Annotated in this window: 59 protein-coding genes and 1 tRNA gene (2 of these 60 running past the window's edge); 24 read left to right on the top strand and 36 right to left on the bottom strand. The window is 57.6% G+C overall.

From position 1 onward, the window contains the following. The 8 genes from ACR0AY_RS12990 to ACR0AY_RS12955 form a co-directional block, all read left to right on the top strand. Window positions 1-524 carry the 3' portion of an aspartate carbamoyltransferase catalytic subunit gene (locus ACR0AY_RS12990; protein WP_170423645.1) on the top strand. It extends 412 nt beyond the left edge of the window, so only the last 524 of its 936 coding nucleotides appear in the window; its start codon lies beyond the left edge, outside the window; it ends in the stop codon at window positions 522-524. Further along, the gene (locus ACR0AY_RS12985) at window positions 521-1039 is read left to right on the top strand and encodes a hypothetical protein (protein ID WP_170423643.1); all 519 of its coding nucleotides are present in this window, start codon (window positions 521-523) and stop codon (window positions 1037-1039) included. The genes ACR0AY_RS12990 and ACR0AY_RS12985 overlap by 4 nt, the downstream gene beginning before the upstream one ends. Further along, entirely contained in the window at window positions 1024-1410 is a 387-nt protein-coding gene (locus ACR0AY_RS12980) for a hypothetical protein (RefSeq protein WP_480454241.1), read from the top strand. The genes ACR0AY_RS12985 and ACR0AY_RS12980 overlap by 16 nt, the downstream gene beginning before the upstream one ends. Continuing rightward, entirely contained in the window at window positions 1407-2687 is a 1281-nt protein-coding gene (gene pyrC, locus ACR0AY_RS12975) for a dihydroorotase (protein WP_170513810.1), read from the top strand. Before ACR0AY_RS12980 ends, pyrC begins: the two co-directional genes overlap by 4 nt. Next, window positions 2687-3292: a glycerol-3-phosphate 1-O-acyltransferase PlsY gene (plsY, locus tag ACR0AY_RS12970; RefSeq protein WP_170513193.1), complete on the top strand. Its 606-nt coding sequence runs from the start codon at window positions 2687-2689 to the stop codon at window positions 3290-3292. The genes pyrC and plsY overlap by 1 nt, the downstream gene beginning before the upstream one ends. Continuing rightward, entirely contained in the window at window positions 3289-3564 is a 276-nt protein-coding gene (locus ACR0AY_RS12965; RefSeq protein ID WP_170513807.1) for a hypothetical protein, read from the top strand. Before plsY ends, ACR0AY_RS12965 begins: the two co-directional genes overlap by 4 nt. Before the next feature lie 172 nt (window positions 3565-3736). Beyond that, window positions 3737-4210 (top strand): YHS domain-containing (seleno)protein, encoded by a 474-nt coding sequence (locus ACR0AY_RS12960; RefSeq protein ID WP_170395661.1) that lies wholly within the window; start codon window positions 3737-3739, stop codon window positions 4208-4210. A 261-nt stretch (window positions 4211-4471) separates the two neighbouring features. Continuing rightward, a complete protein-coding gene (locus ACR0AY_RS12955; protein WP_170395659.1) occupies window positions 4472-5005 on the top strand; it encodes a porin family protein in 534 nt (177 codons plus the stop codon). A gap of 41 nt (window positions 5006-5046) precedes the next feature. Here the strand turns inward: ACR0AY_RS12955 and ACR0AY_RS12950 are convergent, their stop codons facing one another. Further along, window positions 5047-6030: a quinone oxidoreductase family protein gene (locus tag ACR0AY_RS12950; protein ID WP_170423639.1), complete on the bottom strand. Its 984-nt coding sequence runs from the start codon at window positions 6028-6030 to the stop codon at window positions 5047-5049. 214 nt (window positions 6031-6244) lie between these two features. On the opposite strand from ACR0AY_RS12950, the gene ACR0AY_RS12945 reads away from it, so the two are divergent. Next, entirely contained in the window at window positions 6245-7102 is an 858-nt protein-coding gene (locus ACR0AY_RS12945; RefSeq protein WP_170408392.1) for a DUF2189 domain-containing protein, read from the top strand. Window positions 7103-7117: 15 nt separating this feature from the next. On the opposite strand, the gene ACR0AY_RS12940 is transcribed toward ACR0AY_RS12945, so the two are convergent. After that, window positions 7118-8104, bottom strand: a complete 987-nt coding sequence (locus ACR0AY_RS12940) for an NAD(P)H-quinone oxidoreductase (protein ID WP_170513806.1) — start codon at window positions 8102-8104, stop codon at window positions 7118-7120. A gap of 72 nt (window positions 8105-8176) precedes the next feature. After that, entirely contained in the window at window positions 8177-8869 is a 693-nt protein-coding gene (locus tag ACR0AY_RS12935; RefSeq protein WP_480454239.1) for a COQ9 family protein, read from the bottom strand. A 111-nt stretch (window positions 8870-8980) separates the two neighbouring features. On the opposite strand from ACR0AY_RS12935, the gene rpsU reads away from it, so the two are divergent. Beyond that, window positions 8981-9187 carry a 30S ribosomal protein S21 gene (gene rpsU / locus ACR0AY_RS12930; protein ID WP_005614280.1) on the top strand — a complete coding sequence of 69 codons (207 nt, stop codon included), beginning with the start codon at window positions 8981-8983 and terminating at the stop codon, window positions 9185-9187. Between the two features lie 296 nt (window positions 9188-9483). Further along, complete coding sequence (locus ACR0AY_RS12925; protein ID WP_170733543.1) at window positions 9484-10719, top strand: CAP domain-containing protein; 1236 nt, start codon at window positions 9484-9486, stop codon at window positions 10717-10719. A gap of 51 nt (window positions 10720-10770) precedes the next feature. Here the strand turns inward: ACR0AY_RS12925 and ppk2 are convergent, their stop codons facing one another. Continuing rightward, window positions 10771-11709, bottom strand: coding sequence for a polyphosphate kinase 2 (gene ppk2, locus ACR0AY_RS12920; protein ID WP_170395648.1), 939 nt, complete (start codon window positions 11707-11709; stop codon window positions 10771-10773). Window positions 11710-11859: 150 nt separating this feature from the next. Beyond that, window positions 11860-12318: an Lrp/AsnC family transcriptional regulator gene (locus ACR0AY_RS12915; RefSeq protein ID WP_170395646.1), complete on the bottom strand. Its 459-nt coding sequence runs from the start codon at window positions 12316-12318 to the stop codon at window positions 11860-11862. Window positions 12319-12453: 135 nt separating this feature from the next. On the opposite strand from ACR0AY_RS12915, the gene ald reads away from it, so the two are divergent. Next, window positions 12454-13569 (top strand): alanine dehydrogenase, encoded by a 1116-nt coding sequence (gene ald, locus ACR0AY_RS12910; protein WP_170513796.1) that lies wholly within the window; start codon window positions 12454-12456, stop codon window positions 13567-13569. A 187-nt stretch (window positions 13570-13756) separates the two neighbouring features. Here the strand turns inward: ald and ACR0AY_RS12905 are convergent, their stop codons facing one another. Continuing rightward, on the bottom strand, window positions 13757-14563 hold the full coding sequence (locus ACR0AY_RS12905) for a mechanosensitive ion channel family protein (protein WP_170423629.1): 807 nt from the start codon (window positions 14561-14563) through the stop codon (window positions 13757-13759). 223 nt (window positions 14564-14786) lie between these two features. On the opposite strand from ACR0AY_RS12905, the gene ACR0AY_RS12900 reads away from it, so the two are divergent. Further along, complete coding sequence (locus tag ACR0AY_RS12900) at window positions 14787-15485, top strand: glutathione S-transferase N-terminal domain-containing protein (RefSeq protein ID WP_170423627.1); 699 nt, start codon at window positions 14787-14789, stop codon at window positions 15483-15485. Between the two features lie 51 nt (window positions 15486-15536). On the opposite strand, the gene ACR0AY_RS12895 is transcribed toward ACR0AY_RS12900, so the two are convergent. The 8 genes from ACR0AY_RS12895 to ACR0AY_RS12860 all read right to left on the bottom strand — a co-directional run bounded on the left by ACR0AY_RS12895 (window position 15537) and on the right by ACR0AY_RS12860 (window position 24671). Then, a complete protein-coding gene (locus ACR0AY_RS12895; RefSeq protein WP_170423625.1) occupies window positions 15537-15983 on the bottom strand; it encodes a YtoQ family protein in 447 nt (148 codons plus the stop codon). A gap of 80 nt (window positions 15984-16063) precedes the next feature. Next, a complete protein-coding gene (gene pheT / locus ACR0AY_RS12890; protein WP_170513793.1) occupies window positions 16064-18460 on the bottom strand; it encodes a phenylalanine--tRNA ligase subunit beta in 2397 nt (798 codons plus the stop codon). Between the two features lie 78 nt (window positions 18461-18538). Next, on the bottom strand, window positions 18539-19342 hold the full coding sequence (locus ACR0AY_RS12885) for a prolyl oligopeptidase family serine peptidase (RefSeq protein WP_170513790.1): 804 nt from the start codon (window positions 19340-19342) through the stop codon (window positions 18539-18541). 652 nt (window positions 19343-19994) lie between these two features. Next, a complete protein-coding gene (pheS, locus tag ACR0AY_RS12880; protein WP_170513786.1) occupies window positions 19995-21068 on the bottom strand; it encodes a phenylalanine--tRNA ligase subunit alpha in 1074 nt (357 codons plus the stop codon). A gap of 70 nt (window positions 21069-21138) precedes the next feature. After that, complete coding sequence (locus ACR0AY_RS12875; protein WP_170513783.1) at window positions 21139-22509, bottom strand: glutamate--cysteine ligase; 1371 nt, start codon at window positions 22507-22509, stop codon at window positions 21139-21141. Window positions 22510-22576: 67 nt separating this feature from the next. Then, entirely contained in the window at window positions 22577-23104 is a 528-nt protein-coding gene (locus tag ACR0AY_RS12870) for a hypothetical protein (RefSeq protein ID WP_170513780.1), read from the bottom strand. After that, window positions 23101-23949, bottom strand: a complete 849-nt coding sequence (locus ACR0AY_RS12865; RefSeq protein WP_170513777.1) for a GNAT family N-acetyltransferase — start codon at window positions 23947-23949, stop codon at window positions 23101-23103. Before ACR0AY_RS12865 ends, ACR0AY_RS12870 begins: the two co-directional genes overlap by 4 nt. Continuing rightward, a complete protein-coding gene (locus ACR0AY_RS12860) occupies window positions 23946-24671 on the bottom strand; it encodes a 16S rRNA (uracil(1498)-N(3))-methyltransferase (RefSeq protein WP_170513774.1) in 726 nt (241 codons plus the stop codon). Before ACR0AY_RS12860 ends, ACR0AY_RS12865 begins: the two co-directional genes overlap by 4 nt. A 12-nt stretch (window positions 24672-24683) precedes the next feature. Here ACR0AY_RS12860 and ubiA point away from each other — a divergent pair, with 12 nt between their 5' ends. The 3 genes from ubiA (at window position 24684) to ACR0AY_RS12845 (ending at window position 27958) form a co-directional block, all read left to right on the top strand. Beyond that, a complete protein-coding gene (gene ubiA, locus ACR0AY_RS12855) occupies window positions 24684-25646 on the top strand; it encodes a 4-hydroxybenzoate octaprenyltransferase (RefSeq protein ID WP_170423611.1) in 963 nt (320 codons plus the stop codon). Between the two features lie 67 nt (window positions 25647-25713). After that, the gene (locus tag ACR0AY_RS12850; RefSeq protein ID WP_170513770.1) at window positions 25714-27636 is read left to right on the top strand and encodes an OmpA family protein; all 1923 of its coding nucleotides are present in this window, start codon (window positions 25714-25716) and stop codon (window positions 27634-27636) included. A 1-nt stretch (window position 27637) separates the two neighbouring features. Continuing rightward, the gene (locus ACR0AY_RS12845; RefSeq protein WP_170395619.1) at window positions 27638-27958 is read left to right on the top strand and encodes a hypothetical protein; all 321 of its coding nucleotides are present in this window, start codon (window positions 27638-27640) and stop codon (window positions 27956-27958) included. Between the two features lie 5 nt (window positions 27959-27963). On the opposite strand, the gene ACR0AY_RS12840 is transcribed toward ACR0AY_RS12845, so the two are convergent. From ACR0AY_RS12840 to pgsA, 3 genes are read right to left on the bottom strand one after another with little or no spacing between them, the layout of a single operon-like run. Further along, entirely contained in the window at window positions 27964-28407 is a 444-nt protein-coding gene (locus tag ACR0AY_RS12840) for a molybdopterin synthase catalytic subunit (RefSeq protein ID WP_170408409.1), read from the bottom strand. Window position 28408: 1 nt separating this feature from the next. After that, window positions 28409-28654 (bottom strand): molybdopterin converting factor subunit 1, encoded by a 246-nt coding sequence (gene moaD / locus ACR0AY_RS12835; RefSeq protein WP_170395615.1) that lies wholly within the window; start codon window positions 28652-28654, stop codon window positions 28409-28411. Window positions 28655-28657: 3 nt separating this feature from the next. Beyond that, complete coding sequence (gene pgsA / locus ACR0AY_RS12830; protein ID WP_170395613.1) at window positions 28658-29326, bottom strand: CDP-diacylglycerol--glycerol-3-phosphate 3-phosphatidyltransferase; 669 nt, start codon at window positions 29324-29326, stop codon at window positions 28658-28660. 190 nt (window positions 29327-29516) lie between these two features. Here pgsA and ACR0AY_RS12825 point away from each other — a divergent pair, with 190 nt between their 5' ends. Then, complete coding sequence (locus ACR0AY_RS12825) at window positions 29517-30401, top strand: DMT family transporter (protein WP_170513767.1); 885 nt, start codon at window positions 29517-29519, stop codon at window positions 30399-30401. Here the strand turns inward: ACR0AY_RS12825 and uvrC are convergent. The 7 genes from uvrC to ACR0AY_RS12790 form a co-directional block, all read right to left on the bottom strand. Beyond that, window positions 30398-32272 carry an excinuclease ABC subunit UvrC gene (uvrC, locus tag ACR0AY_RS12820; RefSeq protein ID WP_170514149.1) on the bottom strand — a complete coding sequence of 625 codons (1875 nt, stop codon included), beginning with the start codon at window positions 32270-32272 and terminating at the stop codon, window positions 30398-30400. The genes ACR0AY_RS12825 and uvrC overlap by 4 nt on opposite strands. Window positions 32273-32562: 290 nt before the next feature. Next, entirely contained in the window at window positions 32563-33342 is a 780-nt protein-coding gene (locus ACR0AY_RS12815) for an SDR family oxidoreductase (protein ID WP_170513765.1), read from the bottom strand. Between the two features lie 21 nt (window positions 33343-33363). Continuing rightward, window positions 33364-34326 (bottom strand): calcium/sodium antiporter, encoded by a 963-nt coding sequence (locus ACR0AY_RS12810; protein ID WP_170395605.1) that lies wholly within the window; start codon window positions 34324-34326, stop codon window positions 33364-33366. A gap of 168 nt (window positions 34327-34494) precedes the next feature. Then, entirely contained in the window at window positions 34495-35292 is a 798-nt protein-coding gene (locus tag ACR0AY_RS12805) for a S49 family peptidase (protein ID WP_170423599.1), read from the bottom strand. A 104-nt stretch (window positions 35293-35396) separates the two neighbouring features. Further along, window positions 35397-36158 (bottom strand): ABC transporter permease, encoded by a 762-nt coding sequence (locus ACR0AY_RS12800; RefSeq protein ID WP_170395601.1) that lies wholly within the window; start codon window positions 36156-36158, stop codon window positions 35397-35399. After that, window positions 36155-37084, bottom strand: coding sequence for an ABC transporter ATP-binding protein (locus ACR0AY_RS12795; protein WP_170513762.1), 930 nt, complete (start codon window positions 37082-37084; stop codon window positions 36155-36157). The genes ACR0AY_RS12800 and ACR0AY_RS12795 overlap by 4 nt, the downstream gene beginning before the upstream one ends. 91 nt (window positions 37085-37175) lie before the next feature. Continuing rightward, on the bottom strand, window positions 37176-37691 hold the full coding sequence (locus ACR0AY_RS12790) for an SRPBCC family protein (RefSeq protein ID WP_170513760.1): 516 nt from the start codon (window positions 37689-37691) through the stop codon (window positions 37176-37178). A gap of 155 nt (window positions 37692-37846) precedes the next feature. Here ACR0AY_RS12790 and ACR0AY_RS12785 point away from each other — a divergent pair, with 155 nt between their 5' ends. Beyond that, window positions 37847-38941 (top strand): CaiB/BaiF CoA transferase family protein, encoded by a 1095-nt coding sequence (locus tag ACR0AY_RS12785; RefSeq protein ID WP_170513757.1) that lies wholly within the window; start codon window positions 37847-37849, stop codon window positions 38939-38941. Window positions 38942-38999: 58 nt separating this feature from the next. Here ACR0AY_RS12785 and hemE read toward each other — a convergent pair whose 3' ends face one another. Then, the gene (hemE, locus tag ACR0AY_RS12780; protein WP_170513753.1) at window positions 39000-40034 is read right to left on the bottom strand and encodes a uroporphyrinogen decarboxylase; all 1035 of its coding nucleotides are present in this window, start codon (window positions 40032-40034) and stop codon (window positions 39000-39002) included. Window positions 40035-40141: 107 nt separating this feature from the next. On the opposite strand from hemE, the gene hemC reads away from it, so the two are divergent. Beyond that, complete coding sequence (gene hemC / locus ACR0AY_RS12775; RefSeq protein ID WP_170513750.1) at window positions 40142-41098, top strand: hydroxymethylbilane synthase; 957 nt, start codon at window positions 40142-40144, stop codon at window positions 41096-41098. 220 nt (window positions 41099-41318) lie between these two features. Here hemC and ACR0AY_RS12770 read toward each other — a convergent pair whose 3' ends face one another. Continuing rightward, the gene (locus ACR0AY_RS12770) at window positions 41319-43502 is read right to left on the bottom strand and encodes a CHASE2 domain-containing protein (protein WP_480454234.1); all 2184 of its coding nucleotides are present in this window, start codon (window positions 43500-43502) and stop codon (window positions 41319-41321) included. Window positions 43503-43601: 99 nt separating this feature from the next. Then, entirely contained in the window at window positions 43602-44528 is a 927-nt protein-coding gene (locus ACR0AY_RS12765) for a FecR family protein (protein WP_480454232.1), read from the bottom strand. 334 nt (window positions 44529-44862) lie between these two features. Between ACR0AY_RS12765 and ACR0AY_RS12760 the strand changes: the two genes are divergently transcribed. Beyond that, window positions 44863-44952 (top strand) — tRNA-Ser (locus ACR0AY_RS12760). 331 nt (window positions 44953-45283) lie between these two features. Here ACR0AY_RS12760 and rplT read toward each other — a convergent pair. The 5 genes from rplT to pyk all read right to left on the bottom strand — a co-directional run bounded on the left by rplT (window position 45284) and on the right by pyk (window position 49738). After that, on the bottom strand, window positions 45284-45649 hold the full coding sequence (gene rplT / locus ACR0AY_RS12755) for a 50S ribosomal protein L20 (RefSeq protein WP_008756009.1): 366 nt from the start codon (window positions 45647-45649) through the stop codon (window positions 45284-45286). 14 nt (window positions 45650-45663) lie between these two features. After that, complete coding sequence (gene rpmI / locus ACR0AY_RS12750; protein ID WP_010443552.1) at window positions 45664-45864, bottom strand: 50S ribosomal protein L35; 201 nt, start codon at window positions 45862-45864, stop codon at window positions 45664-45666. Window positions 45865-46046: 182 nt separating this feature from the next. Beyond that, a complete protein-coding gene (locus ACR0AY_RS12745; RefSeq protein WP_170465878.1) occupies window positions 46047-47597 on the bottom strand; it encodes an alanine/glycine:cation symporter family protein in 1551 nt (516 codons plus the stop codon). Between the two features lie 14 nt (window positions 47598-47611). Then, window positions 47612-48049 (bottom strand): universal stress protein, encoded by a 438-nt coding sequence (locus tag ACR0AY_RS12740; protein WP_170395586.1) that lies wholly within the window; start codon window positions 48047-48049, stop codon window positions 47612-47614. A 243-nt stretch (window positions 48050-48292) separates the two neighbouring features. Continuing rightward, window positions 48293-49738, bottom strand: a complete 1446-nt coding sequence (gene pyk, locus ACR0AY_RS12735) for a pyruvate kinase (protein WP_170395584.1) — start codon at window positions 49736-49738, stop codon at window positions 48293-48295. Window positions 49739-49856: 118 nt separating this feature from the next. On the opposite strand from pyk, the gene ACR0AY_RS12730 reads away from it, so the two are divergent. From ACR0AY_RS12730 to ACR0AY_RS12720, 3 genes are all read left to right on the top strand, one after another. Beyond that, window positions 49857-50594 carry an N-formylglutamate amidohydrolase gene (locus ACR0AY_RS12730; RefSeq protein WP_170513745.1) on the top strand — a complete coding sequence of 246 codons (738 nt, stop codon included), beginning with the start codon at window positions 49857-49859 and terminating at the stop codon, window positions 50592-50594. A gap of 87 nt (window positions 50595-50681) precedes the next feature. After that, complete coding sequence (locus ACR0AY_RS12725) at window positions 50682-50921, top strand: DUF6868 family protein (protein ID WP_170401976.1); 240 nt, start codon at window positions 50682-50684, stop codon at window positions 50919-50921. A gap of 114 nt (window positions 50922-51035) precedes the next feature. Then, a complete protein-coding gene (locus tag ACR0AY_RS12720) occupies window positions 51036-51350 on the top strand; it encodes a DUF1244 domain-containing protein (protein WP_170395578.1) in 315 nt (104 codons plus the stop codon). A 44-nt stretch (window positions 51351-51394) separates the two neighbouring features. Here ACR0AY_RS12720 and ACR0AY_RS12715 read toward each other — a convergent pair whose 3' ends face one another. From ACR0AY_RS12715 to dgcN, 3 genes are all read right to left on the bottom strand, one after another. Continuing rightward, the gene (locus ACR0AY_RS12715) at window positions 51395-52255 is read right to left on the bottom strand and encodes a D-amino-acid transaminase (RefSeq protein ID WP_170513742.1); all 861 of its coding nucleotides are present in this window, start codon (window positions 52253-52255) and stop codon (window positions 51395-51397) included. A gap of 10 nt (window positions 52256-52265) precedes the next feature. Beyond that, entirely contained in the window at window positions 52266-53231 is a 966-nt protein-coding gene (gene dgcA, locus ACR0AY_RS12710) for an N-acetyl-D-Glu racemase DgcA (RefSeq protein WP_170513739.1), read from the bottom strand. Window positions 53232-53299: 68 nt separating this feature from the next. Continuing rightward, window positions 53300-54301 (bottom strand): N-acetyltransferase DgcN, encoded by a 1002-nt coding sequence (gene dgcN, locus ACR0AY_RS12705; protein ID WP_170395572.1) that lies wholly within the window; start codon window positions 54299-54301, stop codon window positions 53300-53302. A gap of 295 nt (window positions 54302-54596) precedes the next feature. Between dgcN and ACR0AY_RS12700 the strand changes: the two genes are divergently transcribed. Continuing rightward, window positions 54597-55559 (top strand): L-malyl-CoA/beta-methylmalyl-CoA lyase, encoded by a 963-nt coding sequence (locus ACR0AY_RS12700; protein WP_170513736.1) that lies wholly within the window; start codon window positions 54597-54599, stop codon window positions 55557-55559. 39 nt (window positions 55560-55598) lie between these two features. On the opposite strand, the gene ACR0AY_RS12695 is transcribed toward ACR0AY_RS12700, so the two are convergent. Continuing rightward, window positions 55599-56153 carry the 3' portion of a PA14 domain-containing protein gene (locus tag ACR0AY_RS12695; protein WP_170395568.1) on the bottom strand. 24 nt of this gene lie beyond the right edge of the window, so only the last 555 of its 579 coding nucleotides appear in the window; its start codon lies off the right edge, out of view — the gene reads right to left on this strand; the stop codon is at window positions 55599-55601.

The raw sequence follows: 56153 nt of genomic DNA, 5'->3' as shown, positions 1-56153 counted from the left end.
CGCAAGCCCTGCTGGACGCGCTGACCATCCGCCGTGCCAAAGGCCGCCTACACCGGCTGAACATCGCGATTTGCGGAGACGTGGCGCATTCGCGCGTGGCGCGCTCGAACCTGATCCTGCTAGGCAAGATGGAAAACCGCATCCGCCTTATCGGTCCACCGACTTTGGTCCCGTCGCAATTCGCGGAATTCGGGGCCGAGATCTATGATGATATAAATGAGGGTCTGAAAGACGTCGACGTTGTGATGATGCTGCGTCTTCAGAAGGAACGGATGGACGGCGGCTTTATCCCCTCGGAACGCGAATACTATCACCGCTACGGTCTGAACGCTGAAAAGCTGGCGCTGGCCAAGCCAGACGCCATCGTGATGCACCCCGGTCCAATGAACCGCGGGGTCGAGATCGACGGCACTCTGGCCGATGACATCAACCGATCCGTCATTCAGGAACAGGTCGAGATGGGCGTTGCTGTCCGCATGGCCGCCATGGACCTGCTGGCGCGCAACGTGCGAGAAGCCGCATGAACGATCTGATCATCGCCCCCCATGAGCGCGGTGTGATCCGCCTGTTCTCGCTGGACATGCGCCCGGAAGAAGCAAAATTCCTGCGCGAACCGGGGGCTGTTGATCAGGTGTTGGGTGTCGAGGGGCTGGATCCAGAACAGATCGACATTTTTCCGGTATCCGACCTCGAAGATCTCGGGCTTTATGGCTATCTCAGCGAAGGCTGTGGTGTCTCGGAAGACCAGTTGGATCGCGCGAAGTTGGACGCCATTGAAGGCTGGGTGATGGTCCTGCGCAGTGCGGCGCTGGGTGGTCGATCTGCAACCCTTTCCCTCGATCTCCGCCTGCATCTGATTGGCCTGTTCACCGAAGAGGCTACCAACTGGTCCGGCGGCACGATTGAGACCGAAAGCGCAAAACCGTTCTCGGCCGCGCAAAGCCCGCCAGTGGATAATAAACCAAGCCGCATCGGTTCAGCCGTCATTGCCTTGCTGATTCTGATCGCCGTCGGAGGTGCCTTGTGGCTGATCCTGTGACCTTCTCCTCAGACAAGGGCGCTTATGTCCGCACCAACGCATGGCTCGCCGCCTTTGCAATGGCGGCCGCAATGGTCGTGCTATGGTTGATCGGCAATCCTTACGTCTGGACCGGCGCACCCGCAGGGTTGGCCGCCATCACCATCCGCGCTTGGTATTTGGCTTCGGAAGAACTGGTCGCCAAGTGGGAAATGACGGGCACCACTCTCACTGGTCCTGGTCCGCGTAAGGTGGCGCTGAACCAAATTCAGGCGGTCAATACCATTGGCAGCTTTGTCCAGATCGTCACAAAAGGCGGCGACAAGCACCTGATCAAATATCAGGCGGACCCCGCCGCCACCAAAGCTGCAATCGAAAGGGCCATGGCATGAGCAATCTGATTTTTACTAACGCTCGCCTGATCGACCCCGAAGCTGGCACAGATAGCATCGGCTGGCTGCAGATTGCCGATGGTCGGATCGCAGCGCTTGGTGAAGGCACGGCCCCAGACGCTGACACGCAGGTGGTCGATTGCGGTGGGCAGTGCCTCGCCCCCGGCATTGTCGACATTGGCGTCAAGGTCTGTGAGCCCGGTGAGCGGCACAAAGAAAGCTATAAATCCGCAGGTCTGGCTGCGGCTGCAGGGGGTGTGACAACCATCGTCACCCGTCCCGATACTCTGCCTGCCGTCGACACACCCGAGACGCTGGAGTTCGCCACCCGCCGCGCGCAAGCGGACGCTCCGGTCAACGTTTTGCCAATGGCCGCCCTGACCAAAGAACGCGAAGGGCGTGAGATGACCGAGATCGGGTTCCTGCAAGACGCAGGGGCCGTGGCGTTTACCGATTGCGATCATGTCGTGACCAACACCAAGGTGTTTTCTCGTGCCCTAACTTACACTAAATCCTGCGGCGCACTGGTCATTGCGCATCCGCAGGAGCCGGGGCTCAGCGCTGGAGCTGCAGCCACCAGCGGCAAGTTCGCCGCTCTGCGAGGCTTGCCCGCCGTATCGCCTATGGCTGAGCGGATGGGACTGGACCGTGACATCGCCTTGCTTGAAATGACCGGAGCCGCCTATCACGCCGATCAGATCACCACGGCCCGCGCCCTGCCCGCACTGGAACGCGCCAAGCGCAACGGGCTGGACATCACGGCAGGCACGTCAATCCACCATTTGACACTGAACGAATTGGACGTGTCCGATTATCGCACCTTCTTCAAGATCAAGCCCCCGCTGCGATCCGAAGATGACCGGCAAGCCGTGATCGAAGCGGTGCGAACCGGTCTGATCGATACGATCAGCTCGATGCACACGCCGCAGGATGAGGAAAGCAAGCGACTGCCGTTTGAAGAGGCGGCCTCGGGCGCGGTGGCGCTGGAAACACTGCTGCCTGCTGCGCTTCGGCTATATCATTCCGAACAGCTGGACTTGCCGACCCTGTTCCGCGCCATGGCCCTCAATCCGGCCAAACGGCTGGGGTTGGAGAGCGGTCGCCTGGCCCTAGGCGCGCCTGCCGATCTGGTGCAGTTCGACCCGGATGTTCCCTTTGTTCTGGACCGATTTACGCTGAAATCGAAATCGCAGAACACACCGTTTGACGGTCAGCGGATGCAGGGTAAGGTCACCGCAACCTTTGTCGCTGGACAAGAAGTGTACCGGAGAGCCTGATGCCCCTGATCGACAGCACAATGACTCAGCTCATCCTGTGGGCCGCGTTAGGATACCTGCTTGGGTCCATACCCTTTGGCATGATCGTCGCGCGCGTGATGGGTCTGGGAAATCTGCGGCAAATCGGGTCGGGCAATATCGGTGCAACCAACGTCCTGCGAACCGGCAATAAGGCAGCGGCAGCGCTGACATTGCTGTTTGATGCAGCCAAGGGTGCCGTTGCTGTTCTGCTGGCACGCGCTTTGGCTGGTGAAGATGCCGCGCAGATCGCCGCATTGGCCGCGTTCCTCGGGCATTGCTTTCCGGTCTGGCTGGGCTTCAAAGGCGGCAAAGGCGTTGCGACCTTTCTGGGCCTTTGGCTGGCACTTGACTGGCGCGTGGGTGTCGCCTGCTGTTTGACATGGCTGGTCGCAGCGCTGATCTGGCGTATTTCGTCCGTTGGTGCGCTGGCCGCCGCCGCCCTATCCACCACCTGGATCATGGTGCTGACAGATGGCAGTACGTTCATTCTTGGAATTGCTCTGACCCTACTGCTTTACTGGCGGCACAGCGCCAACCTTGCGCGGATCAAGGCAGGGACAGAGCCGAGAATCGGTAAATCGTGACCGCGCCCAGCGCGTTGCTGAAAGCGTTCCATGATCTGCCTGTCGGCACGTTCACCGGAACGGCTGGCCCACATAGATATGTGGTTTCACATCAAATCATGGCGGGTGGGAAATCTCACAAACTGGTGGCCCATCAACTGGGCAGCCCGGACTACATCAGCCTGAACCTTTATCTAACACAGAAAAGCGGCGCATTGCTTCGCCCCTGCGAAATGCCTGCGGAAAAGGTGATAGATTTTGTCCTGGCGCTGGTGCCTGACGTGCAGGAATGAACAACCGGTCTTTGTGATTGCACAATCACAATTGATTGCTTTGAACGTGATCGGGCCATTCCCCAACTGGGATTTTGTGACGGCCAATTACAGGCGTCGCGACAATCAAATCCGGTTCGCCCGGGCAAAATTACAGTGCTCTTCAGCGAGCCTATTCACGAAAGGTGAAGTCATGAACACGTTCAAATCCATCATCAGCGGAGTCGCGCTGTCTGTTGCGATCGCAAGCTCAGCAATGGCGGCTGGCGTTGAAATCAACGCAAGCTCGACCGGATTGGCAATGCAGGGCTATGACCCGGTTGCCTATTTCACCGTTGGCGAAGCAACCAAGGGTGATTACAAAATCACCACGCTGCACAACGACGCCCTGTACCGTTTTGCATCGGAAGAGAACAAAGCCGCTTTTGAGGCGAACCCAGAGGCCTATCTGCCTGCTTACGGCGGCTATTGCGCATTTGGCACCGCAATGGGCTTCAAGTTCGATGGTGACCCGAACTACTGGAAAATCGTCGACAACAAGCTGTATCTGAACCTGTCACAAGACATTCAGGAGCGTTGGGAAGGCGACATTCCGGGCTTTGTTGAGAAAGCCAGCGCGAACTGGGAAGACATCGCCGACAAAGACCCGGCTGAACTACAGCAATAATTCGCTGACAAGACCTTTGTGCATCGGCGGCAGATCGTATCTGCCGCCGATCTTCGTTTGAAGGCATCATGTTTCACCCTATCTACCATATGAGAAAAGAGCCCAACCTGAGTGGGCCCACTCCGGGGCACCGGCCAGAATAAAGTTGTTCGGGACAGTCAAAACATCACTGATCCGGCCTAAGGGCCGGAACGTAGATTCAATCATAACGCTGCCATTAGATTTGATTGGCAGCAGGTTTCGAGCGAAAGGAATGAGACGATGACAGGAAGATTGGCACTGATCACCTCGGTCGCCGTATTGGCCGCGGGATCCGCCATGGCGCAATCCTCAGGCAACTGGACTGGATTCTACGGCGGTGCACAGTTTGGTTATGCGGACATCGACACAAACGTATCAGGCGTCGACGGCGATGGTGCGATCGGCGGTATCATCCTTGGATATGATTACGATCTGGGCGATTGGGTCGTCGGAGGTGGCTTCGACTATGACTGGAGCGACGTAGACCTTTCCGGCGCTGCCACGGTTGAGAATGTCTGGCGGCTCAAAGCGCGCGCGGGCTACAAGGTGAACCCGCAGGGCCTGCTTTATGGCACCGCCGGTTATGCCGATGCGGATACCGATAATCTGGGCAGTGACGATGGCTGGTTCATCGGCGCAGGCTATGAGCAGATCGTAGCCCCCAATATCAGCGTTGGAGGCGAGATTCTGTATCATGAGTTCGACGACTTCAACTCATCGGGCGTCGATGTTGACGCAACTACAGTTCAACTGCGTGTAGCATATCGGTTTTGATGAGAAAGTAGGGCCCGGCTATTTGCGCCGGGCCCGTGCCGCTAGGGCACCAAGACTGTGCTGCCGGTGGTTTGTCGTGCTTCCAAAGCACGATGCGCATCAGCAACTTGATCCAACGGAAACTCCTGATCGACATGGATCTTGACCTCGCGCCCGTCCACTTTGCCAAACAAGCGTCGCGCCATCGCCTGACAGGTGGCGTGATCCGAGATATGCGTGAACAAGGTTGGCCGCGTCACCTTCAGAGATCCCCGCTGCGCAAGCATTCCCAGATCGACAGGCGGCACTGGCCCCGAAGCGTTTCCGAATGAGATCATCATGCCCAAGGGTTTCAGGCAATCTAGCGATCCCTCAAACGTGTCCGCACCGATGGAGTCCATCACCACATCAACCCCTTTGCCTCCGGTGATCTCGGCGACACGCTCGACAAAATTCTCGGTCCGGTAGTTGATGCAATGTGACGCGCCATTGAATTGCGCCAGGCTGCATTTCTCATCCGTTCCCGCTGTCCCGATCAGTTTGATGCCTTCGGATTTCGCCCATTGGCAGGCGATCAGTCCCACACCTCCGGCAGCCGCGTGGAACAACACGGTATCTCCGCGCCTCAGCGGCGTTGTTCGGTGAAACAAGTATTCGACCGTCATGCCCTTTAGCATCATGGCCGCTGCGGTGCGGAACGAGATACTCTCGGGCAGCGGACAAACCTGTGCTGCAGGCATCACGCGCGCTTCGGAATATGCTCCCGATGGGCCTGCGGCATAGGCCGCGCGTTGGCCGGGGGCAAGATGCGTAACGCCTTCGCCTACCGCCTCAACGACTCCGGCCGCTTCCATTCCCAACGCATGAGGCAACTCCAGCGGATAAAGGCCGGTACGCTGGTACACATCGATGAAATTCAATCCGCAGGCATGATGGCGAATGCGCACCTCACCCGGGCCGGGATCGCCAAGCGGGCGATCCTCAATCCGAAGAACCTCGGGGCCGCCGGATTCGTGTATGACGACTGTGCGTGCTGTCTGCTGCATGAATGCCTCCCTTGCCTGTGGAAACAAAGCTAACACGCCTGTGCGGCAGAGCAATCCTTCCGGCTCTGCAAGGGTGATCGGGCAAAATTTCGCAATATGTGCTATAATGCAACGAGACGTTGTAATTGGGCAGACGTTGCCGGCTGATCCGGTCACGCGAATTGCCACGCCGGATGCATCCCGCGGCGCACCCACGCCAGAAAAGGGGATGAACATGGACAAGACAATCGGTAACCCAATCACCTGGGTCGCCCGAAATCTGCGGGCAACCAGCGATCATGTCACTGAATCCGTGACCGAGATCGGCAGCGCGGATGTTCAGGCTCTGCCGACGGTGCATACGCTGACCCTGCAGGATCTGCGCGAATGCCTGAAAGCTGGATATAACGATTTTCTCGAAACCCGGGCCGATGCGATCTTTGTCGTTCTGATCTATCCAATCGCAGGTCTGCTGATGTTCGGTATTGGGCTCAACAAAGACATGGTGCCCCTGCTGGCCCCGCTTGTCATGGGTTTTGCCCTGATCGGGCCGGTCGCCGCCGTCGGGCTTTATGAGATCAGTCGCAAGAGGGAACAGGGCGGAGACGTTCATTGGCTGGACGCGTTCGGCGTATTCCGTTCGCCTTCCTTCGGAGCCATACTGGCATTGGGCTTCTATCTGGTCATGCTATTGATGATCTGGCTGATGGTCGCGCAAGGCATCTACGCGCAAACCCTAGGGCCAGAACCTCCGGCCTCGGCCATGGCATTCGTGACAGAAGTGTTCACCACCGGAGCAGGCTGGAGCATGATCATCATCGGCACCGCCACCGGTTTCCTGTTTGCACTGGTCGCATTGGCGCTAAGCGTGGTCAGCTTTCCGCTGTTGCTGGATCGCAAAGTGGGCGTTCCCGTGGCCGTCGTAACCTCGGTCCGGGTCTTGCGTCAGAACCCGGGTGTGATCTTGACCTGGGGGGCCATTGTGGCCGCGATGTTGGTACTGGGCGCGATCCCGATGTTGCTGGGGCTGATCGTCGTCATGCCCGTTCTAGGCCACGCCACATGGCACCTGTATCGCCGGGCGGTCGCCTGACTACATGGCAGCAGCTTAACCAGAGACCTTCAGAACGATCTTGCCAATGTGGCCCGATGCTTCCATCCGCGCATGTGCAGCGGCGGCATCAGAAAGATCGAATTCTGAATCCATCACCGGTGCGACCTTCCCGGCCTCAAGCAATGGCCACACGGCTTCACGCAAGTCTTGCGCGATGCGCGCCTTGGCCAAATCGCTTTGTGGGCGCAAGGTGCTGCCAGTCAGGGTGAGGCGTTTCACCATCATAAGCGCAAAGTTCAGTTCGACCACCGGACCTTGCAGGAAAGCGATCTGAACCAGCCGCCCGTCTTCCGCCAAAGCCTTGATGTTGCGCGGGATATAATCACCACCGACCATGTCCAGGATCAGGTTCGCCCCGCCCTCGGCGCGCATCGCAGCCACGAAATCTTCGTCGCGATAGTTGATGGCCTTTTCGGCACCTAGCTTGATACATGCCTCACATTTCTCAGCCGACCCGGCGGTTGCAAAGACGCGGGCGCCAAACGCATTGGCCAGCTGAATAGCCGTCGTGCCGATCCCGCTGGAACCGCCATGGACCAGAAACCGCTCCCCCGGCTTCAAGCCGCCACGGGTGAAGACATTGGACCAAACAGTAAAGAAGGTTTCGGGCAGGCAGGCAGCTTCCTTCAAACCCATACCCGCAGGCACAGGCAGGCAATGAGCGGCGGGCGTTGCGACATATTCAGCATAACCGCCGCCGGGCAACAGGGCGCAAACCCGATCGCCAACGACCAGACCTTCGACACCCGAGCCGATGGCGACGACCTCTCCTGACGCTTCCAGCCCCGGCAAATCGCTTGCACCGGGAGGTGGATCATACGCCCCTGCCCGCTGCAGCGCATCAGGACGGTTCACCCCGGCGTACGCGACTTTCAGAACCACTTGACCCTCTGCCGGTTCCGGCATCGGGCGTTCCGTCAGTTGCAGAACGTCCGGGCCACCAGCTTCAGTGATCTCGACAGCGCGCATTGTCTGGGTCATGGGCATATCTCCTTTGCCCAATGCCTAGCAGGCGAAAACGCAGAGGCCCAGCGGCAAGTGGAAACGCTGCGACTATTTTCCCGATGACAGCGAACCGGGCAGGTTGTCGGGCAACTTCGTCGGAGCCTTCACCTGACCCGCAAGCCAGTTGGGGACGGCCAGAAACGGTTTCAGCAGCGGGTTGCCATTCACCTGCGACTTGAACTTTTCAAACTGCATTACGCCCTCGATCCGCCGATCCAGGAATTCCCATGTCGCCTGATAATCCGGGCTGTCATCACCCAGCCAATACAACAGTGTCGAAGAATAGACGCCCGACAGAGTGGCACGTTTGGTGTACCAGTTCACGTCGTCCGAAGTATCGCCAAGCGCTGTCCAGATCTGGTCACAGGTGCCCCAGACCGCCTTGGCCCCATCCGCGGCATGGATCGGCAACGCGAACAAAGTCATACCTCGGCGCACTGCTTCTTTGTCTTCGACCGCCTGCAGGCGGAAACGGACGGCAGCGGCGATCTTTTCACGGAATTTCAGCCCGCTCAGGTCTTCGGATTTCAACCGCTCCAACATCGCGGCATCCCCGCGCGCATGAAAGGCCAGTGCCAGATCGACGGCACCACGCGGACAGATCGCTCGGGCCAGCGCGGGCTCCAGATCGCAATCGCTGATGGCCGCACGAAAGCTTGTTTCCGACCAGCCGTCGAACGGCACATGGTTCAGAATCGCATCGAGAAGCTGCTCTTTGGTGTCTTCATAGGTTGCTGTCATGTCGGGTCTCCGAGGCTGCGGGTCCAGTACTAGACAAGTTAGGCGTGCTTTGCTATACGGCCACTTCCTGCAAATCCTTGCAACTCTATCTAGAAAGGTGGTGACAACCACATGCAGGTTAGTGTTCGCGACAATAACGTCGATCAGGCGCTTCGTGCCCTGAAGAAAAAGCTGCAGCGCGAAGGCGTGTTCCGTGAAATGAAGCTGAAGCAACATTTCGAGAAACCGTCCGAGAAAAAAGCGCGCGAGAAAGCTGAAGCGATCCGCCGTGCCCGTAAACTGGCACGCAAGAAAGCACAGCGCGAAGGTTTGCTCTAAGAGCTTCCTGCGACTCGTCCAGCTTTGGATGACACTATTTGACGACCCCCGAGGCCCTGCCCGGGGGTTTGTCGTTTTTAGGGCGGATGATCCCGCCAATTCCCGGCTTTACCCTCGCGGCAACCTGCCGATTTTGATGCAATCGCCGCAGTCGGCATTTTACAGCGCAGCGAATCGCCGTTCGGTTGCATTCTGCCGCCGAAAAACGCCCATCGCCGTACCCGCCCTATTCAGCGTTCTTTGATCGTCTGTAAGTGAGGCCGTCCACTCAGACATAACCAAAAACGGAGGCACTGATGTCGACAGCAAGTACGGTCGAGCGCGAAATGCTCGCGCTGATCAACCAAGAGCGCACATCCCGCGGTCTTGATCCCCTGGAACTTGAACGCAACCTGAACGAATCTTCCGAGGACCACAGCAGCTGGATGCTGGACACCGACCGGTTCAGCCACACCGGTCAGGGTGGTTCATCCGCGACCCAACGGATGCAAGCCGCAGGGTTCGACCTGTCCGGGAGCTGGCGCACCGGAGAAAACATCGCCTGGCAATCCGAGCGTGGCGCACCCGGTATCAGCGATGATGTCGCCCAGTTGCACCAGAACCTGATGAATAGCCCCGGTCACCGCGCCAACATTCTGAACCCCGATTTCAAATATATCGGCATCGGGATCGAAGAAGGCGACATGCAGGGGTACGACGCTGTCATGGTGACGCAGAACTTTGCGGCGACTCAGGGCGATGTCGATCTTGATAACGGCGGCACCACCCCGCCGGTGACGCCTCCGGTTGAAGAAGTTGTTGAGCCAGAGGAGGAAGAGGTTACCACCCCGACCGAACCAGAAGTGCCGGAAACCGATGTGACCGAGACTGAGGAACCAGTTGACGAAACACCGGTAGCGGAAGTTCCCGATGCCGAAGAACCGGCAGAGGAGACCCCGGAGGAAGACGTCACCGAAACCGAAGAACCATCGGACGAAACACCCGACACCGATGTGACGGAAACCGAGCAACCGGCAGACGAAACGCCAGAAACTGAGGTTACCGAGACCGAGGACCCGGTTGAGGAGACTCCGGAAACAGACGTGACCGAAACTGAAGAGCCGGAAACGCCTGATACCGATGTGACTGAAGTTGAAGACCCGGAACCCGATGTGCCGGATACTGAAGTCGTCGAGGTCGAGGAACCCGAAACTCCGGAGACCGACGTCACCGAGGTCGAAGAACCCGAGCCAGAAACACCTGAAGTTGTCGTTGACAATGGTGCACCGGGCGCGGACTGCTTTGACGTTCAGGCCTTCCTTGCCGGGATCGAAGCGTTTGTTAATGCGCTGCAAGCCCAATTTGACCAGTTCGAATGGTCTCCGGTGCAGCAGGCTGACACGACCCCGGAGATGGATGATTTCGATCTGGTGTTCGACACCGACTTCGCTGACGACATGATCGAAACCGTTGAAGCCACAGTCGAAGACATGAATGACGACATGTGCGGCGTGTTTGTTTTCGAAACGAACTGCGGATTTGATTGGGGTTAATCAAACCGTTCAGGTGCGGGGATCCTTTTCCCGCACCACTTTCCTGCCAAATCAATATATCTTAGGCACGTGTAGCTCATCCGGCAAAATGCGCCGTTCGTATTCGGGGTTATAGCGCCGATCCGGCAGATTGACCTTTTCCTGCGGCACATCCTCATAGGGGATCTTGGTCAGCAGGTGCTCGATACAATTGAGCCGTTCGCGTTTCTTGTCGTTGCCTTCAACAATATACCAAGGCGCCTCGGATATGTTGGTGCGAAAGAACATATCCTCTTTGGCCTTGGTGTATGCCTCCCACCGGATGCGGGATTCCAGATCCATCGGTGACAGTTTCCACTGCTTCATCGGATCGTGAATACGCATCAGGAATCGCAATTGCTGTTCTTCGTCTGTAATCGAGAACCAGTATTTCAGCAGGATAATCCCCGACCGCACCAGCATCCGTTCGAATTCAGGAACGTCCTGAAAGAACTGTTCGACCTGATCCTCGTTGGCAAATCCCATCACGCGTTCAACACCAGCGCGGTTGTACCAGGACCGATCGAAGAACACGATCTCACCGGCCGCAGGCAAATGGGGCACGTAGCGCTGAAAATACCACTGGCTTTGTTCGCGTCGGCTGGGTGCAGGCAAGGCGACCACACGCGCTACACGAGGGTTCAAACGCTGCGTGATCCGCTTGATCACGCCCCCTTTCCCGGCGCTGTCGCGCCCTTCAAATAGAATACAGACCTTGGCCCCTGTATGGACCACCCAATCCTGAACTTTGATAAGTTCAGCCTGCAGCCGCAAAAGGTTGCGAAAATAGACCTTGCGATCCAGCATGTCAGGATGCTGGTCCTTGTAAATCTTGCGCACTTCCATCGAAAGCATGGGTTCGCTGAATTCGATCTCGAAATCTTCGTCCAGCGTGTCTTCCAGTTCAGCTTCCAGCCAATCTTTCGGCGTGCTGTTGTTTTCGTAAGCCAAGGTCTGCTCCTTATCGTTCATCGGGTTCGGACCGTACACGGCCAGTGTAACCACGGAGTGTCAGCGCAAAGTGCCGAGGTCGTACATAAGGTCGGAAACATGGATTTTGGCCCGACCGCACGACAGATACAAGCGGCAGAATTGACGCAAGGCTAACCCCAATAGTTGGTTTCAGACAGGCAAAGCCGTGGTTTTGAACACCGTGCGCAAAGCAAATGAGCTTTGCATCTGCGCCACCCCAGGCAAGCGCGACAGGTATTGCCGATGAATGCGAGCAAAATCCTCGGTATTTTCTGCGACGACCTTTAGAATGTAGTCCGCCGTGCCCGCCATCAAATGGCATTCCAGCACATCCGGAATCCGTGCTACGGCTTTTTCGAACGCCTCCAGCACTTCTTCCGCCTGACCCTGCAACGTGATCTCGACAAACACAGTGGTTGGAACGTTCAACTTCCGTGCATCCAACAGGGCGACGTAGTCCTTGATATAACCCTCGGCCTCAAGTCGCTGCACGCGTCGGTGGCAGGCCGAAGGGGATAGATTCGCCTGTTCGGACAATTCCGAATTTGACATCCGCCCTTTGCGCTGCAGGGCTGCCAGAATCTTCCGATCTGTTGCGTCAATCGTCATTTGCGCACATCCATTGCGTCAAGTTGTCTATACGCTGAATATTTTCCCGCAGATTGTGTGTTTAGCAAGTGGGGTTTCACAAAAATTGCGCCAATTTATGCCCATAATTTAGGCAGTTTATGAATGGAGTCTCACATGAAAATCGGCTGCCCCAAGGAAATCAAACCTCAGGAATTCCGCGTCGGGATGACCCCGAACGCTGCTGGCGAAGCTGTGGCCCGCGGTCACGAAGTCATCATCGAAACCGGTGCCGGGATGGGCTCGGGCTTTGATAACGATGCTTATGTAGCGGCAGGTGCCCGCATCGTCGACACTGCAGAAGAAGTGTTCGCCACGGCTGATATGATCGTCAAGGTCAAGGAGCCTCAGGCGGTCGAGCGTAAAATGCTGCGCGAAGGTCAGTTGCTGTTCACCTATCTGCACCTGGCACCCGATCCAGACCAGACTCACGATCTGCTGGAATCCGGCTGCACCGCGATTGCCTATGAGACCGTGACTGACTCCAATGGCGGCCTGCCGCTGCTGGCGCCGATGTCCGAGGTTGCCGGTCGCTTGGCTCCGCAAGTTGGATCCTGGACTCTGCAAAAGGCCAACGGTGGCCGCGGCGTTCTGATGGGTGGTGTTCCGGGTGTAGGCCCTGCCAAAGTGATCGTCATCGGCGGAGGCGTCGTAGGCACCCACGCAGCGAAGATTGCCGCAGGCATGGGTGCGGATGTGACCGTACTGGACCGTTCGCTGCCGCGTCTCCGCTATCTGGACGATGTGTTCGGCGGAACCTTCAAGAACCAGTATTCAACCGCTGGTGCGACAGCCGAGCTGATCCAGGATGCCGACCTGGTCATCGGTGCGGTTCTGATCCCGGGCGCAGCTGCTCCCAAACTGATCTCGCGCGAACAGCTGTCGACCATGAAGCCCGGCGCGGCTCTGGTAGACGTTGCGATCGATCAGGGCGGCTGTTTTGAAACCTCGAAAGCCACCACCCACGCCGATCCGGTTTACGAAGTTGACGGCATCATGCACTACTGCGTCGCCAACATGCCCGGTGCGGTTGCCCGGACTTCGACCATCGCACTGGGCAACGCAACCATGCCGTTCATGCTTTCGCTGGCAAGCAAGGGCTGGAAGCAGGCCTGTAAGGACGACGCACACCTGCTGGCAGGTTTGAACGTCCACGCCGGCAAGCTGACTTACGAAGCGGTGGGCACCGCCCTTAACATCAACTCTGTCGATCCAACAACTCTGTTGAAGTAAGAGCGCTCCCGCCTCTGAAAGCGTCCTTTTCCAAAGGACGCTTTACAGACTTGGGCCCAGCGCCGCGCCAATAGCGCGGCGCTGTTTTTTCTGGACCAAGGTTCGCGCAAAAAAGCACCGCGCCTTAGCGCGGTGCCCGGCCCAACCAGAGGATGGCATTTCAATGCCCGATCGACGGGCGGGAGGCTTACGCCTCTTTGTGAATCTCCACAGAATGCGGATACGGGATGGATACGCCTTTGGCGTCAAACGCTTCTTTGATCGCTTTGGTAAGTTCAAACTTCACATCCCAATAGTCAGCCGCGGCGCACCACAGGCGCGCGGTCAGATCAACCGAACTATCCCCAAGATTTGTCACCCGCACCCAGGGCTCAGGATCAGCCATGATACGATCGTCAGCTTTGGCCACATCCAGGATGATGTTCATAGCCTCATCCGCGCTATCGCCGTAGTCGATGCCAAACACCAGATCGACCCGGCGGGTGTCATGGGCGGAATAGTTGGTGATCACCGAACCCCAAGCCTGACCGTTTGGCACGATGATCTGCACGTTGTCCGGCGTCACCAGCTCGGTCGTGAACAGGTTCAGGTCTTTCACAGTACCCGCTGTGCCACCAATATCGACATATTGGCCCAGCTTATAGGGCCGGAACACCACCAGCATCACGCCCGCGGCCAGATCGCTGAGTGTTCCCTGCAGCGCCAAACCGATGGCCAGGGATGCGGCACCCAGTATGGCCACGATGCTGGTCGCCTCGATTCCAAAAATGCCCAGAACGGCGACAAAGACAATCGCCAGCAGCACCCATTTCACGAGGCTCGCAACGAAATTCCCCAAAGTCGGGTCGATATGTGGCGTGGCGTTGATCCGCCGCCGCACCAGACCGCTAATGGCTCCGGCAACGATCCAACCCAATACCAGAACGATCAACGCTTTGATCGCGCTCATGATCAGCGGACCAAATGCGCCCACCTGTGTTACGACATCTTCCACACGCTTCTCCTTTGCGCCAACAGCAAACCCGCGCCTTTTGGCGCGGGATCGCTGAAAAGTCTGGGCTAATTTTGCGCGCAGGTCTAGGTGCGGGATTTCCGAGTTTTCCCCCCTGCTGTTCCCCAGCAAACATCGACTGACCGATCACGCACAGAATTGGACCTTACAAAAGCGCCACAAATTACCAGATTGACCGAGACAGGCGCGATAAAAGGAGCCCATCATGCTGGACACAATCCAATTCCCGATCATGAATAAATGGTCCCCACAGTTCCCCGAGCGGATTCAGCTTTATTCCTTCCCCACACCCAACGGGGTAAAGGCGTCGATCATGCTGGAAGAAACCGGCCTGCCTTATGAGGCACATCGTGTCACACTGGCCGATGCAGATGTCAAAAGCCCGGAGTTTCTTTCGCTGAACCCGAACAACAAGATCCCGGCGATCATTGATCCCAACGGGCCCGACGATGCTCCGTTGGCTTTGTTCGAAAGCGGTGCAATCCTTCTGTACCTCGCTGAAAAGAGCGGTAAGCTGCTGGGTCAGAACAAAGGCGACAAGCACCGGGTCACCCAATGGGTTATGTTCCAGATGGGCGGTATCGGACCAATGTTTGGCCAGCTTGGGTATTTCCACAAATTCGCAGGGGCTGAAATCGAAGACCCCCGCCCGCGCGAACGCTACGTGTCCGAGGCCAAACGCCTGCTGAACGTTCTCGACCGGCAACTGGACGGCCAAGACTGGATCGCCGGAGAATTCTCGATCGCCGATATCGCAATCGCGCCGTGGCTGCGCGGTTTAGATTATTACGGCGTCAAGGATGTCATAGGCTGGGAAAGCTATGGCAACGTTACGCGCTATCTGGATAGGTTCCTGGATCGACCCGCAGTGCAAAGAGGACTGAACATCCCCTCACGGGATTGATACACAAGGCCTGTGCGGCGGGATCCAAATCCGCCGCCACGGGCCATCGGTTTACCCAGGCAGCGCGCCTGTTAGAACGTAGCGCAAGATCTCAACAACTTGCGCGGGTTCTTCAGCGACGGCGAGTGCTGCTGCATCTACTTCTTTCAGCGCGTGCTGATGATCAGCCCCGTGCAGAACAATGATCGACTTGCCCAGTGCTGCCGCATAGCCCGCGTCAAATGCCGCGTTCCACTGCTTGTATTTGTCCCCAAAGCGTACAACCACAACATCCGCGTCTGATATGCCCTTGCGGGTCCGGATCGCGTTGACCATGGCACCCTTGTGATCGTGCCAGTACTTGTTCGGCTCGGCCCCCAAGATCGTGACACCGCAATCGTCCGAAGCACCGTGATCGGTGACCGGGCTACTGAATTCAACATCCAACCCATCGGCGCCCGCAATGATCTGCTCGCGCCAATCCGTGTGAATCTCACCGGACAAATAGACCTTCAGCATTTTTTTCTCCTCCCGTGAAAAAGGGGCGCAATGGCCCCTTTATCATTTCAAAAATACTCCCGCCGGAGGCGAAAACCAACTCATCCCCGCAAGACGCCGCCAGTGGCTTTCATCACTTTTTCGACAATCTTGGTGCTGACCGCCTCGATATCCTTTTCCTTCAGGGTCGCGTCCGACGGCTGGAGCCTTACGGTAATGGCCAGAGACTTCTTGCCCTCGCCGACGCTACCGCCAATGAATTCGTCAAAGACGCGCACGTCCTCGATCAGAGCCTTATCAGCACCCGCAGCCGCATTGACCAACGTCAGAGCTTCGATATCCGCATTTACAACAAAGGCGAAATCGCGCTCGACCGCCTGCAGGTCGCGCAATTCCAAGGCAGAACGGGTCGCACCGGATTTACGTGGCATCGGCACCTGATCCGGCCAGATGGTGAACGCCATTGCCGGACCCTTGATATCCAACGCCTGCAACACGCGCGGATGCAATTCACCAAAAACGCCCAGAACCTTTTTGGGGCCCAGACAAATCTTGCCGTGCCGACCCGGGTGCCACCAGGCATCGCCGCCACGAAGGATCTGAACCTTGGCAGGCGCACCAATGGCGGCAAGCACCGCCTCTGCGTCGGCTTTGGCATCAAACAGGTCAACGGGACGGGAAGCACCATGCACGTCCTTGGGACCGCTACGCCCAACCAACAGGCCGGTAATCTGTGTCTGTTGATCCCCCGGCTCACCATCGTGGAACACTGGCCCGACCTCGAACAAGGCCAGATCGGCATAACCCCGCGCCTGATTGCGCGCCGCCGCTTGCAGCAGACCAGGCAGCAGATCAGGGCGCATATGGCTCATCTCGGACGAGATCGGGTTTTCCAACATGGTTGCTGCGTCACCGCCCCCGAACAAGGCTGCCGAGGCCTGATCGATGAAGGTATAAGACACACATTCATTGTACCCCAGCGCTGCACAGGTCCGGCGCGCCATCGACTGGCGACGCTGCGTGGGTGTCATGACCGGTTTGGGGATACCTGCTGTCGTACGCGGCAGCGGAATACCCTGCAACTTGGTCAGAGAAGCGATCCGCGCAACCTCTTCCACCAGATCGGCCTCCCCCATGATATCGGGTCGCCAGCTGGGCACATGCGCCATCTCGCCATCCAGACGAAAGCCCAAACGGGTCAGTGTCTGCCGCTGCTCGCTTTCCGGAATCTCCATCCCGACCAAGGACTGCACGCGCGCCGCGTCCAGTTTGTAGGCCCGCGCGTGGTTCGGCGCTTTGCCCGCCTCGACCACATTCGAGGCTTCACCGCCGCAGATATCCAAGATCATCTGCGTCGCATGCTCCAACCCTTCGCGCGTGTATTCCGGGTCGACGCCGCGCTCGAATCGATACCGCGCGTCCGAGTTTATCTTCAGCGCCCGACCTGTGAGGGCGATCTGTACATGATCCCAGAACGCGCTTTCAAGGAAGACGTTCACAGTCTCCTCGGTACAACCGGTTTCCTCGCCGCCCATGATACCCGCGATAGATTCCGGGCCTTTGTCGTCCGAAATCACCATCATGCCAGGCTGAAGGGAGTATTCTTTTTCATCAAGCGCGACCAGCTTTTCACCACCCTTGGCGCGATGCACCCGCAAATTGCCCTGCACCTTGTCCGCGTCGAACACGTGCAGCGGACGGTTGTGGTCGAAGGTCATATAATTGGTGATATCCACCAGAGCCGAGATCGGACGCAGACCAATCGCTTTCAGTTGATCCTGCAGCCACTGAGGGCTCGGGCCGTTCTTTACGCCACGGATCAGACGCCCGGTGAAATGCGGCGCGCCGTCCAGCGTATCCTCGTCGATCGACACTTTGATCGGGCTTTCGAAATCACCCGGCACCGGAGTGTAATCGCGTACTTTCAGCGTGCCCAACCCGCGCGCGGCCAAATCACGCGCAATACCCGCAACACCCAGCGCATCCGGGCGGTTCGGCGTGATCGCGATCTCGATCATCGGATCAACCTTTGACGGATCGTTCTCAGCCAACCAATCGACAAACTTGTCGCCGACCTCGCCCGAAGGCAGCTCGATAATCCCGTCATGTTCATCCGACAGCTCAAGCTCGCGCTCGGATGCCATCATGCCAAAGCTCTCGACGCCACGGATCTTGCCGACGCTGATGGTGATATCCAGGCCGGGAATATACATACCAGGTTTACAAACCACCACGGTGATGCCTTCGCGCGCATTGGGCGCGCCGCAAATGATCTGCAGATCGCCCTCGTCGGTTTCAACCGTGCAAACGCGCAGCTTATCGGCGTCCGGGTGCTTCTCGGCATGTTTCACATGGCCCAGCGTAAAGCCCGCCAGACGGTCCGCCGGGTTGACGATCTCTTCGACCTCAAGCCCGAGATCGGTCAGTGCTTCGGCGATCTCATCAACCGACGCATCCGTATCGAGGTGGTCTTTCAGCCAGGACAGAGTGAATTTCATTGCAGCGGGCCTTTTTCGGCAAACATTCAGTCGGCACAGGCAATGGCAAAGATTGCGCCAAGGTGCAAGCGCTGCGGCTCACGGATAGGTGGGGGTGCGACCCAAAAGCTCGTCCAGCTGCCAGCCGATCCAGCCGTGGGGAATAAAGTGCCCGCCGGGATGGGTGTCCAGTGTCACCTGCCCTTGCGCGCAATCGGTCCACTCCAATCGGCTGAGCGTCAGGAAGGGCTTCACGCTCCAATCCCCCCGCGGGGTCGCGCCGTTGCAGTTGAACTTGGCCTTCCACAGCGCCACCGGATAGGTCGTGTCGCCATCCGGCCCAAAGGGAAAATCCATCACCGTATCGTCCAGCCCATGAACATGACGCACCTCGCGCGGGGCTTCCGGGCAGTCCTCGGTCTGGCGGATCGAGCCCGCTACCGCCAGCAGAGCGGCGATGTCGTTTCCCGACTGGCAGACATAGCGCCACGCCATTGCGCCGCCATAAGAATAGCCCGAGACATAGATACGCTCAGGATCAATGGGATAGCGTTTGGCGACGTCCTCAAGCACGCGATCTGCGAACGGCACGTCTGCGGTATCAGCAGTCCAGAAGTTCCAACTTTTGCCCAGCCCATTCGGAGCCACCAACAGCACATCACGCAGCCTGGTCGCCCCGGCGATGCGCTCATGGTTCACCACCACATCGCCCTGCCGCGCCCAGCCATGAAAATGCAACAGCACCGGCAGAGGCGTTTCGCCATTCCAACCATCAGGTTCCATTACATGGTAAGAACGGTCGCCGATCTCACAGGCGGTATCGCCGTGGCAGTCAGATTTCCACGGCCCCATCGCAAGGGCCGGGGTCGCGGTCAGCAGAAGAAAAAGCAGTCGATAGATCATAGGCCGGAGCCTAGCGACATGCGCCGCCCTGTCACGTAACTTATTGGTGTAGGGTGGGGTTTCACCCCACCAACCGCCTCACGGTGGGGTGAAACCCCACCCTACACCAGATCAAATCACAAAGCCGCGCTATCGCCAGACCGCGGGGTGACAATCAGGGGTTTGTGTTCGGCACTTTATGCCAGCCAAATCCGCGAAACGTTCAAACGGAGCGCTAACGGAGACAAATCGCCAGCCCGTGCGGGCGGTCTGGCGATAGCGCGGCGGCCAGTTGGCCTTTGCTCCGCGCAAGTTTCAATCACACACTCTATCTTGGAAATTTCTTCTCGCGCGCAATCATCGAACGCTACTTCGATCTATCCTTTGCGTACTGATCAATTAGCTTTCTAGCCATTGCTTGTCGATCCTCCGCTTCTTTCCTTTGGTCAGCTCTACTGCAAAGAGCGCTCCAAGCAGCCCAAAGGCCAGGAAATATGGCGCCCCCCAAAACAGGAATAAACCAAATCACCGAAGATTCGAGCAGCGTTACCGTTAGAACCTGAATGGAAATCGTCGCGAGAATAAGACCAGTCAACCAAAGAAAAGGAGCATTCGCCACACGGCGATGCCACCAGTCAATGTAACGCGAAAGATATACGCCCAGTGGATACACTTACCGACTCAAACCACCATGCAGGTTCGGCATATCCAGCGCTGCGAACCCATAGTGGCGCAACCAACGCAAGTCTGAATCAAAGAACGCCCGCAAATCCGGAATACCGTATTTCAGCATCGCCAAACGGTCGATTCCAATGCCGAAGGCAAAGCCCTGATAGACCTCGGGGTCGATCCCACCGGCGGCGATCACCTTGGGGTGGACCATGCCCGAGCCTAGAATCTCCATCCAGTCATCGCCCTCACCGATCTTCAGCTGACCGTTGTCCCACGAACAGCGGATATCGACCTCGGCCGATGGCTCGGTGAAGGGGAAGTGCGAGGCGCGGAAGCGCAGCTCGACATCGTCGACCTCGAAGAAGGCCTTCACGAACTCTTCCAGAACCCATTTCAGGTTCGCCATCGAGATGTCCTTGTCGATGGCCAGCCCCTCGACCTGATGGAACATCGGCGTGTGGGTCTGGTCATAGTCGGCGCGGTAGACGCCACCCGGACAGATCACGCGGATCGGCGCGCCCTGCAGCTCCATCGAGCGGATCTGAACGGGCGAAGTATGGGTGCGCAGCACGTGCGGCGGGCGATTGTCGCCCTCGGCGCGGTGCATGTAGAACGTGTCCATCTCGGCCCGCGCGGGGTGGTGGCCGGGGATGTTCAGAGCGTCAAAGTTGTGCCAGTCGGTCTCGATCCGCGGCCCTTCGGCCACCAAGAAACCCAGTTCGGCAAAGATCGCGGTCAACTCCTCGGTCGCCTGGCTGACCGGGTGGATCGAGCCCTGACGGCGCGCGCGGGTCGGTAGTGTAACGTCGAGCCACTCGGTGCGCAGACGCTCATCCAGCGCGGCGTCGGCAAGCGCGGCCTTTTTGGCAGAAAGCGCCGAGTTGATCTCATCCTTCAGGGCGTTCAGCGCGGGGCCTGCGACCTGACGTTCCTCGGGGGTCATCTTGCCCAGCTCGCGCATCTTCAGCGCGACCTCGCCCTTTTTGCCCACGGCAGCGACGCGGATCGCCTCAAGCGCGTTTTCGTCGCCAGCTTCGGCGATTTGGCCCAGATATTTTGCCTTAAGATCGTCCATGACGCCCTCTGAAATTGGTCGCCAACCTGCTATCGGCCCCGCCCCGCGAATGCAAGCGGGACGGTGGGGATCAATAGCTGTATTCGGGATAAATCCGGGTCAGATCGCCATTCCAGTCGCCATTGTAGTGATCCAGCAACTCATCAGCGGGAACCTTGCCCGTATCGATGCTGTCCTTGAGCGCGTTCAGGAAATGCGTCTCGTCCTGCACCAGACCACCCGCACCGGGGCGCGCGCGGGATGCAAGTCCGGCCTCTGCGATCGAGACCACTTCGCGCGCCAAATCATGCATATTGATGTTGCCAACCTGCGCTTGCAGACCATCCTTGGCAGCCTCGACCCGCAGCGCTTCGCGCGTCTCGGCATCCCAGCCTTTGACCAGATCCCAAGCGGCATCCAGCGCGGTTTGGTCATAGGTCAGACCAACCCAGAATGCAGGCAGAGCGCATAGGCGACGCCATGGGCCACCATCGGCACCGCGCATCTCCATGAACTTCTTGATCCGCGCTTCGGGGAATGCCGTGGTCAGGTGATCGGCCCAATCGGACAGAGTCGGCGTCTCGCCGGGCAATGCAGGCAGTTTGCCCTGCAGGAAGTCGCGGAATGACATGCCCAGAGCGTTGATATACTGGCCGTCGCGATAAACGAAATACATCGGCACATCGAGCGCGTATTCAACGTAGCGCTCAAAACCGAAGCCTTCTTCGAACACAAAGGGCAGCATCCCAGTGCGTGCATCGTCCAGATGCCGCCAGATAAAGCTGCGCCAGCTTTTCTGGCCGTTCACCTTGCCCTCAAAAAACGGAGAATTCGCAAACAGCGCCGTCGCGACCGGCTGAAGTGCCAGCGCGACGCGCAGTTTCTGCACCATGTCGGCCTCGGAGCCAAAGTCGATATTGACCTGAACGGTACAGGTCCGGCGCATCATGGCGCGGCCCATAGTGCCGACTTTCTCCATATAATCGTTCATCAGCCGGTAACGGCCCTTAGGCATCAACGGCATCTCTTCATGGGTCCAGATCGGGGCTGCGCCCAGACCAATAAAGCCTACACCGATCTCATCGGCGATATCTTTCACTTCACGCAGGTGAGTGTTCACCTCATCACACGTTTCATGAATTGTCTCGAGCGGAGCGCCGGACAGTTCCAACGCACCGCCTGGTTCCAGGCTGACGTTCGCGCCGTCCTTCTCAAGCCCGATTAAATGTCCAGCTTCACGCACTTCAGCCCAGCCATGGCGGTCTCGCAGACCTTCCAGCACGGCCACAATCGACCGTTTGCCTTCAAACGGCAGAGGTTTCAGAGTGTCTTTGCAATAGCCGAACTTCTCATGCTCGGTTCCGATGCGCCAATCTTCCTTGGGCTTGCAGCCCAATTCCAGATATTCGGCCAGTTGCTCATGGCGTTCGATCGGTCCGCCGCCGGACTGGGGGATGGACATGTGACCCGTGCTCCGATCCTGATGTGTCTATCTTGGCGGTCAGTCCTGAGCGCAAACCGCGCCAGTGTCAATGCAGCCTATGGTGCGCAGGCCGTGACGGCGTGCGTTCCCAGATCACCACCGGATGCGCCGCACGACCGTTGAGTTCCGACAGCATTTGCTCGGTTTTAAGCCCCGGAAGTGCTGAGAACACATCAAACAGTGCCTCGGCCCCTTCGGCGTTCACCGGAATGTGAAGGGTCGGCTGCCCCGGCTGATCCAAAACCCAATGCGCAGGTTGCGAGGTCGGATCTAACGCCAACCGCTCGATTTCGCGGGCTGCAACGATGCCGCCGTCGAGCGGGCCCAGATAGGTGATCTGGCCTTCATCAATAGTCACCACACCCGGTCCTCCCGCACCATTGCGAAAGCGCGCGCGTTGCACTCCGATCACCGCCAGTGCCATCGAGACGACGATCAGCAGCCACCCCAACCACGCCAGCAATCCGCCGGGGCCGCTGATCCAGCTGAGGCCGAGGATCAGAACAAACCCTGCAACCAGCACTTCGCGCCAGCGCCACAGGGCCAGTTTGGCTTCGGGTCGAAAGAAACTCATGCCACGTCCTCCGGGTTTTTGAACAGGATCAGCGAGTATTGACCTGCAGGCTGGAACCCAATGGATATATAGGCACGCGCTGCCGCATCGGAAGCCGCAAAGAGGACAGCTCTGGAAACTCCCGCGTCGCGCGCCTCAACCAGATGCAGGGCAACAGCCAAACGCGCATAGCCCCGCCCTCGTAAATCTGGTGGCGTGTAGACACCGCCGATCTGCACCACATCAGGCAGGCGGGCGTTGAAGCCGGTCATGCTGACCGGTAGGCCATTCTGTAGCAAAACTCGATGCGAATCCCGCTCGATATAGGTCTTGATGTCCTTCCTAGCCTGCGTCTGTGCGCGCACAGCATCAAAATCCATGGCTTCGATGAGGTAGCATTCTCGCCAGTCTTCAAGGACCGAACGGTCTACATCAGTAAGCGGCATGAGATCTGCCCCACTGAAATCCGGTATTTGAAGTCGATCCAACGCTAGGGAAAACCCCGGCTCATCGCTGTTCAGGGTCGCGGGTCGCCCCTCCCAACCTGCCAACTGCATTATCCGACGAGCCTGCGTTGCCTCAGCCGCGATGCCGAACAGGGCCCGGCCTCGAATAAGGTCAATCGCTGCGGCAAGTTCGGTATCCGAACAGTCGGGACATTGCAGCAGGATCATGCCTTCATTTGTTATGGCAAAGACCGCACGCAACGGGCTGCCAAGCGTCCATGCATTCAACGACCGGGGATGCGTACCGCACAGGCCAAAATCCCGTAGATTGGCCAAAGGGAACATCGATGTTTGGATATGTTGGGACAAAAACGAGTCGATCCTGGACAGGTCCGTTTCCTGCGCCAATTGCCACGTCACGTCCAATCTCCCAACGCTTGCTGCCACATTGTCATCGCCGCAACGGCTGCTGTATCGGCGCGCAGGATGCGTGGGCCGAGGCTGACCACATGGGTAAATGGTAGCTCCGCCAACCGTTTACGTTCTGGCTCGGAAAACCCGCCCTCGGGGCCGATCAGGATCGCCCACGGCTTGCCTTTCTCATTCTCTGCCAAGCGCAGGGCCGAGCCGGCTTCAGCCTCGTCACAGAACATCAATTGGCGATCATCGGGCCACGCGCCCAGGATACGATCCAATCGCTGGAGGTCAGCGACCTCAGGCACAAAAGTGCCGCCACATTGTTCGGCCGCCTCAATTGCGTGGGCCTGCAAGCGATCCTGTCGAATGCGCTCAGAGTTGGTGAATTCGGTGTGCACCGGTATGATCCGTGCGGCCCCCATTTCAGCTGCTTTTTCAACGATGAAATCGGTCCGCGCCTTCTTGATCGGTGCAAAGAGAAGCCACAGATCGGGCGGTAATTGCAGAGGTTTCGATTGCTCCACGCACGACAGAATACCGCCTCGTTTGCCCGCTTCTGCAACCTCTGCCTGCCACTCGCCATCGCTGCCATTGAACAGGGCGACCCGGCCCCCAACCGACAGGCGCATGACACCGAACAGATAATGCGCCTGCTCACGCGTCAAAGGAACCGATTGCCCCGGACCCAAAGGGTGCTCTACATACAGTCTGATCTTCGCATTCATGAGACCCTACATATGCAAGGCAATGCCCCAACACCAGACGGTCAGGTCGCCGATGCCGTAACCGGCAATTGGGTCGACACCCACGCCCCCGCCTTTGCCCGCCCTTACCTGCGGCTCAGCCGTGCAGACCGACCCATCGGCACATGGCTGCTGCTGATTCCCTGCTGGTGGGGTCTGGCCTTGGCCATCCTGAGCGACGGCGCACCACGATGGGAGGATCTTTGGATCGCAGTTGGTTGTGCCATTGGTGCGTTTTTGATGCGTGGCGCGGGCTGTACGTGGAATGACATCACCGATCGAGAGTTTGACGGGAAGGTCGAGCGTACAAGGTCGCGCCCGATTCCCTCAGGCCAAGTGAGTGTCCGTCAGGCTGCATTCTGGATGGTGCTGCAATGTCTGTTGGCCCTGGCCATCCTTCTGACCTTCAACCGGGCCGCGATTGCGATGGGGGTTCTGTCTTTGCTGCCTGTTACCATCTATCCCTATGCAAAACGTTTTACGTGGTGGCCGCAGATTTTTCTGGGGCTGGCCTTCAACTGGGGCGCATTGCTGGCCTGGGCTGCACATACCGGCACCGTGGGCTGGCCTGCGATCATGCTTTATCTGTCAGGAATCGCCTGGACTTTGTTCTACGACACGATCTACGCCCATCAGGATGCCGAGGATGACGAGCTGATCGGCATCAAGTCAACCGCACGGCTGTTTGGCACCGATACCGCCCGTTGGCTCAAGTATTTTCTGATTGGAACCGTCAGTCTAATGGCCTTTGCAATTATCGACGCGGCTTTGCCCGGGACATCGGTTCTTGCTTTGGCGGTCGCCCTTGGCGGGCCCTGGGCGATGGGGTGGCATCTGGCCTGGCAATTGCGGGGGCTGGACACGGAGGACAACGCCAAATTGCTGCAGCTTTTCCGGGCCAATCGTGACACCGGCTTGATTCCGCTGATCTTCCTCTGCGTCGCCCTTTTCCTCTGATTGCACCTCTGTGCTGCGCTCTGTATGAGTCCCGGAACCAACCGCCCGAGGAGTCTCGATTTCGCCCATGCGTCTGCCTTACGCCCTAGCTGTTGCGTTGATTTTCGCGGTGTCCGCCGTTCTATCGCTGGTGGTCGCTGGATTTGCGGTCAGCAAGATCGAAGACGCCTCGGAACTGGCCGTGCGAAAGGCCTTGAACTTGCAGGGGCATGATTGGGCCGAAGTCGAATCCGACGGCCTGCGTGTCGTTCTGACCGGCACGGCCCCGACTGAGGCGACCCGATTCAACGCCCTGATCGCTGCGGGCACCGAGGTCGACACCTCGCGCGTCATTGACGAGATGGAGGTTGCTCCCACCGCCGATCTGACACCGCCCCGCTTTTCTACCGAGATCCTGCGCAATGACAGCGGAATTTCGATTATCGGGCTAGTACCTGCGGCTCTGGATCGCGACGATCTGGTAGACAGGCTGCAACGCCTTGATCGGGACGCGTCAGTCTCGGACCTGATGGAAAGTGCCGACTATCCCAAGCCAGACGGATGGGATCAGGCAATCGACTATGCGATCGAAGCGCTCTCGGATTTGCCACGGGCCAAGATATCTGCCAGCCCAGGGTTGGTGCGTATCACGGCGATTGCCGATAGCCAGCAAGAGAAAGACCAGCTGGAACAAGACCTAAGCCGCGCCGCGCCACCAGGTCTGCGAATCGGCCTTTCGATTTCGGCACCTCGCCCGGTAATCACACCATTCACGCTGCGCTATCTGATAGATGAGGATGGCGGGCAGTTTGATGCGTGCTCGGCCCAGGATGAAGTTGCGCGCGACATCATCGTCGCTGCAGCACAAGAGGCCGGATTAACCGGCCCCTATTCCTGCACCATTGGGCTAGGCGTACCGTCTCCGCGTTGGGCGAATGCAGCGCAGCTCAGCATTCGTGCGCTATCCGAACTTGGTCAGGGTTCGGTTACTCTGTCGGATGCAGATATCACTCTAGTTGCCACACAAGGGACTAACCCTTTGGAGTTCGACCGCATCGTGGGAGAGCTCGAAAATACGCTGCCCGAGGTTTTCGCCTTGCATGCAGTTCTTCCCGAACCCGAACCGGATGACCCGACTGGGCCTATTGAATTCGTCGCAACACGTAGCCCTGAGGGTTTGGTTCAACTGCGTGGCCGTCTGAGTGACGAAACGCTGCGTGAAATGACCGACAGCTTTGCACGTGCCGCCTTTGGATCATTGCAGGTGCACACAGCCACCCGGATTGCACCGGACCTGCCCGCGGATTGGCCCATACGCGTCTTGGCGGGGCTGGAGGCACTGTCGCAACTGCACAATGGCGCCCTGACCGTTACGCCGGACAATGTAGCGCTGTCGGGCATCAGCCATGATCCCGACGCCAAGGCCCGGATCGCCGGCATGCTGTCGGACAAGCTGGGCGAGGCGCAGGATTACACCCTGTCAATCACCTATCAGGAGCCGCCCGCACCCGCCGACGCGCCGCCCGACCCTGAGGTCTGCGAAGAGCAGCTGGCCGAGGTTCAGGCCACCAGCAAGATTGCTTTCGAACCGGGATCAGCCACCGTCGCAGCAGACTCGCGCGATGCCCTGAACCAGATCGCGGACATCCTGCGTGAATGTGGCCCCATCCGGTTGGAGATTCAGGGCCATACCGACAGTCAGGGCCGTGAAGAGATGAACCAGCAGCTCAGCCAGTCGCGCGCGCAGTCGATCCTGAACGAATTGCGCGGACGGCGCGTGCCGACCTCAAGCTTTTCTGCGGTCGGGTATGGCGAGACGCAGCCCATCGCCGATAACGAAACCGAAGAAGGCCGCGAAGAGAACCGCCGCATCGAGTTTCGCCTGATCCGTCCTGAACCCGTGGCCAACACCCTGACCGGGCTTGAGGCGATGGAAGCCGAGGCCGAATCTGAGGCCGAAATCGAGACACCTGAAACCGACGCACCGGATGCAGGCTCAGAGGACCAGTAAGTTGAACAGAACAGAATTCATCATCGCCACAGCCATCATCCTGTTCGCAGCTTTCTGCATGGGTTGGTTCGCCAACTGGCTGGCCCATCGGCTGTCCCGTGTTCGCCAAAGCGACGTGGCCGATCTTGACCGCATGAGTCAGGAACTGCACGAGGCCGAAGAAACACGCGATCAGGCAATCACATATCTTCAGCAGCGCGAGGCAGAGCTGACCAACCAGCTGACGCAAACCGAAGCCGAGTTGAATGCCGCAATGGAAGGGCTGCGCGCGGCGCGGCAGGAAGCCGAAGAGATGCGCGGGCGGATCAACAACGCAGACTAGGCACCCTACCAGCGGGTCAGCGCGTCTTCATCCTCGTCCTTGGCAGCCACCCATTCTGCTCCGGAAGTGGTGATTTCCTTCTTCCAGAATGGCGCGCGAGACTTAAGGTAATCCATCAGATATTCCGCCGCCTCAAACGCATCTTTGCGGTGCGGTGCGGCGGTGGCGACCATCATGATACGGTCACCCGGAGCAAGCCTTCCGTGGCGGTGGATCACCAGAACGTTGCCCAGTGACCAACGGGCTTGCGCCTCTTCCGCGATCTTGGTTAGGGCGCGTTCGGTCATGCCGGGATAGTGCTCGATCTCCATCACATCCAGATCGCCCGAAGCCAGATCGCGCACAACGCCTGTGAAGGTCACGATGGCCCCGTTGGCATCGTCCCCGGCGGCAAAAGCGTTGGCTTCGGCCCCCAGATCGAACGGGGCCTCCTGCACGACGATCCGCATTCTAGCCACCCGTCATGGGCGGAAAGAACGCAACCTCGCGCACGCCGGTCAGTGGGGCGTCAAAATCCGAAAGCTCTTGGTCCAGCGCCACGCGCAAGGCCGACAGATCGGCAAAGGCAGCAGCATAGCGATCCTCACGCGCGCTCAGTTCCGCGACCAAATCGCTGACTGTTGCGGCCTCAGTTTCAATCTTCTCTTTCGGCAGGCCGATGCGTTCGCGCACCCAAGCGAAATACAGCACGTTCATCGGTTAGCTCTCCTTCAGGTGGGGCATGGCTTTACGTAGGTAGTCATAGCCCGTGATCAATGTCAGCGTCGCGGCAATCCAGAGCAGCCATAGCCCGATACGACCTGACCAGAACATGGCCTCAAGATGCCAGCGGATGTTGTTCAGGTCCTCGACCTGCCCTGCCAGAACCTGATCAATGGTTGTCGCATCCATGCCAAACGTGGCCATCACAAAATGGTGCTCGAATATCCCCTGCGAGAACAGGATCGCGATCGCTACCATCTGTGCCGTCGTTTTCCACTTGGCCAGCTTGGTGACCTTCAGGGTTCCGGCCACATCGCCCAGATACTCTCGCAAGCCTGAGACAAAGACTTCGCGAAACAGGATCACTGTCGCGGGCAGGACCAGCCATGGTGTCCAGTGTTCAGTCGAATAGCCCACCAATATCATCAGCGCGATTACCACCATTGCCTTGTCGGCAATGGGATCCAGCATGGCGCCAATCTTCGTTTCCTGTTTCCAGGCGCGCGCCAGATACCCGTCGAACCAATCGGTGATCGCCGCTGACAGGAACAGAATCAAAGCAAACCAATCCGCATAGGGTCGGGTGAAATACAGAAACATCACGGCGAGACCGGGGGCCGCCACAAGGCGCAGTACAGTCAGAATATTCGGCAGGTTCCATTTCATGGCTTGGACCCTACATCGCCGGTTCAAGACAGAAAAGACAGGGTCTTAAAAAACTGACCCAGCACAAGCGTTTGCTGTCTTAAAAGTCAAAGCGTCGCAGCGGTGGTCACATTACAGGTTTCATCTTGGCACTTGATTGCTTTGGCGTCAGATTGTCGGCTGGCCAACCAGACAACACCCCAGAGCTGACATGACACCGCATATTCAAACCGATCCCCGGTCAAATCTGATCGGCAGCGCCTGGATGGTCGCCGCAATGGCACTGTTCGCGCTGGAGGATGCGCTGCTTAAGGCGGCTTCGGCGTCGATCCCGATCTGGCAAGTGCTTGTTCTCTTCGGTGCGGGCGGTGCTGTAATCTACGCAGCGGTTGCCACAGTACGTAGCACGCGTCTGTTCCAGCCCGACGTGTTGTCGCGCCCGATGAAAGTACGTGTGGTCTTCGAGATCCTTGGACGGCTTTTCTATGTATTGGCGATCGCGCTAACGCCACTGTCCTCGGCTACGGTGATCCTTCAGGCCACACCACTGGTTGTCGTCGCAGGGGCCGCGTTGTTCTTTGGTGAATCCGTCGGCTGGCGGCGATGGAGCGCCATTTTGATCGGTCTTGTTGGCGTTGTGATCATCATCCAACCGACCGGAGACAGCTTCTCGGCCCTGTCAATCCTTGCCGTGCTGGGGATGCTCGGCTTTGCGGGGCGCGATCTGGCCAGCCGCGCCGCGCCCGCAACACTGGGCACTGAGGTTCTGGGGTTCTATGGCTTCCTTTGCATCATTGTCGCGGGTTTGGCTTATCGATTATGGGAAGGAACACCGCTGCAAACCCTGACGCCTAATGTCAGCCTGCACATGGGCGGGGCGATCGTGATGGGGGTCATGGCCTATGCCGCGCTGATGAAGGCGATGCGCACCGGCGAGGTCTCATCTGTGACGCCGTTTCGCTATTCGCGGCTGTTGTTCGGTATCGGCTTGGGCGTGGTGATGTTTGGCGAGCGATTGGATCAGGCCATGTGGATTGGCTGCGCCCTCATCGTGGCGTCAGGCCTCTATATCCTTTGGCGGGGGCGAAAGGCCTAGCCCTTGTCATGGAAGAAGTCATAGACCTTCTGCGCCAACCCGGCTGAAATCCCCTCGACGGCTTTAAGATCCGCCAAATTGGCTCGGCTCACCGCTTTGGCGCTGCCGAAATGAGTCAGCAGGGCGCGTTTGCGCGCGGCCCCGACGCCGGGGATTTCGTCCAGTGGCGTTGCACCAACCGCCTTGGCGCGTTTCGCGCGATGGGTGCCGATGGCAAAGCGATGCGCCTCATCCCGCAAGCGCTGGATAAAGTACAATACGGGATCGTTGCGTTTCAGCGCAAAAGGGCGCTGCCCGATGCGGTGGAATTCTTCCTTGCCGTGATCGCGATCGACACCCTTAGCGACACCGACCATCGGGATATCCTCGACCCCGTGCTGGGCCATGATCTCATTCACGACGCTCACCTGCCCTGCACCACCGTCGATCAGCAGCAGATCGGGCCAATGCCCTTTGTCCCGATCCGGATCTTCCTTTTGTAGGCGCGTAAAACGGCGGGTCAGGACCTCTTTCATCATGCCGAAGTCATCGCCGGGGGTTAGATCATCGCCGCGGATGTTGAACTTGCGATAGGCGTTTTTCATGAACCCCTCTGGGCCCGCGACGATCATGCCACCCACGGCATTGGTGCCTTGAATGTGAGAGTTGTCATAAACTTCGATCCGGTTCGGTGGCGCGTCCAGATCAAAGGCCTCGGCCACACCGCGTAGCAATTTGGCCTGCGTGGCACTTTCCGACATCCGCCGGGCCAGCGATTCACGTGCGTTGCGCAAGGCACCGGCGATCAGTTCCTGCTTTTCACCGCGCTGGGGCACCAGGATTTCCACCTTGCGTCCAGCTTTTTCCGACAATGCCTCCTGCATCAGATCGGCATTCTCGATTGCATCAGACAGGATCAACTGCCGGGGTGGTTCCTTGTTGTCATAGAACTGGCCCAGGAACGCTTCCATCGCCTCAGCCTGTGACACATCCGGGCCGACGCGCGGATAGAAATCGCGGTTACCCCAGTTCTGGTTGGCCCGGATGAAAAACACCTGAACGCAGGCTTGACCGCTGTCCATATAGAGGCCAATGACGTCAGCCTCGGCCACGCCGCGCGGATTGATGCCCTGAGACGTCTGCACCTGCGTCAGCGCCCGGATACGGTCGCGCAAACCGGCGGCCCGTTCGAACTCCATCGCCTCGGAGGCAGCCATCATCTGCGCGGCGAGATCTTCCTGCACTTTGGTAGATCGGCCTGACAGGAACCTTTCGGCATCCTTAACGCTTTCACGATAATCGGCTTCCGAGATCAGTCCGACGCACGGCCCAGAACATCGCTTGATCTGATAGAGCAGGCACGGCCGGGTCCGGCTATCGAACATGGAATCCGAACAGTTCCGCAGCAGGAACGCCTTTTGCAGCTGGTTCAGCGTCCTGTTCACCGCGCCTGCACTGGCGAAGGGGCCAAAATAAGCCCCCTTTTCTTTCTTCGCCCCTCGGTGCTTTTCGATCTGCGGAAAGGCATGATCCTTGGCGACCAGAATATTCGGGAAGCTTTTGTCATCCCGCAACAATACGTTGTATTTGGGCTTGAGCTGCTTGATCAGGTTCTGTTCCAGCAGCAGCGCCTCGGTCTCGGTCCGAGTGGTCAGAAACATCATCGAGGCAGTTGCGGCGATCATTTTCTCGATCCGACCCGAATGTCCCGGGCGGGTGTAGTTCGATACCCTCGCCTTCAGGTTTCGCGCTTTACCTACGTAAAGAACTCGGCTGTCCCCATCCAACATCCGATACACACCCGGCGAGCTGTCCAGCGTTTTCGCATAACGCTGAATGCAGGCATAGCCGGTGGCTTGGGTCGACGATTCGGGATCGGTGCTGGCGGTCATGAGTCTGAGATATGATTCTCTGACCATGGCTGCAATCTTGTGCGCTTCAGATCAAGAGAAAACAAATCCACGACTTCTGTGGATAACTGTGCAGATAACTTTTGGGGCATCACGATTTTCCCTTGAATCCTTGCCTTTTCGTTGATCTGCACAAAAAATAGGCAGGAAATTATGGCGTTGTTTTTAAAGGATAATTTTCTTGATCTGCGACAAGTGTATGAAAATTAAGACATTTTTGTAACGCTCGAGTAACAGAGATGAGAGCGGTGCAAAACTTGCAGCAGATTTACTTATTCTACACCAAGAACATCGGGTGTTTGCCAACCCAAATGTTGCCCACCATCGACGCAAAGAAGCTGCCCCGTAACAGCATGCGCATCCAGAAAGTATCCCAGCGCAGCAGTGATATCCGACGGGTTCGCGCCGCGCTCCAGAATCGTGTTCTGCCGCTGAGCGCTAAAATGAGCATCACTTTGGCGATGACCCTGCAGCGTTGGACCGGGGCCGATCGCGTTCACACGGATTGCGGGTGTCAGAGCCTGCGCTGCAGTCCGGGTCAAGGCCCACAACCCCATCTTGGCAATCGTGTATGACATGAACTCAGGCGTCAGTTTACGCACCCGCATATCCACCATGTTCACGATCAGCCCAATCGCCAGAGGCTCTCCCTGATCATCAAGCTCCGGCTGCAACCCCTGCTCGGCCATGGCTTGGGTCAGTACGAATGGTGCGCGCAGGTTGCTGTCGAGATGCCGATCCCAGCTTTGGCGGGTAGCTGTGTGGATATTGTCATACTCAAATATCGATGCATTGTTGACCAGACAGGTGATCGGACCACCCAGCGCCTCAGCTGCACGCGGCAGCAATGAGCTGACTTGCCCCTCATCAAGCAGATCGGCCTGCAGCGCAACTGACCTTCGGCCCAGCGCCTGAACCTCATCAACCGTTTCACGCGCGGCCTGAGCCGAACTGGAATAGTGCACAGCGACATCCATGCCGCGCTGCGCCAAATACAGCGCCATGGCACGACCAAGGCGTTTACCGGCACCGGTCACCAATGCTCGGGTCATGGGCTCATTCTCCTCGTCAGGTCAGGCTAACAGGCTTGCAACATAGATCACATAGAGCGCTGTCAAGATCAGGCCCCAGACGCGTGTGATATCTTTCTTGAAGAATACAAAAGGAACCAACAAGAGCGACGCGCCGAGCATCACCCACAGATCGAAACGCAGGAATTCAGGATCGACGGGAATACGCCCAAACAAGGTCGTAATGCCGACAATGGCCAGCAGATTGAACATGTTCGATCCGATGACGTTACCCAGTGCCACATCCGCTTGTCGCCTCAGGGCAGCCATGACGGTTGTCGACAGTTCCGGCAGGGACGTACCCACCGCGATCAGCGTAAGGCCGATCACTGTTTCGCTCACACCATAGTTCCGGGCAATGACGGTCGCATTTTCGACCAGCAGATGCGCACCCATTGGCAGGCCGATCAAGCCGAGGATCAGGTAGATCGCCACCTTCCAATAGGGCATGTCAGGATCTGCTTCCTCAAGACCCTCAAGCTCGTCCTCATCGGCACAAGCTTCACCACAGGCTTTACGGTGCGCATGTGCTTCGCGAAACGCGTTGCCGAGGATCAGAGCCAACGCAGCCAGCAAAATTGCCCCGCTGAGCAGATTAAAGACCCCGCAAAAAGCCAACCCGATAAATAACACCGACGCCAGAAGCATGAAGATGTAGTTCTTGCGGCTGTCGCACTCGCTTGTGTGCAAGGTCGCCAGAAGCGCGGGCAATCCCAGAACCAGCAAGATATTCGCTGTATTCGAGCCCACCACGTTACCCAACGCAATGCCCGGCGCGTTTTCCTTGATGGCGCTGATTGCAATCAGCAGCTCAGGGGCCGAAGTTCCGAATGCAACTATTGTCAGGCTGACGATCAGGGCGGGAACCCCCAACCGCAGGCTGAGGTTCACGGCCCCTCGCACCAGCGCGTCACCTGCCAACAACAGGATCAGCAGCCCGAGGCCGGAGAACAGCCATGCCGTCATCCACGGCCTCCTTCTTCGCAAGGACACGGGCCTTTGCCGATCCTGAACCGCCCACAACGCGGACATTTCGCAGAACTCAATCGTTTCTGTCCAGGAAAGCGTAGCTTGCCGAACATCGCCAGAACGCCCATGGCGATCAGGAACAAGGTGACTGCTTTGATGATCACTCTACAACCCGAAACGCGCGTAGGCAGCGCGCTCCTCAATACCGGCAATGGCATCCTGCGCCAGCGTCGCGCCGAAGCGCGACCAGATCGGTTTGCGCAGGCCATAGCGGCGGAACCTGACTTTGTCGCCAAACTTCTCCTGCATCTTGGGCTTCAGATGGGCAATACCATCGATCAGGCCCAGCTGTTGCGCGCGACGGGCCAGCCAGACCTCGCCGTTGAACAGATCAGCGCTGCTGTCCAGCTTGCCGTCCCGGCGAGATTTCACATGGGTTATGAAATTCTCGTGGATATCGCCCAGCAGCACTTTGAGCCGTGCAATGTCTTCTTTCTTTTCCGGAGCAAACGGGTCGAGCATTGATTTCGACTGACCCGCAGTATGTACGCGCCGTTCAAAGCCCTGACGTGCCAGAAAAACATGCGCGCCAAATCCCGACGATATCACGCCGATCGACCCCAGAACCGAACTGTCATCGGCCCAAATCTCATCCGCTGAAACCGCCAACCAATATCCACCCGAAGCCGCCACGTCTTCGACGAAAGCGTAAACAGGGATCTTAAGCTCTTCCGCCAGTCGCTGGATACGCGCACCGATCAATGAGCTTTGAACGGGGGAGCCGCCCGGCGAATTGATCTCCAGCGCGACCGCAGCGGGCTTGCCCTTGCGAAAGGCTTTCTCCAACACCGGTGCCAGAGCGGTCGCGTTCATCGACCCTCGCCCGGCCATTCCAATGGCACCGGACAGGCGAACAACGGCCACAAGTGGCGGCTTTTTCATGAAGGGCAGGCTGAGTTTCATGGAAGCCGATGTAGAGCGCGCCGGAGCCGTAAACAAGAGACCCGAAGCGCCATAAACGCGACGTGAACCAATTTCACACACCTGATGGGCAAAAATGCAACGCCCTAGCTGCGGATGCGCCAACCGGTTTTGAAGATCCAGCCAATGATCGCGAGGCATATTCCGGTGAAGGCCAGTATGGCCAGAAGGCTCCAAAATATCGGGACATCTGCGATACCGTAGAATGACCAGCGGAACCCGGAAATCAGATAAACCACAGGGTTGAACAGAGTGATCGTCTGCCAAAGCGGAGGTAGCATCGAGATCGAGTAAAACGTCCCACCCAGAAAAATCAGGGGCGTCACAACAAGCTGGGGGACAAGCGACATCTGTTCAAAATTACCCGCCCAGATACCCACGATGAAACCCAGCAAGGAAAAGCTGAGGCAGGACAGGATCAGGAAAGCCGCCATGGCAAACGGGTGTTCAATGCGAATGTCCACAAAGAACGTCGCAGTGGCCAGAATGACAAGACCTACAAACAGTGCCTTAGTTGCGGCCGCGCCCACATAGCCAATCACAATCTCGATGAAATTGATGGGGGCTGAAAGTAACTCATAAATCGTACCCAAGAATTTGGGGAAGTAGATGCCAAAGGACGCGTTCGAGATTGATAGCATCACTACGGACAACATGATCAGACCCGGCACAATGAAGGCCCCATAGGACACGCCTTCGATCTCTTGAATGCGACTGCCGATGGCAGTGCCAAACACCACGAAATAAAGCGAGGTCGACAGGACCGGAGACAAAAAACTCTGCGCCAGTGTGCGAAAGAACCGGGCCATTTCAAACCGGTAGATGGCAGTAATAGCGGACCAGTTCATGCGGGTTCTCCGGACACGAGGTTGACGAAAATCTCTTCAAGGCTCGATTGCCGCGTCTGCACATCACGCAGCACTAAACCGGCCTGTGCAACATCATTGAGAAGAGTGGTGATGCCCGTGCGCTCGGCATTGGTGTCGTAAGTATAGATCAACGCATCGCCTGCACCGTTGAGCGTCAGTTGATGATCGGACAGAACGTCGGGAACGGATAAAATGGGCTCGGTCAACATGACCTCAATCTGCTTTTTGCCCATCTGCGCCATCAATGTGTCTTTGTCCTGCACGAGCAAAAGCTCACCCTTGTCGATGACACCCACACGGTCGGCGATTGCCTCGGCTTCCTCGATGTAGTGAGTGGTCAGGATGATGGTGACACCAGCCTGCTTCAATTCGGCCACGATCTCCCACATGTCCTTACGTAGCTCGACATCAACGCCGGCGGTGGGTTCATCCAGAAACAGCACCCTTGGCTCATGCGCCAAGGCTTTCGCGATCAGCACACGTCGCTTCATGCCTCCGGATAGTTCCTTGATTGCGTTACGGCGTTTGTCCCATAGGGACAGCTTGCGCAGGATTTCCTCGATCCTAGCGTTGTCTCCGCTATGACCGAACAGCCCGCGCGAAAAGCGGACAGTATTCCAGACCTTCTCGAACGGTTCCAGCGCGATTTCCTGCGGCACCAGCCCAATCATCTTGCGGGCTGCGCGATACTCGGTCTGGATGTCATGGCCACCTACGGTGACCGAGCCCGAAGTCGGCGTGGTAATACCGCACACAGTCGAGATCAGCGTTGTTTTACCCGCCCCATTGGGGCCCAACAGCGCTAGAATCTCACCTTCTTCAATGTCCAGAGACACACCTTTCAGCGCCTCAAACCCATCGGCATAAGACTTCCGCAAATCCCGGATCAACAATATGGTCGTCATGCGTACCCTCGTTCTGACCCCGCAACCTATCGTGACGGACCATCGTCGAACAGTCCAATTCCGCACAGTGCCATGCGCGTGTGCGCAGGGTTCAGTCTCGTCCCGTCAGGCGACCTAGCCAGCCTGACTTGGTCTCTTCTACGGCAGCGTCTTCTTGCGGTGGCGGACCTTCGAAATATTCTTGAAGATTGGCGAAGAACTGATCGGCCATCTTCTTGGCAAACCCATCAATCAGGCGGCTGCCCAGCTGAGCCAGTTTGCCACCCACCTTAGCCTCGACCTCGTAGGTCAGAAGGGTGCCACCAGCCTCGCTGGGCGCGAAGGTTACATCAGCGCTTCCCTTGGCAAAGCCTGCAGCGCCCCCCTTGCCCTCACCTGCGATGGTCAGGCGTTCGGGCTCAATCATGTCGGACATGGTCACTGTGCCTTTGAAAGTCGCCTTCACAGGGCCAACCTTTTGCACCACGGTCGCATTATACCCCTCGGTTGGATCACCGGTAATCTCCTGCGCGCCGCTGATGCAGGCTTTTAATACTTCAGGGTCCAGCAACGCAGCGTAAACGGCGGCAGGCGGCGCCTGAATTTCACGGGTATCGCTTAACTGCATCTCTCAACCTCTTTTTAATCCTACGGCAGACCACAAAGACCTAGCCCTGAAACATCGATGCAGGCAACCAGTTTGCTCAAACCAAGGCACTGGATCGGGATTCTTCGCTTGCATTCGTTCCGCCCAACAGAAACCCTGCGCCGCAGGAGGAAGACATGCTGCACGGCATACGCATCATCGAAATCGAAGGGCTGGGCCCAGCCCCCTTCGCGGCCATGCTGCTGGCGGATATGGGCGCCGATATCATTACCATCCATCGCAAAGGGTCCGCCGTCACTCCGGGTATGCCTGAACGTTCGCTGCTGGATCGCGGCAAACGATCAATTGCGCTGGACCTCAAAGACCCGCAGGACCTTAGCGTTGCAAAACGGCTGATCGCAACGGCTGATGCGCTGATCGAGGGTTTTCGCCCCGGCGTGATGGAAAAGCTGGGGCTGGGGCCGGAAGACTGTCATCACCTGAACCCAAAGCTGGTCTATGGCCGAATGACAGGCTGGGGGCAGCATAGCCCACTTTCTGAGACAGCGGGCCATGATCTCAACTATATTGCCCTTTCAGGGGCTTTATCCTACGCGTCGCCGCCCGGCCAACCGCCTTTGACGCCCGCAACACTAGTCGGGGATATCGGCGGTGGTGCGATGTATCTGGTTGCAGGTCTGCTCGCCGGGCTTTTGAATGCCCGAAGTACAGGCAAAGGCACGGTGGTGGACGCCGCCATCTACGATGGCTCGGCACACATGATGAATTTGCTGATGAGCCTGCGCCAAACCGGCAACCTGTCCGACACCCGGGGTCAAAGCCTGCTTGACGGACCGCATTGGAGCAGAACCTACGCCTGCGCAGATGGCGGTTTCATCTCAGTTCAATGTCTGGAGCCAAAATTCTATGCTCACTTCCTGGACATCCTCGGGCTCAGCGATGACGCGGAATTCGCTCAGCAATATAACCATGCGACGTGGCCCAACCTGACGAAGCGGTTGAGCAAAATCTTTGCCGAGAAGCCGCGCGACGAATGGGCGGCGCTGTTTCAAGGCACGGACGCCTGCGTTGCCCCAGTCCTAAGTCCACAAGAAGCACGAGATCACCCCATGAATTCGGCTCGCCAAACATGGGTCGACCACGACGAAACACGTCAAGCCGCAGCCGCTCCTAGATTCTCAACCTACAACTGGCAACCGCGGCCCAGCCCCAAACGCGGAGAGCATACAAATGAGATTTTGAACGAACTTCCTCCCGCTTCATCTGGCTAAAAATACCTCGGGGGCGAATTGGCCGCAGGCCAAGAGGGGGCTGGCCCCCTCGCCAGGCTTACCGCCCGCGCACCGTATCGATCATCAATTGAACGTTCTCAGGGTCCGCATCTGGCGTAATACCATGACCCAAATTGAAGATATGCGGTCCTTTTGAGAAGGCTTCGACAATCCGCCGCGTCTCATCAACAAGCGCTTGCCCGCCTGTCACCATATGCGATGAAGCCAAATTGCCCTGCACACACCCATCGACTTGCACATTCGCAGCAGCCCATTCGGGCGACACAGAATTGTCCAGCGCGACACAATCCACACCGGTGGCCTTGGCGAAACCGATGTAACCCTGATCCGCTTCGCGTGGGAAACCTATCACGGGAATGCCCGGATGGCGGGCTTTTATGGCGGCAGTAATCTCGCGACAGGGTTCTACGGCGTATTTCTGAAACGCTTCGCCCTTCAATGATCCCGCCCAACTATCGAATATTTTGACAACCTCGACCCCTGCCTCGATTTGGGCAGACAGGTATTCAATTGTCGCGGCCGTGATCCGATCCAACAGCGCCTCGAACAGCGCAGTGTTTTCTTCGCGCAGCGCATGGGCTGGCCCCTGATCCGGGGTGCCCCGTCCGGCGATCATGTAGGTCGCCACTGTCCAGGGCGCGCCAGCAAAGCCAATCAAAGTAGTCTCAGAAGGAAGCTCGCGAGAAAGGATGCGCACGGTTTCATACACCGGAGAAAGCGTCTCATGAATTGCGTCAACGGGCTTCAGCGCATCAAACTCCGACTGCCGTGTAATTGTCGAAAGGCGAGGACCTTCGCCGGTGACAAACCACAAATCCGCGCCCAGCGCCTGCGGCACAAGCAGGATATCAGCAAACAGGATCGCGGCATCAAAGCCGTAGCGGCGAATGGGCTGAAGGGTGACTTCGGCGGCAAGCTCGGGGTTATAGCAAAGAGACAAGAAATCTCCGGCCTGTGCGCGCGTTGCACGATATTCAGCCAAATACCTCCCGGCCTGTCGCATCATCCAGATCGGCGGCACATCCTGCACTTCCCCCGCCAGCGCCCGTAGCAATTTCTTTGTCTCGGCCATTCGTGCCCCCAGTGTTCCGGTTTGGTGCAACGCGTCGGCCCTCAGTGGCAATTTGTCAAGCTCTGCCCCCATTGTCAGGGCAATGTGACGCGACTAAAGCTGTGCACATGAGTCTGATATTGCCTACCCCCGCATCGCCTCTGAAAATCGGCACCCGTGGATCTCCGCTGGCGCTGGCGCAGGCCTATGAAACCCGTCAGAGACTTGGCGCCGCTTTCGACCTGCCTGAGGACGCGTTTGAGATCGTGGTAATCAAGACCACCGGTGACAACCGCGCCATGATCGACGCGGACCGGCCGCTGAAAGAGATTGGCAACAAGGGTCTGTTCACCAAGGAAATCGAAGAGGCGATGCTGAAAGGTGAGATCGACATCGCCGTACATTCGACCAAGGACATGCCCGTCGAACAGCCTGACGGGCTGGTGCTGGATACATTCCTGCCGCGCGAAGATGTGCGCGATGCGTTTATCTCGCCGACTCTGAGTTCGATTCACGATCTGCCAGAGGGCGCAGTTGTCGGGACTTCATCGTTGCGCCGCCGGGCGCAGTTGCTGAATCGGCGGCCCGATCTGAAAGTGGTCGAGTTTCGCGGCAATGTTCAGACTCGCCTGAAGAAGCTGGCCGATGGCGTGGCCGATTGTACCTTTCTGGCCATGGCCGGATTGCGCCGCTTGGATATGAAAGACGTCCCCGCGACTGCCATATCACCTGATGACATGCTACCTGCCATTGCGCAGGGCACCATCGGCATTGAACGGCGCAGCGACGATAGCCGCACCGCCGAGATGCTGGCGGCGATTCATCATGTCGAAACAAGCCAACGCCTTGCGGCTGAACGCAGCCTGCTGGCCGGGCTGGATGGCTCATGCGAAACACCGATCGCCGGTTTGGCGCAGGTTAAGGATGGCCAACTTACTTTGCGCGGAGAAGTTCTGCGCCCGGACGGTTCCGAGGCGATCAGCGAAGAGGCCACCGGAGCGCTCGAAGACGGCGCAAAACTGGGTCATTCAATGGCCGCCTCTCTGCTGAAACAGGCCGGACCAGGGTTTTTCGACTGGCGCTAAGAAAAAATTTAAACAATTTCAGGGTAATGTGAACTTCTTCACTGTCTACCCTGCCGAATTCGTTAAATATGGGGACAGAAGGTCGATCTCGAATATATCGAAAGTTTTAGCCCGTGTTGTTTTAGATGGTATTCGAGGGGGCGAGATTGATACTTCCGGCGGGGCGCAGTTGATTTTCAACAGCGCCCCGTTCTCTTTTCCAAAGCATATGGCGAAGTACTTACTCTGCACCTTCGCGCAGACCATGATGATGACTAAACACCGGCCGCGCATGAAGCACCTCTGATCGGAAATCCGCCATGCGCCCCGGTAGCGCGCGATAGAATGACGCCAAACCTGGCTCAACCGCCATCGCATGCTTGGCACATTCCTTGCACAACCCAGCGACTACGGTCTGTGATTCCCGTGCGCGTATCGCCTCTAGTATACCTATGTGTGCGGTCTGCAGCTTTTGAAACGATGCACTGCCTGCAACTTCTCGATCTCCGACCAGTACATAAACAGGCTCTGGCTCGCTTTTGCCTTTCAAATCCACGAAGCCCGCCTCTAGCAGCGCAAGATCAGAATTGGTGACACGGCGAATAGAGTCTGAGACCAGAATATCATAATCCACATGTCGGCAGTTTTGTTCGATCCGCGCTGCCACATTCACCACATCTCCGATTACTGTATAATTGAACCGGCGCCGCGAGCCGATATTGCCGACGCAGGCGGCTCCGGTTGCGCAGCCTGTCGCCAGAGCGATGGGAGGACGCCCGCGCATGATGGGCAAAGTGTTGAACTTATCTAACGCGCCGCGCATCTTCAGCGCGGCCAAAGCAGCGCGGCACGGGTGATCATCCACGGGCAGCGGTGCATTCCAAAAAGCCATAACCGCATCGCCGATGAACTTGTCGATCGTTCCACGCTCGACCAGAATCTGATCCCCGATCTCTGAGAACAGCGCATTCAGCAAGGCCACCAGATCGGTGGCTGACACAGACTCGGACAATGGCGTGAAGCCCCGAATGTCCGAAAACATCACCGTGATCTCCTGAGATTCACCTCCCAATTGCAGCTGATGCCCGTTGGCCTCCATCTCATCGAGGATTTCCGGTGCGACATAATGCGAGAAAGTCTGGCGGATCACCCGCTTCTCCCGCTCGGTCGAAACAAAGAGGTACCCGGCCAGAAGCCCGAAATTGGCCATACCTCCGGCCAAAGGGAAGGTCGCATCAAACAGAACCGACTGGTTCTGGAACGCCAACCAACTGATGGCAATCACGGCCGATGCGGCCACACCGCCTGCAGCAAAAGAAGCGACCGCCCCATAGTTGGACATGACCACTGTGACAACGACGCCCAGGATCACGAACGCCAGCAGCTCAAGTGCAGAGGTAACATCCGATCTGCTCAGCACATCGCCAAGGATGATCTGTTCGATAATCTGGGCGTGGATCGAAACACCGGGAACAGATTCACCCAGTGCCGTTTCGCGTATATCGAACAAGCCCGCCGCAGAGGTGCCGACCAGAATGATCCGTCCTTCTATCTCTGACTGAAGCGTTGGATCACTACCGCTGCGCATGACATCATCGGCCGACAGATAGAGGCCAGGATTGTCCCGCCTGTAACGCACCCAGATCTCGCCATTCTCGGTGGTCGGCAGCACAAAATCACCCAGACCAACCTCAAGCATGATGCCGATCTCGTCCTGCGATCCTTCGGCAAAATAAACGGATTCGCCCATGGCCACCCGCAGGGCTTCAACCCCAAGCGCAGGTAATACACCGTTGGGCCCGGACCAAAGCACAGGGACCCGTCGCACCACACCCAAACTTCCTTGGGGCGAAACATTAACACCCCCGATCCCGGCCGCTTCTTCCCCCAATGGCGGCGCCAGAGAGGTCCAGTGGGCAACGCTGACAAGGCCAGCTGCGGGGTTCTCTCCGATTTCGACTAACCCCGCCTTCGGTACAATGGCCGAACCGCTATCGGTTTGCCGGGCTGCCACACCCAGAACCACTGGCCATTTCGCAACTTCGTCCCCAAATCTGACGTCATTGTCCAGATCGATCGCGGCCTGATCCACCTGCAATAGTCCGGACAAGGTCGGGTCTTGCAACAGTCGCATCGGAGAGTATCGGTCGGGCTCGGCAAACAGCATATCAAAGGCAATCGCAGCGGCACCGTATTCGCCCAATCGTTCGACCATCTGACCCAACAGGGTACGAGGCCAAGGCCATTGGCCCCATTCTGCCAGAGACCTTTCATCAATATCCACCACGCGGACCGGCAGATTCGGGTTGTAAGCCCGTGGTGAAATCCGCTGCAGGATATCGAAGTAAATCAATCTGGACATTTGAACGGGATACGGATCCGCGACCCTAATGAAGCAGCCCATCAGGATCAGCGCCAAGCCCACAAGCCTGAATACTAATCGATGCCCAATTTTGTCTCTTATCTTACCCACCACGTTCACCTTTCAGGCGCAGGGGAACATGAAAATATATGTAACCTGATGCTACCAACCAGCTATCGCTGAAGCGTTACCTGCCGTCGCCGTTGCCCTGACACCCGATCCACCGCTATCTCCACTGGATGCGTTTACGGATGTTCTCGTTTCACCCGAGGCGCTTACACCTGCGCGCGCTGATGTCCCGGAACGCCCTTCGGCGCTGGCTGAGGCCCGGTCTGGCGCTTCGGATCGCCCGCTTTCGCGGGCCGCCGACACCTCAGAACGACCTTGTTCCGTTTGCCGCCGTGCTTCGCGCCGCTCTGGCCTTTCAGATTCAATCTTTGGGGCCTGAGCCTGTCTGCCCGAACACCCTTCGGCACTCACCCGAAACGGTGGCAGCAGTTGCGTTTGCGAGCGTATGAAGGGGAAACCACCTTTTAGCGCTTTGTCATACTGCTCCTGATCTATCGGGCGCCCCACCTGACCGCCCGAACCGGTCGCAAAGAGACTGCACTGTCGGCTTGCAGACCGGCACGACCCGCGTCGGCCGCACATCTGAACGGTGCCCTCGATAACCAGCATCGCGCTTTGGCTGCCGGATGTAATCCACATGTCAAATGTCGTTCCCCGCACGGCCATGGTGGCATCGGGCGTTTTGATCGAATAAGCGCGCTTTCTGCTTTTGCCCGAAATGAAACGGAAACTGCCGCCCAGCGCCTGCACGGTGAAGTTTTTTGCCTTCCGATTGCCTCGCAGCATTGAGACATCCAGGATCATTCGCGCGTTCGGACCAACCGCGATCTTGGTTTCATCTACGAACACCAATTGAACCACGCCTGATCTGTCGGTCGAAATAGTATCGCCTGAAACAACATCCATCCCTTCACGCAAGCGTATCTTTTTACCGGCCCGGATAATATCCGCGCCCGGTTTAGCACTGAGCACTTTTCCGATTGATGCGATGGCCGACGCAGGCAGCGTCGCTAGAACCAAGAAAACACAAAACAATTTCAACCAAGCCAAACCCAAGTCCCCTTCCCCCAAAAGGTACCTACCAGGGTGCCAAACACCCCACGCCCGATATCTGTCGCCTCAGAAAGCTAAATCTGAATAGTTATTAGAGCCTTAAAACTAGACAAATATGCGCCAGAACAGGTGGAGTTGGCAAGGTTTTGCATGTTTTTCAGCATTTCGGGGGTTTCGCACCCCTGCTTCCGGTAGCCCCAGCGCTCCTTCTTGTGGGTTTGATCATCGGTATTCAGAAAAATTTTCCAGACATAGAAAATCGCCTTGTATCTGGATGACAGGCAAGGATATACCGGCCAGCGGAGACGTGGCCGAGTGGTCGAAGGCGCTCCCCTGCTAAGGGAGTAGGCGGGAAACCGTCTCGAGGGTTCGAATCCCTTCGTCTCCGCCACCCATACCGGGCATCACCTGCGATGCCTGCCATGGTCTGAACGATCTCATAAAGTCATCCCACTGAATTCACGGCATTTCACGGGCGTTGCACACTACCATTTCTCAAGGCGGATTGGATCGCTCGCATCAACCATTGCACCCTGATGCCGGAGCTTGGTGCGTTGTCTGCAGTACAATTCAGCCCAGGATGTTGGAGGCGGTGAGATATCTATCTTCGTCGCCCTAGAAAGCTCAATTTGGCAAACTGGCGCAATCGACACCCGTTACGGATTCAAAAAAAGGCCGTCCCAACTGGGACGGCCTTTCATTCACTGTCTCTCGAAAGAGGTTCAGGCAGCCAGCGCGGCCTGTGCTTTGGCGACGATCGCGCCGAACGCTTCCGGTTCGTGCACAGCCAAGTCGGCCAGAACTTTGCGGTCCACTTCGATACCGGCCAGGTTCAGGCCGTTAATGAAGCGGGAATATGTCAGTGCCTCGTCATGCGAACGGACAGCGGCGTTGATACGCTGGATCCACAGCGCGCGGAAGTTGCGCTTGCGGTTCTTGCGGTCGCGGGTTGCGTACTGGTTGGCCTTGTCTACGGCCTGACGGGCAACCTTGAAGGTGCTCTTGCGGCGGCCATAGTAACCTTTGGCAGCCTTGATGACCTTCTTGTGACGGGCGTGAGTTACGGTTCCACCTTTAACGCGGGACATCTCTTAATCTCCTCTTAGCGGTCGTAGGGCATGTAGCCCTTGACGATCTTGGCGTCGGGGGCGGACAGGGTGGTGTTGCCACGGGCGTCGCGGATGAATTTCTTGGTCCGCTTGATCATACCGTGCCGTTTGCCGGCCTGGCCAGCAAGGACCTTACCGGTCGCAGTCACCTTAAAGCGCTTTTTGGCGCTCGACTTTGTCTTCATCTTAGGCATTTCCGTCTCCTTTCGGGGTTCGGTTTCAAACGCGACTCGGCATGCCATCTCGGCCGGTCACGCGATCAGAAGCGCCGTTTACGCAAGTTCGGTCATACTGGCAAGGGGGTTTGGGCCAGAATCTGCGCTTTTTGCAGGCTGGCTAGGCACCGGGGCGACGCGCGCCGCCCCGGTGGTTTGGATTAATGTTCGAATTTGCGGATTTCACCGCTCTTCAAACGCTCTGCATAAGATGCCAGTTCCTGACGCACCACTTTCATCAGGAAGTAGAGCGCGAAGACGTTCACAACCGCCATGGCAAAGATCGCCGCATCCGAGAAGTCGATAACGGGGCCAAGGTTGGCCGCTGCACCGATGACTACGAAGATGCAGAAGATGACCTTGAACACCAGTTCCTTGGTGTGACCCTCACCGAACAGGTAGGTCCAGGCCTTGAGGCCGTAGTAGGACCAGCTGATCATGGTCGAGAAGGCGAACAGAACTACTGCGATTGCCAAAACGTAAGGGAACCAACTGAACGCGCTGCCAAAGGCGGCTGAAGTCAGGCTGACGCCCGAGTTTCCGTCAACCGTTGCGATGGCATTACCGGCTTCGTTCAGCATATAGTTTCCGGTCTCCGGATCGACGATCAGCTGCTGGGTGATGATGATCACCAACGCGGTCATGGTACAGATTACGACCGTATCAATGAACGGCTCCAGCAGCGACACGAACCCTTCGGTGATCGGTTCTTTGGTGCGAACCGCCGAGTGGGCAATCGCCGCTGAACCAACGCCCGCTTCGTTCGAGAACGCCGCACGCCGGAAGCCCTGGATCAATGCGCCGACCATACCGCCAGCAACACCAAGACCGGTGAAGGCTCCCGCGAAGATTTGGCCAAAGGCCCAACCGATCTGATCCGCGTTCATCAGAATGATCACCAGAGCCGCGGCCACATACATCACGCCCATGAAAGGAACGACTTTCTCAGTCACGCGCGCGATGGATTTCAGGCCGCCCACGATCACTGCAAAGACGATGCCTGCAAAGACCAGGCCAGTGATCCAGCCCGGGTAATCTCCGACGATGCCTGCGATCTGCTGATGCGCCTGATTGGCCTGGAACATATTGCCCCCACCAAGCGCGCCAAGGATGCAGAAGATCGAGAACAGAACGGCCAGAATTTTACCGCCCGGCAGGCCCAGTTCGTTGAACCCTTTCGACATATAATACATTGGACCACCAGAAACGGTGCCGTCATCATATTCGTTGCGGTACTTTACACCCAGCGTACATTCGGTGAATTTCGACGCCATGCCCAACAGGCCTGCGACAATCATCCAAAAAGTTGCACCTGGCCCGCCGATACCGACGGCGACCGCAACACCGGCAATATTACCGAGGCCAACTGTACCGGACAGCGCCGTTGCCAGCGCCTGAAAGTGGCTAACTTCACCCGCATCATTGGGATCAGAATAGTCACCTTTCACAAGGCTGATCGCATGACCGAAGAAACGCAATTGTACAAAGGCAAAATAAAGCGTGAAGACGGTCGCGGCGATGACCAGCCAACCCACGATCCAAGGGAACCCGGTGCCCGGAAACGGGGCAAAAATAAAGCTGACGAAAGGCCCGGTGAAATCAGCAAAGGCCTGGTTGATTTTATCGTCCAACCCGACCGCCTCCTGTGCGGCAGTGGGGCTCGCAACCAGAGCGGCAAGTGCTGCCAGACTCAGTTTGTTCTGAATATTCATCATAATCTCTCCCCTCAGTTCACGACCGTAACCGGAACATCGGCGTGCATGACAAGGTTCTGGGTCGAACTGCCAAACAGGCGTTTTTTAAACCCATCTGCCGAGGCCCGACCCACAACGATCTGGGAGCCACCGTTTTCAACCGTGATTGCATTCAGCGTTTCCGCCACATCTCCGTGACGGACGATGCCGCGCGCCTCGAATCCTGCAGCCTTCAACGCTTCGACCGCTGGCTCGATGATCCGTGACGTAGCTAACGCAACCTCTTCTTCGCGCCGTTTGTGGCGCAGGGCGTTCTCTTCTGGTGTCTGGAATGTGAAAGGAGACCATTCGATGACGTAAACCGCCAGAAGCTCGCATGAACCGATACGCCCGGCCAAGTCTTTGGCAAAGGCGATCGCGCGTTCTCCGGTTTCTGTCCCGTCCAGTCCTATGACGATTTTCGTTGTCATGCCGTTCCTCCGTTATTGTTGCTTTGGCCGGGGCCCTCGCCCCCGGCAGGGCAGCCGGAACCTGGAACTTTCTTTAGTAGACCGCCCTAAGGGCAAGTATCCCGAAAAAACACGCAAAAACAGAGAGATTATTTCTGGATACAACCCTCAAACTTCTAAGGCACTGTAAATAAATATTATTATATGCCCAAATATTAGGCATGCGCTTTGCATCAAACTGAAATTAGTAGTGGTGATCCGGGCTTAGCCCGGATCAGTGTTGTAGATCAGCCGTTCATCACAAGGGGCTATACGTAAGATGTTGGTGGTGCCAGGAACATTGAAAGGGACGCCGGCGGTGACCACAATCTGATCAGTTTCAGCGGCGAAACCACCCGAACGGGCGGCGCGAGCGGCGCTGACGACCGCACCTTTGAACCGCTCTTGTTCAGGGGTTAAGACGCAATGACAACCCCAGCTCAGGCAAAGCCTGCGGGCGGTGCCAGTGGCGGGGGTCATTGCGATGATAGGCACACCGGGACGCTCACGGGCGGTGAGCAAGGCGGTGGTCCCGCTTTGAGTGAAGCAGCAGATGGCTTTGATGTCAGTCTTTTCGGCAATCTCGCGTGCCGCAGCCACGATACCATCAGCGATGGTCGTACCCTTGGCGGTACGCGACGCGGCAATAATCTGAGTGTAGGTTGGGTCAGCTTCAACTTCGATGGCAACCTTGTTCATCGTCTGAACCGCCTCGATGGGATAAGAACCAGCAGCCGATTCAGCACTCAGCATGATTGCATCGGTACCCTCGTAGATCGCGGTGGCCACGTCCGAAACCTCGGCCCGTGTGGGCATTGGGCTTTCGATCATGCTTTCCAGCATCTGGGTTGCGACAATCACAGGCTTCGCGGCTGTACGGCATTTACGCACCAGACGTTTTTGGATCGGGGGGACTGCCGAAACAGGCAGTTCGACGCCCAGATCACCCCGCGCAACCATGATCCCGTCTGAGGCGTCAAGGATATCGTCAAAAGCTTCGACCGCAGCAGGTTTTTCGATCTTGGACAAGATCGATGCTCGGCCATCCGCCAGTGCGCGCGCCTCGAACACATCCTTGGCACGCTGAACGAAGCTCAGAGCCAACCAGTCCACACCCAGTTGGCAGACAAATTCCAGATCGTCGCGATCCTTGGCCGACAGCGCTGCCAATGGCAGCACCACGTCAGGCACGTTCACACCCTTGCGGTTCGAGATCGTGCCGCCGACTTCGACCGTGCAATGTGCAAAATCCTGACCGCAATCCTGTACGATCAGACGAATCTTTCCGTCATTGACCAGCAGGCGCGCACCTGGCTCCAATGCGGCAAAAATTTCGGGATGTGGCAGGCAGACCCGGGTGATATCCCCGGCTGCCGGATCAAGATCCAGACGGAATGCGGCGCCCTCCTCCAGTTCTTCCGCATCATTTGCAAACACGCCAACGCGCAGCTTTGGCCCCTGCAGATCGGCCAGAATCGCGATCGGGCTTTCCAGATCCTTTTCGATCTGCCGGATTATACGGTGCCTCTCGCGAATCTCATCGTGGCTGCCATGGCTCATGTTCAGCCGGAATACATCGGCCCCGGCCTCATGCAGCGCACGGATGGTGTCATAGTCATTGGACGCCGGTCCCAGCGTCGCCACGATTTTCACATTTCTCAGGCGTCGCATTGATCAGGCTCTCCTCAAACGCGTAAATGTTACCGCAAACATTGCTCAGGCTGCTTATTGCGCAATTCCCTTTCCAACGCAACTGTCCTACACCTGCGGCAAACATGATGACAGGCTCATGACATACTCTCCGTTTTTTGTTCACGGCGCGGATCGCCCGTCGCGTTGGCTGATTACTTGCGACCACGCCACCAACATGGTGCCGCCCGATATCAACGGCGGAGACCTGGGCCTGCCGCGCGAAGATATGGAACGCCATATCGCTTATGACGTGGGCGCCTACGAGGTCTCAAAGCATCTGGGTGAGGTCCTGAACGCCCCCGTAATCGCAGCCAACTTCTCGCGCCTCGTAATTGACCCCAACCGGGGCGAGGACGATCCGACGCTGTTGATGAAGCTCTATGACGGCTCAATCATCCCCGGTAACCGACACGCAGATGCGACCGAGCGTGAGCGTCGTCTGACCATGTGCTACCGGCCCTATCACGATGCGCTGGCAGAGCTTGCAGCCCTGCCGCATGCGGTTATCGTCTCGATGCATTCCTTTACGCGCCAGCTCCGTGGCCGCGATCCTCGGCCGTGGCACATCGGCGTCTTGCACACACCGGATGAGCGGTTCTCGCGCCCGCTGATCAACCGGTTGAACGCCGAGGATGATCTGTGCGTTGGGGTAAATGAACCCTATACAGGTGTGCTGCCCGGCGATGCGATCGACAAGCATTGCAGCAGTTTCGGCCGTCCTAATGCACTGATCGAGCTGCGTAATGATCTGATTGCGGATCATGACGGGCAACGCAGCTGGGCCGAACGATTGGCCGTTATTCTGCAGGATGCACTGAACGATAGCGGACTATGACGTAAGGTCACTTCATGCCGCTTCCGATCCTCGAAATATTGTGAGCCAATATACTGACACCCATATATTAAGGGAAAGGAGACGACCATGACTCAGGAATTCCTGACAACTGTCTTCGGCTGGATGACCGCCCTTAACATCGCTGTTTTGTTGTTCAGCACACTTATGATCCTCATCATGCAGGACTGGATTGCAGGCGTGCATGGCAGAATGTTCCAAATGGAGCGGGCCGACGTAAAGAGGGCCTATTTCAGATATCTTGCGAACTACAAAATCCTGACAATCATTTTTTGCCTTGTGCCGTGGCTGGCCCTCAAACTGGCATAAAGCATCCAAACCTGACGTTCCAAGAGGCCTTAAGGCCCCTTCTGTTCGTTGTAACATGGCCCACGGATTGCTAGGTCAGGTCCAGAACGCAAGACAATCATTCGGAGCCCGACAATGGACAAGCAAACCGAAATCGAACTTCAGGCCGCAGCGTTTCGCCGTTTGCAGCAGCATCTGATGCAGGATCGCACCGACGTACAGAACATCGATATGATGAATCTGACCGGGTTCTGCCGCAATTGCCTGTCGCGCTGGTATCAGGAAGCCGCCAATGCCAAGGGCATCGACATGGACAAAAACGAAGCGCGCGAGATTTTCTATGGCATGACCATGGATGAGTGGAAGGCCAACTACCAAACCGAAGCGAACGCCGAGAAACAAGCCGCCTTCAAGGTCGCGTTTGAAGAGAACGTCACGAAAAAAGGCTGACGCCCCGAAAACGAAAAAGCCCGCCGTTTTGGCGGGCCTTTGCTTTAGATTGCGGCCTTTCGGCTTTCGTCCAGATAGATCTCGCGAAGGCGTTTGGCAATCGGGCCCGGCGTGCCATCACCCAGTGCCACGCCATCAATCTCAACCACCGGCATGACAAAAGCGCTGGCCGAAGTGGTGAAGGCTTCATCCGCCTCTTTCGCCTCGTCGATGGTGAACAGGCGCTCCTCAATCTCCATCTGCGCCTCGGCTGCCATGCGCAAAACCGCCTTGCGGGTGATGCCGTGCAGAATGTCGTTGGACAGCGGGCGGGTGACGATCTTGCCGTTCTTGACGAAATAGGCGTTGTTGCTGGTGCCTTCGGTGACAAAGCCATCTTCAACCAACCACGCATCGTCACAGCCAGCCGCCTTCGCCATCATCTTGCCCATGGACGGATACAGCAGCTGCACGGTTTTGATATCGCGGCGGCCCCAACGGATGTCATCGATCGAAATGACCTTGGCCCCTTTCTTCGACGCGGGGCTGTCGGCCAGACCTGGCTTATTCTGCGTGAACAAAACCAGCGTAGGCTTGGTATCCGCTGACGGAAACACAAAATCCCGGTCGCCGTCACTGCCGCGCGAAACCTGTAGATAGATCAGACCTTCTTCGATGTCGTTCAGCTCGACCAGTTTGCGATGGATTTCCAGAAGTTCATCCTTGCTGCAGGGTTCAGCCATCTGTAACTCGTCCAGCGAGCGTTTCAGGCGCACCGCGTGGCCTTCGAAATCGACCAGCTTACCATCCAGCACACTGGTCACTTCGTAGACGGCGTCTGCAAACAGGAAACCTCGATCAAAGATCGAGACGCTTGCCTCGGTTTCAGGCAGGTACTCGCCATTCACATAAACGGTGCGGGTCATGTTCTTCTCCTCAGCCCCAAAGTGCCGCATTGGGCGGATGCACTCCGGCGTCATCAAAAATCAGGGGTGTGTCGCGGTCTTCTGCCAACAAAAGCGGTCCGTCGAGGTCTGTCACCATCGCGCCCTGCGCCACCAGCGTCGCAGGTGCCATAGCCAGCGAACTTCCAACCATGCATCCGACCATGATGCCATAGCCCTCGGCCAGCGCGGCCTTGCGCAGCTCCAGCGCCTCGGTCAGACCGCCGGTCTTGTCGAGTTTGATGTTCACCACATCATATTTGCCCTTTAACTTAGGCAAGCTGGCCCGATCGTGACAGGATTCGTCGGCACATACCGGCACCGGACGATCCATACCGATCAGTGCATCATCCTCACCGGCTGGCAGAGGTTGTTCAACCAGAGCAACGCCCAGTCGCACAAGATGCGGCGCAAGATCGGCGTACACTTCAGCAGACCAACCTTCATTGGCGTCGATAATGATTTTGGAGTCCGGCGCACCAGCCCGCACAGCCTCAAGCCGGGGCATGTCGTCCGGTGTACCAAGTTTGATCTTCAACAAGGGTCGGAACGCATTTTCTGCCGCCTGTGCCTGCATTGCCTCGGGAGTGTCCAGGGAAAGAGTATAGGCCGTAACTTCAGGCCCCGGTGCGGCAAGTTCCGCCAGCTCCCACGCCCGTTTGCCGGAGCGTTTCGCCTCAAGGTCCCAAAGCGCACAATCCACTGCATTCCGAGCAGCGCCGGCAGGCAGCAGATCCATCAGGGAATAGCGAGAGAATACGTCGGGCAGGCCGGCAATCTCGGCCTCGACTGAATCCAGCGTTTCGTCATAGCGCGCATAGGGCACGCATTCGCCCCAACCATGATGCACACCATCCGAGATCCGAACCGTCAGGACCTTTGCCTCGGTCCGTGAGCCGCGCGAGATAGTGAATACCTGCGCCAGCCGAAATACATCGCGGGAAACGTCAATCTGCACGCGTTCAACCTTTCATCGAAAGTGATGTCTGTTGCCGACAGCAAGGGGCGATCGGCAACCTGCTTAGATCACAGTGCGGCCAGCGCATCCACCAGTTTACCGGCACCAAACCGGTAAGGATCGGTTGCTGGGATACCCATCTCGGTCTCAACCTTGGCGATGTATGCGTGTGCGTCGTCTTCGCTCAGATGCTGGGTGTTGATCGACACGCCCGCAACCTGGCATTCCGGGTTAGCAACACGCGCCAGCGGCAGCGCTGTGTCGCGCAACTGCTCCAGCGTCGGCAGCGAATACTCAGGCAATCCTCGCATATGGGTCCGGGTCGGCTCGTGGCACAGGATCAGCGCGTCGGGCTGACCGCCATGAATCAGCGCCATGGTCACGCCAGAATAGGACACATGGAACAAAGAGCCCTGCCCTTCGATGTGATCCCAGTGATCCGGATCGTTGTCCGGTGTCAAATACTCAACGGATCCCGCCATGAAATCGGCGATAACCGCATCCAGCGGAACGCCCTGACCCGTGACCAGAATTCCGGTCTGACCGGTGGCCCGGAAGGTGGATTTCATGCCGCGTTTGCGCATTTCAGCGTCCATGGACATCGCAGTGTACATCTTGCCGGCAGAGCAGTCGGTTCCAACGGCCAGGCACCGCTTACCGGTACGCTTGCGGCCGTTTGCGATAGGATATCCTACGGTCGGCACACGGACGTCGTGCAACGTGCAGCCGTGAGTCTGCGCCGCAGCAACCAGATCGCCTTCGTCGCGCAGCAGGTTGTGCAGGCCCGACGCCAGATCATAACCCATCTCCAGCGCTGCGATAAGAACCTCTTTCCAGGCCTCACTGATGACACCACCCCGGTTGGCAACACCAATGACAAGAGTCTTGGCACCAGCAGCTTTACCTTCGGCAAGTGTCATTTCGGTAAGACCCAAATCAGTCTTGCAACCATCCAGCCTTATTTGACCCACGGCATTCTCAGGACGCCAGTCCCGGATACCAATGGCCACTTTGGCCGCCAACAAGTCGGGCGCATCGCCCAAAAACAACAGGTACGGTGTCTCGATCATTGCGGTGCACTCCTTTGATTCTGGCTTAAGCTAGAGAACCGTTTTGACGAGGGTTTCTCAAATTCCTCTTGCCTGCCAGCCCACAGCGGGAAGTTTTTGCGCATTTGGGCATTCTTACACAAGATTGTTCGAAGTTTTTAAACTGATCAAACTTTAAGCACCCCATTTTGCCAGTATCTTCAATCTTGCTGCATACGCATTGCCGCATATGCACAATCAAGCTTGCGCAGCATTGCGCAATTTAATATCCCATGACCAACCCTAAACGCAATTTCCTTACTCGCATGAGGTCCAAATGAGCTTCCGCATCCAACCTGCCGCTCCGGCCCGGCCCAATCGCTGCCAACTGTTTGGCCCGGGCTCGAACACCAAGCTATTTCCCAAGATGGCTGCATCAGCTGCAGACGTCATTAATCTGGATCTAGAAGATTCGGTGGCTCCTTCCGACAAGGATACCGCTCGCGCTAACGTAATCGAGGCGCTGAACACAGTCGATTGGGGCAATAAATACATGTCGGTTCGGATCAATGGGCTGGATACACCCTATTGGTACCGTGACGTGGTTGATGTGCTGGAACAGGCAGGCGACCGTCTGGATCAGATCATGATCCCCAAGGTAGGCTGCGCGGCCGATGTCTATGCCGTGGACGCTCTGGTTACCGCAATCGAGCGTGCCAAGGGCCGAACCAAGCCAATTTCATTCGAAGTGATCATCGAATCCGCCGCCGGACTGGCGCATGTCGAAGAAATCGCAGCCTCATCCCCGCGCCTGCAGGCCATGAGCCTTGGCGCCGCAGATTTTGCAGCCTCAATGGGCATGCAGACAACCGGCATCGGGGGTACGCAGGAAAACTACTATATGCTGCGCGAGGGTGAGAAGCACTGGTCCGATCCGTGGCACTGGGCGCAGGCCGCAATTGTCGCCGCCTGCAGGACTCATGGCGTGCTGCCTGTCGACGGCCCGTTTGGCGATTTCTCCGACGATGAGGGCTATGTCGCGCAGGCCAAACGGTCTGCCACACTGGGGATGGTCGGCAAATGGGCCATCCACCCCAAGCAAATCGCATTGGCCAATCAGGTCTTCACACCGTCGGATGAAGCAGTGTCCGAAGCGCGCGAGATTCTGGCTGCCATGGAACAGGCAAAAGCCAACGGCGAAGGCGCGACGGTCTACAAAGGGCGTTTGGTCGATATCGCTTCGATTAAGCAAGCCGAGGTTATTGTGGCGCAGGCGGAATTAATCGCGGCGGGTAGCTAAGAAAAAAGGGCGCTCAGCTGAGCGCCCCAATCGATCTGATCAGCGTCCAAATACATTGTTTGGTGTCCATGTGAAACGCTCACCCTTCTTTCCTGATTTCATCATCAGGCAGGATGTACCGTATTTCTGAAAATACTTGATTTTGATTGGATACCAACCCGCCTGCGGCACCTCGACCTCGGTGCGTTGGTTGGCTTCGCAGCCCTGACGGCCGTTGACATAGCCGATCTGCTGACCGCCGACCCAGGCGTCAATCCCATCGTTCGACCAGGTCTCAAGCTCGTAAACTCCGGGTGAATCAAAGCGGATATATCCGCTGATTTCCGCGGCAACATTGAACGCCTGATTGTAGGTCAGGACAGGATCACCTTCGTTCGTGTCTCTGTAGTCCAAACCTCTGAGGGGCTGACCCGGCTTTGCCTTCTTCAATAGATGATTGACCTTCGAGAGGTTCTGGATTTTGCGAGGCGGGTTACCTTCCCAACTGTATTTTACGTTCAAGCCGGCTTTTGGGCTGGGCTGAGGGCTAGCTGGCTGTAACTTCAAAGGTGCTGCTGTCGCAGCGCCGGCAAACATTGCCAAGGCAGCCACCAG

Source organism: Ruegeria sp. A5 (assembly GCF_056543005.1).
Note: the sequence above shows the minus strand (reverse complement) of the source record. Positions and strands in the feature narration are given on the sequence as shown.

Bases quoted from the DNA above. Each gene is read 5' to 3' on its own strand.
- ACR0AY_RS12985 (WP_170423643.1), top strand. From the start codon at position 521: ATGAACGATCTGATCATCGCCCCCCATGAGCGCGGTGTGATCCGCCTG.
- pyrC (WP_170513810.1), top strand. From the start codon at position 1,407: ATGAGCAATCTGATTTTTACTAACGCTCGCCTGATCGACCCCGAAGCT.
- plsY (WP_170513193.1), top strand. From the start codon at position 2,687: ATGCCCCTGATCGACAGCACAATGACTCAGCTCATCCTGTGGGCCGCG.
- ACR0AY_RS12960 (WP_170395661.1), top strand. From the start codon at position 3,737: ATGAACACGTTCAAATCCATCATCAGCGGAGTCGCGCTGTCTGTTGCG.
- ACR0AY_RS12955 (WP_170395659.1), top strand. From the start codon at position 4,472: ATGACAGGAAGATTGGCACTGATCACCTCGGTCGCCGTATTGGCCGCG.
- ACR0AY_RS12950 (WP_170423639.1), bottom strand. From the start codon at position 6,030: ATGCAGCAGACAGCACGCACAGTCGTCATACACGAATCCGGCGGCCCC.
- ACR0AY_RS12945 (WP_170408392.1), top strand. From the start codon at position 6,245: ATGGACAAGACAATCGGTAACCCAATCACCTGGGTCGCCCGAAATCTG.
- ACR0AY_RS12940 (WP_170513806.1), bottom strand. From the start codon at position 8,104: ATGACCCAGACAATGCGCGCTGTCGAGATCACTGAAGCTGGTGGCCCG.
- ACR0AY_RS12935 (WP_480454239.1), bottom strand. From the start codon at position 8,869: ATGACAGCAACCTATGAAGACACCAAAGAGCAGCTTCTCGATGCGATT.
- rpsU (WP_005614280.1), top strand. From the start codon at position 8,981: ATGCAGGTTAGTGTTCGCGACAATAACGTCGATCAGGCGCTTCGTGCC.
- ACR0AY_RS12925 (WP_170733543.1), top strand. From the start codon at position 9,484: ATGTCGACAGCAAGTACGGTCGAGCGCGAAATGCTCGCGCTGATCAAC.
- ppk2 (WP_170395648.1), bottom strand. From the start codon at position 11,709: ATGAACGATAAGGAGCAGACCTTGGCTTACGAAAACAACAGCACGCCG.
- ACR0AY_RS12915 (WP_170395646.1), bottom strand. From the start codon at position 12,318: ATGACGATTGACGCAACAGATCGGAAGATTCTGGCAGCCCTGCAGCGC.
- ald (WP_170513796.1), top strand. From the start codon at position 12,454: ATGAAAATCGGCTGCCCCAAGGAAATCAAACCTCAGGAATTCCGCGTC.
- ACR0AY_RS12900 (WP_170423627.1), top strand. From the start codon at position 14,787: ATGCTGGACACAATCCAATTCCCGATCATGAATAAATGGTCCCCACAG.
- ACR0AY_RS12895 (WP_170423625.1), bottom strand. From the start codon at position 15,983: ATGCTGAAGGTCTATTTGTCCGGTGAGATTCACACGGATTGGCGCGAG.
- pheT (WP_170513793.1), bottom strand. From the start codon at position 18,460: ATGAAATTCACTCTGTCCTGGCTGAAAGACCACCTCGATACGGATGCG.
- ACR0AY_RS12885 (WP_170513790.1), bottom strand. From the start codon at position 19,342: ATGATCTATCGACTGCTTTTTCTTCTGCTGACCGCGACCCCGGCCCTT.
- pheS (WP_170513786.1), bottom strand. From the start codon at position 21,068: ATGGACGATCTTAAGGCAAAATATCTGGGCCAAATCGCCGAAGCTGGC.
- ACR0AY_RS12875 (WP_170513783.1), bottom strand. From the start codon at position 22,509: ATGTCCATCCCCCAGTCCGGCGGCGGACCGATCGAACGCCATGAGCAA.
- ACR0AY_RS12870 (WP_170513780.1), bottom strand. From the start codon at position 23,104: ATGAGTTTCTTTCGACCCGAAGCCAAACTGGCCCTGTGGCGCTGGCGC.
- ACR0AY_RS12860 (WP_170513774.1), bottom strand. From the start codon at position 24,671: ATGAATGCGAAGATCAGACTGTATGTAGAGCACCCTTTGGGTCCGGGG.
- ubiA (WP_170423611.1), top strand. From the start codon at position 24,684: ATGCAAGGCAATGCCCCAACACCAGACGGTCAGGTCGCCGATGCCGTA.
- ACR0AY_RS12850 (WP_170513770.1), top strand. From the start codon at position 25,714: ATGCGTCTGCCTTACGCCCTAGCTGTTGCGTTGATTTTCGCGGTGTCC.
- ACR0AY_RS12840 (WP_170408409.1), bottom strand. From the start codon at position 28,407: ATGCGGATCGTCGTGCAGGAGGCCCCGTTCGATCTGGGGGCCGAAGCC.
- moaD (WP_170395615.1), bottom strand. From the start codon at position 28,654: ATGAACGTGCTGTATTTCGCTTGGGTGCGCGAACGCATCGGCCTGCCG.
- pgsA (WP_170395613.1), bottom strand. From the start codon at position 29,326: ATGAAATGGAACCTGCCGAATATTCTGACTGTACTGCGCCTTGTGGCG.
- ACR0AY_RS12825 (WP_170513767.1), top strand. From the start codon at position 29,517: ATGACACCGCATATTCAAACCGATCCCCGGTCAAATCTGATCGGCAGC.
- uvrC (WP_170514149.1), bottom strand. From the start codon at position 32,272: ATGACCGCCAGCACCGATCCCGAATCGTCGACCCAAGCCACCGGCTAT.
- ACR0AY_RS12815 (WP_170513765.1), bottom strand. From the start codon at position 33,342: ATGACCCGAGCATTGGTGACCGGTGCCGGTAAACGCCTTGGTCGTGCC.
- ACR0AY_RS12810 (WP_170395605.1), bottom strand. From the start codon at position 34,326: ATGACGGCATGGCTGTTCTCCGGCCTCGGGCTGCTGATCCTGTTGTTG.
- ACR0AY_RS12805 (WP_170423599.1), bottom strand. From the start codon at position 35,292: ATGAAACTCAGCCTGCCCTTCATGAAAAAGCCGCCACTTGTGGCCGTT.
- ACR0AY_RS12800 (WP_170395601.1), bottom strand. From the start codon at position 36,158: ATGAACTGGTCCGCTATTACTGCCATCTACCGGTTTGAAATGGCCCGG.
- ACR0AY_RS12795 (WP_170513762.1), bottom strand. From the start codon at position 37,084: ATGACGACCATATTGTTGATCCGGGATTTGCGGAAGTCTTATGCCGAT.
- ACR0AY_RS12790 (WP_170513760.1), bottom strand. From the start codon at position 37,691: ATGCAGTTAAGCGATACCCGTGAAATTCAGGCGCCGCCTGCCGCCGTT.
- ACR0AY_RS12785 (WP_170513757.1), top strand. From the start codon at position 37,847: ATGCTGCACGGCATACGCATCATCGAAATCGAAGGGCTGGGCCCAGCC.
- hemE (WP_170513753.1), bottom strand. From the start codon at position 40,034: ATGGCCGAGACAAAGAAATTGCTACGGGCGCTGGCGGGGGAAGTGCAG.
- hemC (WP_170513750.1), top strand. From the start codon at position 40,142: ATGAGTCTGATATTGCCTACCCCCGCATCGCCTCTGAAAATCGGCACC.
- rplT (WP_008756009.1), bottom strand. From the start codon at position 45,649: ATGTCCCGCGTTAAAGGTGGAACCGTAACTCACGCCCGTCACAAGAAG.
- rpmI (WP_010443552.1), bottom strand. From the start codon at position 45,864: ATGCCTAAGATGAAGACAAAGTCGAGCGCCAAAAAGCGCTTTAAGGTG.
- ACR0AY_RS12745 (WP_170465878.1), bottom strand. From the start codon at position 47,597: ATGAATATTCAGAACAAACTGAGTCTGGCAGCACTTGCCGCTCTGGTT.
- ACR0AY_RS12740 (WP_170395586.1), bottom strand. From the start codon at position 48,049: ATGACAACGAAAATCGTCATAGGACTGGACGGGACAGAAACCGGAGAA.
- pyk (WP_170395584.1), bottom strand. From the start codon at position 49,738: ATGCGACGCCTGAGAAATGTGAAAATCGTGGCGACGCTGGGACCGGCG.
- ACR0AY_RS12730 (WP_170513745.1), top strand. From the start codon at position 49,857: ATGACATACTCTCCGTTTTTTGTTCACGGCGCGGATCGCCCGTCGCGT.
- ACR0AY_RS12725 (WP_170401976.1), top strand. From the start codon at position 50,682: ATGACTCAGGAATTCCTGACAACTGTCTTCGGCTGGATGACCGCCCTT.
- ACR0AY_RS12720 (WP_170395578.1), top strand. From the start codon at position 51,036: ATGGACAAGCAAACCGAAATCGAACTTCAGGCCGCAGCGTTTCGCCGT.
- ACR0AY_RS12715 (WP_170513742.1), bottom strand. From the start codon at position 52,255: ATGACCCGCACCGTTTATGTGAATGGCGAGTACCTGCCTGAAACCGAG.
- dgcN (WP_170395572.1), bottom strand. From the start codon at position 54,301: ATGATCGAGACACCGTACCTGTTGTTTTTGGGCGATGCGCCCGACTTG.
- ACR0AY_RS12700 (WP_170513736.1), top strand. From the start codon at position 54,597: ATGAGCTTCCGCATCCAACCTGCCGCTCCGGCCCGGCCCAATCGCTGC.